General features: G+C 60.6%; 53 protein-coding genes and 1 pseudogene (2 of these 54 running past the window's edge). 30 read left to right on the top strand and 24 right to left on the bottom strand.

The features are described 5' to 3' along the window. The 4 genes from AB4O45_RS19595 to pcaR form a co-directional block, all read right to left on the bottom strand. Nucleotides 1-509: the 5' portion of a CoA-transferase subunit beta gene (locus AB4O45_RS19595; RefSeq protein WP_016771341.1), read on the bottom strand. It extends 271 nt beyond the left edge of the window; 509 of the gene's 780 nt are visible here — the first part of the coding sequence; the start codon lies at nt 507-509; its stop codon lies beyond the left edge, outside the window. Further along, a complete protein-coding gene (locus AB4O45_RS19590) occupies nt 509-1,366 on the bottom strand; it encodes a CoA transferase subunit A (protein ID WP_073475850.1) in 858 nt (285 codons plus the stop codon). Before AB4O45_RS19590 ends, AB4O45_RS19595 begins: the two co-directional genes overlap by 1 nt. 269 nt (nt 1,367-1,635) lie before the next feature. Then, nucleotides 1,636-2,982 (bottom strand): 4-hydroxybenzoate transporter PcaK, encoded by a 1,347-nt coding sequence (locus AB4O45_RS19585; RefSeq protein ID WP_041478919.1) that lies wholly within the window; start codon nt 2,980-2,982, stop codon nt 1,636-1,638. 293 nt (nt 2,983-3,275) lie between these two features. Then, nucleotides 3,276-4,118: a pca regulon transcriptional regulator PcaR gene (gene pcaR / locus AB4O45_RS19580; RefSeq protein WP_016771343.1), complete on the bottom strand. Its 843-nt coding sequence runs from the start codon at nt 4,116-4,118 to the stop codon at nt 3,276-3,278. 631 nt (nt 4,119-4,749) lie between these two features. Between pcaR and AB4O45_RS19575 the strand changes: the two genes are divergently transcribed. Then, nucleotides 4,750-4,950, top strand: coding sequence for a hypothetical protein (locus AB4O45_RS19575; protein WP_008080067.1), 201 nt, complete (start codon nt 4,750-4,752; stop codon nt 4,948-4,950). A gap of 370 nt (nt 4,951-5,320) precedes the next feature. Then, nucleotides 5,321-6,796, top strand: a complete 1,476-nt coding sequence (locus AB4O45_RS19570; protein ID WP_016771345.1) for an inorganic phosphate transporter — start codon at nt 5,321-5,323, stop codon at nt 6,794-6,796. Between the two features lie 992 nt (nt 6,797-7,788). Here the strand turns inward: AB4O45_RS19570 and ccoM are convergent. From ccoM to AB4O45_RS19555, 3 genes are all read right to left on the bottom strand, one after another. Further along, on the bottom strand, nt 7,789-7,902 hold the full coding sequence (gene ccoM, locus AB4O45_RS19565) for a cytochrome c oxidase subunit CcoM (protein ID WP_016771346.1): 114 nt from the start codon (nt 7,900-7,902) through the stop codon (nt 7,789-7,791). Nucleotides 7,903-8,051: 149 nt separating this feature from the next. Next, entirely contained in the window at nt 8,052-8,213 is a 162-nt protein-coding gene (locus AB4O45_RS19560) for a hypothetical protein (protein ID WP_016771347.1), read from the bottom strand. Nucleotides 8,214-8,307: 94 nt separating this feature from the next. Then, on the bottom strand, nt 8,308-8,649 hold the full coding sequence (locus AB4O45_RS19555) for a hypothetical protein (RefSeq protein WP_024011931.1): 342 nt from the start codon (nt 8,647-8,649) through the stop codon (nt 8,308-8,310). A gap of 251 nt (nt 8,650-8,900) precedes the next feature. Between AB4O45_RS19555 and rapA the strand changes: the two genes are divergently transcribed. After that, entirely contained in the window at nt 8,901-11,747 is a 2,847-nt protein-coding gene (gene rapA / locus AB4O45_RS19550; RefSeq protein ID WP_217852490.1) for an RNA polymerase-associated protein RapA, read from the top strand. A 153-nt stretch (nt 11,748-11,900) separates the two neighbouring features. On the opposite strand, the gene AB4O45_RS19545 is transcribed toward rapA, so the two are convergent. Further along, the gene (locus AB4O45_RS19545) at nt 11,901-13,250 is read right to left on the bottom strand and encodes a spinster family MFS transporter (protein ID WP_217864180.1); all 1,350 of its coding nucleotides are present in this window, start codon (nt 13,248-13,250) and stop codon (nt 11,901-11,903) included. Nucleotides 13,251-13,551: 301 nt separating this feature from the next. Between AB4O45_RS19545 and AB4O45_RS19540 the strand changes: the two genes are divergently transcribed. Then, nucleotides 13,552-13,920: a YkgJ family cysteine cluster protein gene (locus AB4O45_RS19540; protein ID WP_252877612.1), complete on the top strand. Its 369-nt coding sequence runs from the start codon at nt 13,552-13,554 to the stop codon at nt 13,918-13,920. A gap of 150 nt (nt 13,921-14,070) precedes the next feature. Beyond that, on the top strand, nt 14,071-16,353 hold the full coding sequence (locus AB4O45_RS19535; RefSeq protein WP_150636432.1) for a putative bifunctional diguanylate cyclase/phosphodiesterase: 2,283 nt from the start codon (nt 14,071-14,073) through the stop codon (nt 16,351-16,353). On the opposite strand, the gene AB4O45_RS19530 is transcribed toward AB4O45_RS19535, so the two are convergent. Next, nucleotides 16,244-17,140: an NAD(P)-dependent oxidoreductase gene (locus AB4O45_RS19530; protein ID WP_460160443.1), complete on the bottom strand. Its 897-nt coding sequence runs from the start codon at nt 17,138-17,140 to the stop codon at nt 16,244-16,246. The genes AB4O45_RS19535 and AB4O45_RS19530 overlap by 110 nt on opposite strands. A gap of 196 nt (nt 17,141-17,336) precedes the next feature. Between AB4O45_RS19530 and AB4O45_RS19525 the strand changes: the two genes are divergently transcribed. Then, nucleotides 17,337-19,535 carry a hypothetical protein gene (locus tag AB4O45_RS19525; RefSeq protein ID WP_460160442.1) on the top strand — a complete coding sequence of 733 codons (2,199 nt, stop codon included), beginning with the start codon at nt 17,337-17,339 and terminating at the stop codon, nt 19,533-19,535. Between the two features lie 284 nt (nt 19,536-19,819). Here AB4O45_RS19525 and AB4O45_RS19520 read toward each other — a convergent pair whose 3' ends face one another. Then, on the bottom strand, nt 19,820-20,125 hold the full coding sequence (locus AB4O45_RS19520; RefSeq protein WP_460160441.1) for a DUF2288 domain-containing protein: 306 nt from the start codon (nt 20,123-20,125) through the stop codon (nt 19,820-19,822). A gap of 351 nt (nt 20,126-20,476) precedes the next feature. Here AB4O45_RS19520 and AB4O45_RS19515 point away from each other — a divergent pair, with 351 nt between their 5' ends. The 9 genes from AB4O45_RS19515 to AB4O45_RS19475 all read left to right on the top strand — a co-directional run bounded on the left by AB4O45_RS19515 (nt 20,477) and on the right by AB4O45_RS19475 (nt 28,215). Continuing rightward, nucleotides 20,477-21,604 carry a branched-chain amino acid ABC transporter substrate-binding protein gene (locus tag AB4O45_RS19515; protein ID WP_460160440.1) on the top strand — a complete coding sequence of 376 codons (1,128 nt, stop codon included), beginning with the start codon at nt 20,477-20,479 and terminating at the stop codon, nt 21,602-21,604. Nucleotides 21,605-21,833: 229 nt separating this feature from the next. Continuing rightward, nucleotides 21,834-22,757: a high-affinity branched-chain amino acid ABC transporter permease LivH gene (livH, locus tag AB4O45_RS19510; RefSeq protein ID WP_016771355.1), complete on the top strand. Its 924-nt coding sequence runs from the start codon at nt 21,834-21,836 to the stop codon at nt 22,755-22,757. Then, a complete protein-coding gene (locus AB4O45_RS19505) occupies nt 22,754-24,010 on the top strand; it encodes a high-affinity branched-chain amino acid ABC transporter permease LivM (RefSeq protein WP_016771356.1) in 1,257 nt (418 codons plus the stop codon). Before livH ends, AB4O45_RS19505 begins: the two co-directional genes overlap by 4 nt. Next, nucleotides 24,007-24,774 (top strand): high-affinity branched-chain amino acid ABC transporter ATP-binding protein LivG, encoded by a 768-nt coding sequence (livG, locus tag AB4O45_RS19500; RefSeq protein WP_016771357.1) that lies wholly within the window; start codon nt 24,007-24,009, stop codon nt 24,772-24,774. Before AB4O45_RS19505 ends, livG begins: the two co-directional genes overlap by 4 nt. Beyond that, nucleotides 24,775-25,476 (top strand): ABC transporter ATP-binding protein, encoded by a 702-nt coding sequence (locus AB4O45_RS19495; protein WP_150636427.1) that lies wholly within the window; start codon nt 24,775-24,777, stop codon nt 25,474-25,476. It abuts the gene before it with no gap. Between the two features lie 292 nt (nt 25,477-25,768). Further along, nucleotides 25,769-26,074: a BufA1 family periplasmic bufferin-type metallophore gene (locus tag AB4O45_RS19490; protein WP_041478029.1), complete on the top strand. Its 306-nt coding sequence runs from the start codon at nt 25,769-25,771 to the stop codon at nt 26,072-26,074. A 25-nt stretch (nt 26,075-26,099) separates the two neighbouring features. Further along, nucleotides 26,100-26,987 carry an MNIO family bufferin maturase gene (gene bufB / locus AB4O45_RS19485; protein WP_460160439.1) on the top strand — a complete coding sequence of 296 codons (888 nt, stop codon included), beginning with the start codon at nt 26,100-26,102 and terminating at the stop codon, nt 26,985-26,987. Next, the gene (locus AB4O45_RS19480) at nt 26,984-27,742 is read left to right on the top strand and encodes an HvfC/BufC N-terminal domain-containing protein (protein WP_460160438.1); all 759 of its coding nucleotides are present in this window, start codon (nt 26,984-26,986) and stop codon (nt 27,740-27,742) included. The genes bufB and AB4O45_RS19480 overlap by 4 nt, the downstream gene beginning before the upstream one ends. Then, entirely contained in the window at nt 27,739-28,215 is a 477-nt protein-coding gene (locus AB4O45_RS19475; RefSeq protein WP_252877608.1) for a DoxX family protein, read from the top strand. Before AB4O45_RS19480 ends, AB4O45_RS19475 begins: the two co-directional genes overlap by 4 nt. Before the next feature lie 98 nt (nt 28,216-28,313). Here AB4O45_RS19475 and AB4O45_RS19470 read toward each other — a convergent pair whose 3' ends face one another. Next, nucleotides 28,314-29,228 carry a LysR family transcriptional regulator gene (locus AB4O45_RS19470; protein WP_056783386.1) on the bottom strand — a complete coding sequence of 305 codons (915 nt, stop codon included), beginning with the start codon at nt 29,226-29,228 and terminating at the stop codon, nt 28,314-28,316. A gap of 104 nt (nt 29,229-29,332) precedes the next feature. Between AB4O45_RS19470 and AB4O45_RS19465 the strand changes: the two genes are divergently transcribed. Beyond that, nucleotides 29,333-29,932 (top strand): short chain dehydrogenase, encoded by a 600-nt coding sequence (locus AB4O45_RS19465; protein WP_252868912.1) that lies wholly within the window; start codon nt 29,333-29,335, stop codon nt 29,930-29,932. Nucleotides 29,933-29,936: 4 nt separating this feature from the next. On the opposite strand, the gene AB4O45_RS19460 is transcribed toward AB4O45_RS19465, so the two are convergent. Further along, nucleotides 29,937-30,284 (bottom strand): hypothetical protein, encoded by a 348-nt coding sequence (locus AB4O45_RS19460; RefSeq protein ID WP_252868911.1) that lies wholly within the window; start codon nt 30,282-30,284, stop codon nt 29,937-29,939. Nucleotides 30,285-30,421: 137 nt separating this feature from the next. Between AB4O45_RS19460 and AB4O45_RS19455 the strand changes: the two genes are divergently transcribed. Together AB4O45_RS19455 and AB4O45_RS19450 are read left to right on the top strand one after the other, a co-directional pair. Next, nucleotides 30,422-31,075 carry a COG3650 family protein gene (locus AB4O45_RS19455; protein WP_130902004.1) on the top strand — a complete coding sequence of 218 codons (654 nt, stop codon included), beginning with the start codon at nt 30,422-30,424 and terminating at the stop codon, nt 31,073-31,075. Nucleotides 31,076-31,171: 96 nt separating this feature from the next. Continuing rightward, nucleotides 31,172-32,785, top strand: a complete 1,614-nt coding sequence (locus AB4O45_RS19450) for an NAD(P)/FAD-dependent oxidoreductase (protein WP_056783378.1) — start codon at nt 31,172-31,174, stop codon at nt 32,783-32,785. A 136-nt stretch (nt 32,786-32,921) separates the two neighbouring features. Here AB4O45_RS19450 and AB4O45_RS19445 read toward each other — a convergent pair whose 3' ends face one another. Beyond that, the gene (locus tag AB4O45_RS19445) at nt 32,922-34,016 is read right to left on the bottom strand and encodes a PLP-dependent cysteine synthase family protein (protein WP_056783376.1); all 1,095 of its coding nucleotides are present in this window, start codon (nt 34,014-34,016) and stop codon (nt 32,922-32,924) included. A 251-nt stretch (nt 34,017-34,267) separates the two neighbouring features. Between AB4O45_RS19445 and nhaA the strand changes: the two genes are divergently transcribed. The 5 genes and pseudogenes from nhaA to AB4O45_RS19420 all read left to right on the top strand — a co-directional run bounded on the left by nhaA (nt 34,268) and on the right by AB4O45_RS19420 (nt 37,617). After that, complete coding sequence (nhaA, locus tag AB4O45_RS19440; protein WP_041478038.1) at nt 34,268-35,452, top strand: Na+/H+ antiporter NhaA; 1,185 nt, start codon at nt 34,268-34,270, stop codon at nt 35,450-35,452. Nucleotides 35,453-35,623: 171 nt separating this feature from the next. Beyond that, nucleotides 35,624-36,838 (top strand): annotated as a pseudogene (locus tag AB4O45_RS19435) (S-type pyocin domain-containing protein). A 7-nt stretch (nt 36,839-36,845) separates the two neighbouring features. Further along, nucleotides 36,846-37,097, top strand: a complete 252-nt coding sequence (locus AB4O45_RS19430; RefSeq protein WP_252879551.1) for a colicin E3-like toxin immunity protein — start codon at nt 36,846-36,848, stop codon at nt 37,095-37,097. After that, nucleotides 37,098-37,343 (top strand): colicin E3-like toxin immunity protein, encoded by a 246-nt coding sequence (locus AB4O45_RS19425; RefSeq protein WP_095180547.1) that lies wholly within the window; start codon nt 37,098-37,100, stop codon nt 37,341-37,343. It begins immediately after the preceding gene. A 22-nt stretch (nt 37,344-37,365) separates the two neighbouring features. Further along, on the top strand, nt 37,366-37,617 hold the full coding sequence (locus tag AB4O45_RS19420) for a pyocin S6 family toxin immunity protein (RefSeq protein ID WP_122705009.1): 252 nt from the start codon (nt 37,366-37,368) through the stop codon (nt 37,615-37,617). Between the two features lie 73 nt (nt 37,618-37,690). Here AB4O45_RS19420 and AB4O45_RS19415 read toward each other — a convergent pair whose 3' ends face one another. From AB4O45_RS19415 to dinG, 6 genes are all read right to left on the bottom strand, one after another. Next, nucleotides 37,691-38,155, bottom strand: coding sequence for an outer membrane lipoprotein (locus tag AB4O45_RS19415; RefSeq protein WP_016771369.1), 465 nt, complete (start codon nt 38,153-38,155; stop codon nt 37,691-37,693). 180 nt (nt 38,156-38,335) lie between these two features. Further along, nucleotides 38,336-38,983, bottom strand: coding sequence for a pyridoxamine 5'-phosphate oxidase (gene pdxH, locus AB4O45_RS19410; protein WP_024011915.1), 648 nt, complete (start codon nt 38,981-38,983; stop codon nt 38,336-38,338). Nucleotides 38,984-39,007: 24 nt separating this feature from the next. Further along, nucleotides 39,008-40,111, bottom strand: a complete 1,104-nt coding sequence (locus tag AB4O45_RS19405) for an OmpA family protein (RefSeq protein WP_041478044.1) — start codon at nt 40,109-40,111, stop codon at nt 39,008-39,010. 113 nt (nt 40,112-40,224) lie between these two features. Next, nucleotides 40,225-41,370 (bottom strand): serine hydrolase domain-containing protein, encoded by a 1,146-nt coding sequence (locus tag AB4O45_RS19400; protein ID WP_460160437.1) that lies wholly within the window; start codon nt 41,368-41,370, stop codon nt 40,225-40,227. 210 nt (nt 41,371-41,580) lie between these two features. Further along, nucleotides 41,581-44,049, bottom strand: a complete 2,469-nt coding sequence (locus AB4O45_RS19395) for a beta-galactosidase (RefSeq protein ID WP_460160436.1) — start codon at nt 44,047-44,049, stop codon at nt 41,581-41,583. 95 nt (nt 44,050-44,144) lie between these two features. Continuing rightward, on the bottom strand, nt 44,145-46,289 hold the full coding sequence (dinG, locus tag AB4O45_RS19390; RefSeq protein ID WP_150636400.1) for an ATP-dependent DNA helicase DinG: 2,145 nt from the start codon (nt 46,287-46,289) through the stop codon (nt 44,145-44,147). Nucleotides 46,290-46,386: 97 nt separating this feature from the next. Here dinG and AB4O45_RS19385 point away from each other — a divergent pair, with 97 nt between their 5' ends. After that, nucleotides 46,387-46,851 carry a CopD family protein gene (locus tag AB4O45_RS19385; protein ID WP_016771373.1) on the top strand — a complete coding sequence of 155 codons (465 nt, stop codon included), beginning with the start codon at nt 46,387-46,389 and terminating at the stop codon, nt 46,849-46,851. A gap of 217 nt (nt 46,852-47,068) precedes the next feature. Here AB4O45_RS19385 and AB4O45_RS19380 read toward each other — a convergent pair whose 3' ends face one another. The 4 genes from AB4O45_RS19380 to AB4O45_RS19365 form a co-directional block, all read right to left on the bottom strand. Beyond that, entirely contained in the window at nt 47,069-47,827 is a 759-nt protein-coding gene (locus tag AB4O45_RS19380; RefSeq protein WP_122698367.1) for a collagen-like triple helix repeat-containing protein, read from the bottom strand. Then, nucleotides 47,820-48,101, bottom strand: coding sequence for a DUF1145 domain-containing protein (locus AB4O45_RS19375; protein WP_016771375.1), 282 nt, complete (start codon nt 48,099-48,101; stop codon nt 47,820-47,822). The genes AB4O45_RS19380 and AB4O45_RS19375 overlap by 8 nt, the downstream gene beginning before the upstream one ends. 160 nt (nt 48,102-48,261) lie before the next feature. Continuing rightward, nucleotides 48,262-48,984 carry an OmpA family protein gene (locus AB4O45_RS19370; RefSeq protein WP_095180542.1) on the bottom strand — a complete coding sequence of 241 codons (723 nt, stop codon included), beginning with the start codon at nt 48,982-48,984 and terminating at the stop codon, nt 48,262-48,264. Nucleotides 48,985-49,074: 90 nt separating this feature from the next. Then, on the bottom strand, nt 49,075-49,770 hold the full coding sequence (locus AB4O45_RS19365) for an OmpA family protein (RefSeq protein WP_016770616.1): 696 nt from the start codon (nt 49,768-49,770) through the stop codon (nt 49,075-49,077). 199 nt (nt 49,771-49,969) lie between these two features. Here AB4O45_RS19365 and AB4O45_RS19360 point away from each other — a divergent pair, with 199 nt between their 5' ends. The 4 genes from AB4O45_RS19360 to AB4O45_RS19345 all read left to right on the top strand — a co-directional run bounded on the left by AB4O45_RS19360 (nt 49,970) and on the right by AB4O45_RS19345 (nt 51,743). Then, nucleotides 49,970-50,467 carry a DUF6231 family protein gene (locus AB4O45_RS19360; RefSeq protein ID WP_252868904.1) on the top strand — a complete coding sequence of 166 codons (498 nt, stop codon included), beginning with the start codon at nt 49,970-49,972 and terminating at the stop codon, nt 50,465-50,467. A 4-nt stretch (nt 50,468-50,471) separates the two neighbouring features. Then, complete coding sequence (locus AB4O45_RS19355) at nt 50,472-50,948, top strand: YchJ family protein (protein ID WP_041478058.1); 477 nt, start codon at nt 50,472-50,474, stop codon at nt 50,946-50,948. A gap of 100 nt (nt 50,949-51,048) precedes the next feature. Further along, nucleotides 51,049-51,534: an LEA/WHy family protein gene (locus AB4O45_RS19350; protein ID WP_024011906.1), complete on the top strand. Its 486-nt coding sequence runs from the start codon at nt 51,049-51,051 to the stop codon at nt 51,532-51,534. 5 nt (nt 51,535-51,539) lie between these two features. Further along, a complete protein-coding gene (locus AB4O45_RS19345) occupies nt 51,540-51,743 on the top strand; it encodes an SEC-C metal-binding domain-containing protein (protein ID WP_003198420.1) in 204 nt (67 codons plus the stop codon). Nucleotides 51,744-51,943: 200 nt separating this feature from the next. Here AB4O45_RS19345 and AB4O45_RS19340 read toward each other — a convergent pair whose 3' ends face one another. After that, entirely contained in the window at nt 51,944-52,501 is a 558-nt protein-coding gene (locus AB4O45_RS19340; protein WP_457264166.1) for a cysteine hydrolase family protein, read from the bottom strand. A 201-nt stretch (nt 52,502-52,702) separates the two neighbouring features. On the opposite strand from AB4O45_RS19340, the gene AB4O45_RS19335 reads away from it, so the two are divergent. Beyond that, a complete protein-coding gene (locus AB4O45_RS19335; RefSeq protein ID WP_460160435.1) occupies nt 52,703-55,153 on the top strand; it encodes a penicillin acylase family protein in 2,451 nt (816 codons plus the stop codon). Nucleotides 55,154-55,677: 524 nt separating this feature from the next. After that, nucleotides 55,678-56,076, top strand: the 5' end (the start) of a protein-coding gene (locus AB4O45_RS19330) for a ligase-associated DNA damage response exonuclease (RefSeq protein WP_041478061.1). It continues 636 nt past the right edge of the window; 399 of the gene's 1,035 nt are visible here — the first part of the coding sequence; it begins with the start codon at nt 55,678-55,680; its stop codon lies off the right edge, out of view.

Genomic DNA, 56,076 nt, shown 5'->3' with positions numbered 1-56,076 from the left:
CGCGAATCGCCGCCCTCGCCGTGACCGACCGAGGTGATGAAGTCGAGTTTGTCGACAAACGAACGCGCCGACTGTTTAAGGATGATCAGCACGCTTTTCGCCGAACCGGCAATCTCCGGCGCGCCACCGGCACCCGGCAGGCGCACTTTCGGCGCGTGGTAGTCGCCGACTACGGTGGTGTTGATGTTGCCGAAACGGTCGACCTGCGCGGCGCCGAGGAAGCCAACGTCGATGCGCCCGCCCTGCAACCAATAGCGAAAAATCTCACCGGTCGGCACCACGGTGTCGGCGGTCTCGGCCAGCTCACCGTCACCGATGGACAGCGGCAGTACGCTCGGCTTGGCGCCAATCGGGCCGGATTCGTAAATCAGCACCACGTCCGGCGATGAAGTCAGGCGCGCGAGGTTGGCGGCTTTCGATGGCAGGCCGATGCCGACGAAGCATACCGAGCCGTTCTTCAGGCGCCGGGCCGCCGCGACGGTCATCATTTCATTGGTGGTGTAAGTCATTACTTGGCCTCCGAAGCAGCGGCCAATTTGGCCTGGAATTCGCTGAAGTCAGCGCAGCCATGGATGTATTCGTTGATCCACGCGGTAAACGTCTCACGGTCGCGAGCGATCGGGTCCCACGCCTGATAGAAACGATTGTCACGCTCGGTGTAACCGTGGGCGTAGGACGGATGCGCGCCACCCGGCACGTGGCATACCGCGCTCAAGGCCCAGGTCGGCAGTACGCAAGCGTTCATCGGTGCGTTGAGGTCATCGACGATCTCTTCCACCGTGACGATGCAGCGCTTGGCCGCCAGCGCGGCTTCTTTCTGCACACCGAGAATGCCCCAGAGCAGCACGTTGCCTTTGCGGTCGGCCTTTTGCGCGTGGATCACGGTGACGTCCGGGCGCACCGATGGCACTGCCGCCAGCACTTCGCCGGTGAACGGACAGGTCACGGTTTTGATCAGCGGATTGACCTTCGGCAGGTCGGAGCCGGCGTAGGCACGCAGCACCGCGAACGGCAGGCCGGACGCGCCGGCAACGTAGGCGTTGGCGAGGTCGGCGTGGCTGTGCTCTTCGATTTCCAGCGGATGCGGCCATTGTTTCTCGACCGCGTCACGCAGACGGTGCAGCGAGCCCACGCCCGGGTTGCCGCCCCAGGAGAAAATCAGTTTGCGCGCGCAACCGGCGCCGATCAGTTGGTCGTAGATCAGGTCAGGCGTCATCCGCACCAGCGTCAGATCTTTCTTGCCTTGACGAATGATTTCATGACCCGCTGCCGTAGGGATCAGGTGAGTGAAGCCTTCGAGGGCGACGGTATCGCCGTCGTTGACGAATTGCTTCACCGCGTCGTGCAGCGAAAGGATCTCAGCCATGGAGCGGGCTCCTGTTCTTGTAAGGAATCGCCAGTGATAAAAAGGCGCGAGGTTCAGCGCCGGAGTCACTGAAGATTAAGCTCGGGAAAATCGCCAAACAATCCGATAATCGACTGAGTGTTCGTTTATCGAACGGATTGTTGTTCAGCTAACAATCAGATCAAAAGCTTCGCGAGCAGGCTCGCTCCCACCTTGGAATGCATTCCAGAATGTGGGAGCGAGCCTGCTCGCGAAGGGGCCAGCCTGTTCAATAACGATCTGCGCCCGATTCAGGTCGCATCCGCATGACTGACCATGCCCTTGATCAACACCGCCGCCGTCGCCAACCCCGCCGGGATCACCAGCGCGGTCAGCACTTGCTCGAAATTCCAGCCCAGGCCGAGCAAGGTTGCGCCCATCCACGCGCCAAGAATCGCGCCGAAGCGGCCGATGCCGAGCATCCACGACACCCCGGTCGCGCGGCCTTGCGTCGGGTAGAAGCGTGCTGCCAATGACGGCATCGCCGATTGCGCGCCGTTGACGCACATGCCTGCCACCAGCACCAGCGTCGCCAGCAAGGTGATGTTGCCCAGGCTTTGCCCTACCGCGTAGGCAAACACCCCGGCCAGCAGGTAGAAAATGCCGATGACCTTGTGCGGATTGAAGCGGTCCATCGCCCAGCCCACCCCGACCGCGCTCAACACGCCGCCAAACTGGAACAACGCACCGATGAACGCGGCCTGTTCCATGCTCGCGCCGCTGTCGCGCATCAGCGTCGGCAGCCAACTGGTCAGCAGGTAGACGATCACCAGGCCCATGAAATAGGTCAGCCACAACAGCAGGGTGCCGGTGCTGTAAGTGCCGGAGAAGATCACCGCGAAGACATTGCGCGCCTTGACGGTTTTCTGTTCCGGCACGCTGAAGCTCGCAGCCTGGGCGACGGTAATTGGATCGATCGGTGCCAAGGTCTTGCGAACTTTGTCGGTGCCGCGGTTGCGTACCACCAGGTAGCGCGCCGACTCCGGCAGCCAGAACACCAATACCACGGCGAGGATCAGCGGCAGGATCCCGCCGATCATCAACAGCGCGTGCCAGCCGAACGCCGGGATCAGTTTTGCCGAGATGAAACCGCCGCCGGCCATGCCGAGGTTGAAGCCGCAGAACATGCTGGTCACCAGCAGCGACTTCTTGCGCTCCGGGGTGTATTCCGAGAGCAGCGTCGTGGCGTTGGGCATGCCCGCGCCGAGACCGAGGCCGGTGAGGAAGCGCAACACCAGCAGTTGTTCAACGTTGGTGCTGTAAGCCGAGGCCAGGCTGAAGCCGCCGAACAGAATCACCGCACCGACGAGTACGACTTTGCGCCCGAAGCGGTCAGCCAAAGGGCCGGAGCCGAGCGCGCCGAAGACCATGCCGATCAGCGCGGCACTCATCACCGGGCCGAGGCTGGCGCGGTCGATGCCCCAATCCTGCGACAGCGCCGGGGCGATGAAGCCCATGGCGGCGGTGTCGAGGCCGTCGAGAAATACGATCAGGAAACACAGGATCACCACTCGCCACTGATAGCGCGAGATCGGTTGGGCGTTGATAAAGGTCTGCACATCGAGGCAGTTACCCACAGCGGACTGAGGCTGGTTCATTATTTTTATTCCACGCAAAAAACGCAGTCGAACGGCGGCCGGCCAAAGGAAGGCACGGTCACAAGAATAGAAGGTTGTTATCAGGCGTTGCGGTGAACCCGGCAACAACGGGTGGGATACAAACAGTCGGGGAGCGAGCGCATGGTGAGTTGCCTCTTGTCATTATTATGGGGTCGACAGTCCGGCGAGCTCATTCACATCAGCGCCGGATGACGCTGCCGCGACATTAATGATCCGAGGGTTTTAGCGTCAATTCGATAAACGCAACACTGTGCGTTTATCGAACAGCTTCCTCAGGCGAACAACTGCGCACTGAGGTCGCGACTGGCGCTGAGCAGGCCGGGCAAGAAGCGCTGCTCCAGCTCGGCGCGGCTGACTCGCCCGGCGTGGGTGCTGACATTCAGCGCGGCGACCACTTGCCCGGAGGCGTCGTACACCGGCACAGCGATCGAGCGCAGGCCCTGTTCCAGTTCCTGATCGACAATGCACCAGCCCTGCTGACGCACCTGCTGCAAACATTCGAGCAACGCGTCCGGGGTATGAATGGTGCGGCTGGTCTTGGCCACCAGTTCGGCGTGGTCGAGGTATTCGCCCAAGGAGGTGTCATCCAGTGCCGCTAGCAGAATCCGCCCCATCGACGTGCAATACGCCGGCAACCGCCCACCGACGGAAAGGTCGACCGAGATCAATCGCTGAGTGGTCGCCGAACGCGCGATATAGAGAATGTCATCGCCCTCCAGCGTCGCCATGTTGCAGGCTTCGTGCAATTGCTCGCTCATACGGTCGAGATACGGCTGTGCGGAAACGGCCAGCGGGGTTGAGGACAGATAGGCGTGGCCGAGGGTCAGCACTTTCGGCAGCAGCGAATAGGTGCGCCCGTCGGTGGTGGCGTAGCCGAGTTTGATCAGCGTGTGCAGGCAACGGCGCACGGCGGCGCGGGGAATTTCCGTGCGATGACTGATCTGCGCGATGGTCAGGTGGCGTTTACGTTCCTGAAACGCCTGCACCACCGCCAGACCACGGGCCAGGGAGGTCATGAAATCCGGATCACCGGTCAGCGCCTGAATGCGCTTGGCCGGCGAAGCGACGATGGGCGGCGCCACCGACGTGAAGGAGTTGCGCATTTGATCGTTCATTTCTTGTCCTTGTCCGGCACGCATCGATGCCTAGTCAAACGGCTCGCCGCGCGATGCACAAGCATCGCGGCGCCAACATTGGGCGATTATCGAACCGCCGACCGATAATCGCAATCCAGCCGCCCGCCCTCCTCTTCATCCTTGAGGCAGCTTTAGCGATTCTGCTCGCAACTTAGTTGTTCCAGTTAATGGCGCCAAAAACAGAACGCCTGTTCTATAACGCGGTCTTTACACTTAACTAGCGGTAAAAGTTGCCGGTAACAAAACCCTCACACATTCAGAACCGTTTTTAACTTGGCAAAGATAGTCATTCCCGAATCGGCCGCTATAATGCACCCTAGTCGCGGCGCTTTAATCAAAAGCCCGCGACTTGCTGAAACGAGGTCCTTCGTCTCAGCTCCGGCCAGCGCCCGGCGCCCATCACACATGCAACGCCAGCGCTCGCTGAAACAGGAAACTGATGCTGCGTCAGTTTTTATCTGGTGCCGTAGCCGCCTGTAACACGGAAGTCTTGATCGCCTCTCCAATGCCACCCGGCCTGATCGGGCTGTGGATGACTGGCGGGCTCGCTCAATTGACTCGTTGCAGTGTGTTTCACCGGATATTCAATTCAACTCATACAGGTAGCACCGTGACAAAAGACGAACTGCGCGCGGAACTAGAGCGCCAGGAACAACGTTACAAGGAAGTTTACGGCGGGGAAGTCACCACCTACGCCGCTCAGCCGGAACCGGAACGCAAGGCATGGCGCAAGCGCCCTACTGTTCAGGATCAGGTGTTCAAGCAGGAAATCGAAAAGATCGAAAAGGAACTCAAAGCCGAAGAGCCATGAGCCACGGCGGTTGAGCATTCGAAAGTCGGCGTCCGCCTGAGCCACAGCGCGGTGGAAGACGACACCTCGCGCGCCCGCTACCTGCGGGCAGCGGCTGCATCGCTGTTCTGGGGCTTATGAACGAGCGTCCCACAGGTTTCAGAGATATTTCAGACAAGCGTTTGAGCCTTTGCGATGTCTGAAAAAACGGCTCGAAAATATAGTTTATTCAATAAAATCAAGTAGTTGAAAAACCCTGCGTGCTGCTTGGTTTTCACGCCCTGCAACAAATTAAATCGAAGAAGGGTGTGACCAGTGAGCAGACGGGGCATCGATTTCCTGTCTTTTCTGGCATAATCGCGCCCCCTTACGACCGGGTCAGAAAACCTTCATGATCGATTTATTCAGCGGACTGGATGCTTGGGTGCTTGTGAGCCTCTTGCTCGCCCTGACGTTTGTCCTCGCCTTCGAGTTCATCAATGGATTTCATGACACCGCTAACGCGGTAGCCACTGTTATCTACACCAAAGCCATGCCGCCACACCTGGCGGTGTTCTTTTCCGGTGTGTTCAATTTCCTCGGCGTGCTGCTGGGCGGCGTTGGCGTGGCGTATGCCATCGTCCACCTGCTGCCGGTTGAGCTGCTGATCAATGTGAACACCGGCCATGGCCTGGCGATGGTGTTCTCGTTGCTCGCCGCGGCAATCGCCTGGAATTTGGGCACCTGGTACTTCGGTATCCCGGCTTCCAGCTCGCACACCCTGATCGGCTCGATCCTCGGCGTCGGTCTGGCCAACGCGCTGATCAACGACATCCCGCTGAGAGATGGCGTGAACTGGCAGAAAGCGATCGACATCGGCGCCTCGCTGGTGTTCTCGCCGATGGCCGGCTTCCTCATCGCCGCGCTGGTGCTGATCGGCCTGAAATGGTGGCGCCCGCTGTCGAAGATGCACAAGACGCCGGAACAGCGTCGCAAGATCGACGACAAAAAGCACCCGCCGTTCTGGAACCGTCTGGTTTTGGTGATCTCGGCCATGGCCGTGAGCTTCGTGCACGGTTCCAACGACGGCCAGAAAGGCATCGGCCTGATCATGCTGGTGCTGATCGGTATCGTCCCGGCGCAGTTCGTACTCGATCTGAACAGCACCACCTACCAGATCGAACGCACCCGCGACGCGACCCTGCACCTGAGCCAGTTCTACCAGCGCAACGCCGATTCGCTGGGTGAATTCCTGGCCCTGGGCAAGAGCGTGGAAGGCGACCTGCCGGAGAAATTCCGCTGCAACCCGCAGCAGACCGAACCGACCATCACCGCCCTGCTGCATACCCTCAAAGGTGTAGCGGACTACCATTCGCTGTCGTCGGACAGCCGCATCGAAGTGCGTCGCTACCTGCTCTGCCTGGACGACACGGCGAAGAAAGTCGGCAAGCTGCCAGGCCTGGAAGCCCGTGAAAAGGCTGACCTCGACAAGCTGCGCAAAGACCTGACCACCACCACTGAATACGCCCCGTTCTGGGTGATTCTGGCGGTCGCCCTGGCACTGGGCCTGGGCACCATGGTCGGCTGGAAGCGTGTGGTGCTGACCATTGGCGAGAAGATCGGCAAGCAGGGCATGACCTATTCCCAGGGCATGTCGGCGCAGATCACCACAGCCAGCCTGATCGGCATGGCCAACATTTTCAGCCTGCCGGTGTCGACCACTCATGTGTTGTCTTCGGGTGTGGCCGGGACCATGGTTGCCAACAAAAGCGGCCTGCAGGGTGGCACGGTCAAGACTATTCTGCTGGCCTGGGTGTTGACCTTGCCAGCGACCGTGGCGCTGTCGGCCGGGTTGTTCTGGTTGGCTTCGAAGGCTTTGGGTAGTTGATCGATTGTTGCTTGTGAAGGAGGCGCGATTCTTTGGAATCGCGCCTTTTTTGTTTGAGGCTGTGTCTATATCCGTTGCTGCGGTAACGGCCTCTTATGGTTTCGCGCTTACAGCGAGTCACCTTTCCCAAACGCCGAAAAGGTAACCCAAAAGGCTTTGCCCCGGCGTACGGCCCGCTCGCTGGAGCTCGGGGTACCTTCGTTACGGGACCGATCCGGGCGCAGCGGCTCCGGTTGGCTTCGCTGCACCTACACTCGCTGTGTACGACTACGTCGTACGGTCGCTACGCTCCCACCCCCGGATCGATCCCGTAACGAAGCCTGCCGAAGGGGCAAAAGATCAAAAGCAAAAGCCAAAGCCAGATCAAGAGCCCCTCACCCTAGCCCTCTCCCAGAGGGAGAGGGAACTGACCGAGGTGTTTGGGCGAAACACGCCGACTTGCGATACCGAGTCGAATGCAGGTTTTGAACACCACACAAATCGGCTCCCTCTCCCTCGGGAGAGGGCTGGGGTGAGGGGCGAATCCACCGAAAATCTCAAGCCATGCGACGCTTCTAACCACTCAACAATGAGCGCAAGCTCGAGTAACGCTTTTGATCTTGATCCACCGGCGACGTCGGAAGGCTGAGTGGAGGGATTGATCCGGGCGTGGGAGCGCAGCGACCGTCTGGCGCAGCCAGACACAGCGGAAGGAGGTGCAGCGAAGCAAACCGTAGCCGCTGCGCCCGGATCAGTCCCGGAGCGAAGGGACCCGAGCCTGCGAGGGCCGAACGCAGGAGCTAGCGTTTTTTGCTTACTTTTTTAGGCGCTTGTAAAAAAGTAAGTCGCCGTCAGGCGAAACCGCCAGCAGCCGCTACCGAAGCAACGGATATTCACCCAAACCCCCAACAGCCTGGTCGGCCCAAAGGCCGCCAAGGCCGCCATGGCACAAAAAAAAAGGGGCAACCGAAGTCGCCCCAAAATGCCTTGCGTGCCCATCAATCCAGAAGAACTCACTTGCGCCGCTTATGCGCATCCTTCCAGATAAAAAATCCAAACCCTGCAAAAAACAGCACCATGAGCCCCACCGTGAGAACCCCGGCAAACACCACGTTATCGAAAAACATGACTGACCTCCCGGCCCTGCTTTGCTTTGCTGCGATGGATTCAAATTAACAAACACACAGGCGCACATATTGACCAGGATCAATATCCGCAACGAAGGGAAATAAAGGAGGGGAAATAACTGATCTGCATCAACCAATGCAGCGGGAGATCAACGCTTTTTCGGCTTGTTCTTCGACTTTTTCTTGGCTTTTCCCAACGGCATCGCCTGCTCGAAAGCCTGGCGCACTTCGTTCAGGCGCTTCTCGTTGAGGTCATGCACACGCTTGGCGCGTTCAGTGCTGAGGTCGATCAGTTTGTCGTCTTGGCTCATGGCGTCCGGCACATCGCAGAAGAGATCACAGCTGCCGTCACCGACAGGATTGCGCCAATCATGCCGCCTGGCGCAGGCGCTGACCAGTCACTGTTCAAATCTCGATATCGACCCACAGCCCCTGACGCGGCTGATCGTCTATCAACGGTACCACCGGCACGGTGTTGTCGGCGTTCAACTCGGTACCCGGCACGGCCAGATGCTCTTCGGGATCTTCATCGGCCTCGCGGCGTCGGCGATCACGTTCCTGCTGACGACGCTGTTCTTCGCGCGCGAGCAGACGATCCTCTTCCGGATCACGCTTCTGCAGATCGATCGTGCTTTCGTTGGAGCTTTCCTGCACCGGCACCACCGGCGGGATGTCCGGCCGCTGGCGGATCGGATCCTGCTGGGAAGTGATCGGCACGGCGCTCAAGGGGAGCATCGGTGGCAACATATAAAGGTCTCCTGTCTGCAGGCTATCGGCTGGGGTGCAGGCGCCTTGAGCCGCCTGTCGCAATTGTGTGATGCACCTCGCACCCGTAGGAGCTGCCGCAGGCTGCGATCCTTATCAGACAGCTCAAACCTGAAGGGTTCTCAAAGATCAAAAGATCGCAGCCTGCGGCAGCTCCTACGCCAGTAATCTTTGGCCCTGAAGCCGTCATTCCGTTAAGATAGCCCGCTTTTTCAAGGTGGGAGTCAGGCAGCATGGCGCAGCAGTATCAACCGGGGCAACGCTGGATCAGTGACAGCGAAGCAGAGCTTGGTTTAGGCACCGTTCTGGCACAGGACGGCCGCTTGCTGACCGTGCTTTACCCGGCCACTGGCGAAACCCGCCAGTACGCGCTACGGAATGCGCCCCTGACCCGCGTGCGGTTCTCGCCGGGCGACTCCATCACCCATTTCGAAGGCTGGAAGATGACCGTGCAGCAGGTCGACGACGTCGACGGGCTGATGGTCTATCACGGCCTCAACGGGCAGAACGAAGTCGTCACCCTGCCGGAAACCCAGCTGTCGAACTTCATTCAGTTCCGCCTCGCAAGCGACCGCCTGTTCGCCGGACAGATCGACCCGCTGTCGTGGTTCTCCCTGCGCTACAACACCCTTGAACACACCAGCCGTCAGTTGCAGTCCTCACTTTGGGGGCTGGGCGGCGTGCGTGCGCAACCTATCGCGCACCAGCTGCACATCGCCCGCGAAGTCGCCGACCGTATCGCCCCGCGCGTATTGCTGGCGGACGAAGTGGGTCTGGGTAAAACCATCGAGGCCGGTCTGGTGATCCATCGCCAACTGCTCTCGGGCCGCGCCAATCGCGTGCTGATTCTGGTCCCGGAAAACCTCCAGCATCAGTGGCTGGTGGAGATGCGCCGCCGTTTCAATCTGCAGGTCGCGCTGTTCGACGAAGAACGCTTTATCGAAAGCGATGCCACCAACCCGTTCGAAGACACGCAACTGGCGCTGGTCGCGCTGGAGTGGCTGGTCGACGACGAGAAGGCGCAGGACGCCTTGTTCGCTGCCGGTTGGGACCTGATGGTGGTGGACGAAGCGCATCACCTGGTCTGGCATGAAGACAAGGCCAGCGCGGAATATTCGCTGGTCGAGCAACTGGCCGAAGTGATTCCCGGCGTGCTGCTGCTCACCGCCACCCCGGAACAACTCGGTCAGGACAGCCACTTCGCCCGTCTGCGCCTGCTCGACCCGAATCGTTTCCACGACCTGGCCGCGTTCCGCGCCGAGAGCGACAACTATCGCCCGGTCGCCGAAGCGGTGCAGGAACTGCTCGACAAGGGCCGTCTCTCCGCCGAAGCGCACAAGACCATTCACGGTTTCCTCGGCAACGAAGGCGAAGCCCTGCTCACCGCCGTCAACGATGGCGACACTGAAGCCAGCGCACGCCTCGTGCGTGAGCTGCTCGATCGCCACGGCACCGGTCGCGTGCTGTTCCGTAATACCCGCGCGGCCGTGCAGGGTTTCCCGGAGCGCAAACTGCATCCGTACCCGTTGCCGTGCCCGGACGAATACCTCGAACTGCCGCTGGGCGAACACGCCGAGCTGTACCCGGAAGTCAGCTTCCAGGCGCAGCCGGACGCCAGCGAAGAAGAGCGCTGGTGGAAATTCGATCCGCGCGTCGAGTGGCTGATCGATCAGCTGAAAATGCTCAAGCGCACCAAGGTGCTGGTGATCTGCGCCCACGCCGAAACCGCGATGGACCTCGAAGACGCGTTGCGCGTGCGTTCCGGCATCCCGGCAACGGTGTTCCACGAAGGCATGAACATCCTCGAGCGTGACCGCGCCGCCGCCTACTTCGCTGATGAAGAGTTCGGCGCGCAAGTGCTGATCTGCTCGGAAATCGGTAGTGAGGGTCGCAACTTCCAGTTCGCTCATCATCTGGTGCTGTTCGATCTGCCGTCGCACCCGGACCTGCTCGAGCAGCGCATCGGCCGTCTCGACCGGATCGGCCAGAAGCACATCATCGAATTGCACGTGCCATACCTGGAAACCAGCCCGCAAGAGCGCCTGTTCCAGTGGTACCACGAAGCGCTCAACGCCTTCCTCAACACCTGCCCGACCGGCAACGCGTTGCAGCATCAGTTCGGCCCACGCCTGCTGCCGCTGCTCGAAGAAGCCGATGACGGCGAGTGGCAAGCGCTGATCGACGAAGCACGCGCCGAGCGTGAGCGTCTCGAAGCCGAGCTGCACACCGGCCGCGACCGTCTGCTGGAACTGAACTCCGGCGGCGCTGGCGAAGGTGAAGCGCTGGTCGAGGCGATTCTCGAGCAGGACGATCAGTTCGCCCTGCCGATCTACATGGAAACCCTGTTCGACGCGTTCGGCATCGACAGCGAAGACCATTCGGAAAACGCCCTGATCCTCAAGCCGAGCGAGAAGATGCTCGACGCCAGTTTCCCGCTGGGCGACGACGAAGGCGTGACCATCACTTACGACCGCAATCAGGCGCTGTCGCGCGAAGACATGCAGTTCATCACCTGGGAACACCCAATGGTGCAGGGCGGCATGGATCTGGTGCTGTCCGGTTCGATGGGCAACACCGCCGTCGCGCTGATCAAGAACAAGGCGCTGAAACCAGGCACCGTGTTGCTGGAATTGCTCTACGTCAGCGAAGTGGTCGCACCGCGCTCGCTGCAACTGGGTCGCTACCTGCCACCGGCGGCGCTGCGCTGTCTGCTGGACGCCAACGGCAATGACCTGTCGCCACGGGTGTCGTTCGAAACCCTCAACGATCAGCTGGAAAGCGTGCCCCGCGCCAGCGCCAACAAATTCATCCAGGCTCAACGCGATCAGTTGACGCCACGGATCAATGCTGGCGAAGAAAAGATCGCCCCGCGTCACGCCGAGCGCGTGGCCGAAGCGCGCCGTCGTCTGGCCGCCGACACCGACGAAGAACTGGCGCGCCTGACCGCGTTGCAGGCGGTCAACCCGACCGTGCGCGACAGCGAACTGGAGGCGTTGCGCACTCAGCGTGAGCAAGGTCTGGCGATGCTCGACAAAGCGGCGCTGCGCCTGGAAGCGATTCGGGTGTTGGTGGCGGGCTAACCGCCCCGCTCCACCGCTGAAAACCAAGAGGCCCGCAGTGATGCGGGCCTCTTTTATTTCAGAAGCAAAAGCAAAAGATCGCAGCCTTCGGCAGCTCCTACAGGGGAAACGCATTCACATGTAGGAGCTGCCGAAGGCTGCGATCTTTTGTTCTTAAGCAGTCGCCGCAGAAATTTCAGGCTCAACCACCGCCACCAACCCCTCCTTCATCCGCTGTGCATCGCGAACAAAACACCGCGATGCCAGAAACAGAAAGACCATGGTCAGGAACAGCGCTACCGGGATCAGGTACATCGCGTCGTGCAGGCCGACAGCCTTGAACGCTTCGGTCATCTGCTCAGCCCCTGCCGCCAGCATCGCCGTGTGCGCGAAGTGATCCGACAGCCCACCCACGACCACTGGCCCCAACCCGCCGCCGAGCAGATACAGACCGGCAAAGAACAACGCCATCGCCGTGGCCCGCAGGCGCGGTTCGACGACGTCCTGAATTGCCGTGTACACGCAGGTATAGAAGTTGTACGCGAACAGCCAGCCAACGCTGAACACCGCGACGAACACGCCGATCTCAATGCGCCCGGCATGCAGCGCCCAGGCTGTGCACAACGTTGAAATGATTAAGCTGAACGCGGCAAACAGCAGCCGCCCACTGGCGAAGCGCTGATGGATCTTGTCGGCGATCCAGCCGCCAAGGGTCAGCCCGACCAGTCCCGTCACGCCAACGATGAGACCAGTTGCCACCGCCGCCTCCTGCAACGGCATGAGGAAATAGCGTTGCAGCATCGGCACCAGAAACGAGTTGCAGGCATAGGTCGCGAAGTTGAAGCACAGCCCGGCCATTACCAGCCACAGGAAGGTCGGCACAGCGAGAACGCGGCGGATCGGTTTGTCGACTTTCTCTTGCGAGACCTGCACGGTTTCAGCCGCGCCGCGTTTCGGCTCTTTGATGAAGAACATGAACACCGCGAGGATCAGCCCCGGCACGGCGGCGATGAAGAACGGCGCGCGCCAGCTGTCGAAGGCCTTGACCATCGCGCCGATGGTGAAGAACGCCAGCAGCAGCCCCAGCGGCAGGCCAAGCATGAAAATACCCATCGCCCGCGCCCGACGGTGCGCCGGAAACAGATCGCCGATCAGCGAGTTGGCCGCTGGTGCATAACTGGCTTCGCCGATGCCGATGCCCATGCGCACGATCAAAAAGCTCCAGAAACTGCCGACCATACCGTTGACCGCAGTCAGCGCACTCCAGGTGGCCAGGCCCCAGCCCATCAGCTTGCTGCGTGAACCGGTGTCGGCCATGCGCCCGAGTGGCAGGCCGGCAATGGCGTAAACGATGGTGAACGCGGTGCCGATGATGCCCAGCTGAAAGTCGCTGAGGTGCCATTCCATGCGGATCGGTTCGATGATGATCGCCGGGATGGTGCGGTCGAAGAAATTGAACAGGTTGGCGAGGAACAGCAGGAACAGAATGCGCCAGGCATTCGCCGCTTGGGTCGAGTTCTGCATGGGTCCGTCTCTTTATTGTTATGAGGGCTTCACTGCCAGCGCGTCGAGCCCGGAACCTGCAATCTAGTCAGCCGCACGGGGGCTGTCTGTCATCATTCGTCAGCCTGATATCGACCCATCGCACTGTAACGAAACGTAAGCCCTTGATAAGTCTGGAATCCCCCGCCATACGGGGCTTTCGCGGCAAAATCCGGCGACAAAAAAATAGTTTCGCGCCCCCCTTCCCAACGCCATGGCAAAGTCTAGAATGGCCGCCGGATCCGTCCGGATCTTCCGATCAATCCCTTTGATACCCCCGCCCATGTCCGAAGCCAGTCCGTGTCTGAATTGCGGTGCCTGCTGTTCCCATTTTCGTGTGTCTTTTTTCTGGGGTGAGTGCTCATCCTCTGGCGGGACGGTGCCCGATGAACTGGTCGCGCAGATCACCCCGAGCCGGGTGGCAATGATCGGCACCGATCGCAAACCGGCGCGTTGCATGTCCCTGGCGGGTGAGGTCGGCAGCGCTGTGGCCTGCACGATCTATGACAAGCGCTCGAGCACCTGCCGCGAGTTCGAGGCGTCGTGGGAGAACGGCGAACACAACCCGGACTGCGACAAGGCCCGCGCTGCCCACGGCCTGCCCCCCTTGCCGCCACACTGGAATAATCTGCCGCTGGAGCGCATTGCCTGAGCCTTAGCGCAAATCGCTATGAGGCTAATGGCAAAATCATTACCACCAATGTGCCACTACGCCTTGCAGCGTGAAAACCGCCTCTATACTCCATCCATTCGCCTGCGTTGATTGACGCACGGGCCAGATGAATCCGAGACGGGGCATGCTATGGAGTGGCTTGGTTTGCAGTTTGTTGCCGAGCTGCCGGCGAGCGGGCAGATTCTCCTCGATTGCAGCCACAACCCTTTGTTGGTGATGGTGGCCTATCTGGTCGCCTGCGCGGCGAGTTTCGCCACCCTGGACATGGCAGAGCGCCTGGTGCATGCCGAAGATCCGGGGTCGCGGCGGATCTGGCGCTGGATCGGCGCGACCTGCCTGGCCGGCGGCATCTGGGCCATGCACTTCATCGGCATGCTGGCCTTCCAGACCCCCATCGATATTCAGTACGACCTCGGCATCACCCTCTTGTCGTTACTGATCGCTCTGCTCGCCTCGTGGCTGGCCATGCACACTCTCAGTGAGGTGCAGCCGAGCGCGCTGCATTGCCTGAAGACCGCATGTGTCATCGGTTTGGGCATCGCTGGCATGCATTACGTCGGCATGGCCGCGATGAAGTCGAGCGCCACCGCCTACTATCAGCCAGGGCTGTTCGCGCTGTCGGTGCTGATTGCCATCGGCGCCAGTTTCACCGCGCTCTGGGTGGCGCGCTATCTCAGCGAAGGCAGCGGGGTCGCGCATCAATTGCTCAAGTACAGCGCGGCGCTGATTCTCGGCGCCGGCATCATCAGCATGCACTTCACCGGCATGGCTGCGCTGGATCTGGTGCTTCCCGAAGGTGCCCTGGCAGCGAGCGGCAGTGAAACCGGGCATTTGCAGCTGGGCCTGACCGTGGCGCTGATCATCCTGTTGATTCTCGGCAGTGCGATCAGCGCCGCCCTCGCCGACAAGAAACTGCAGAACAAGGAAAACGACCTGCGCCGGGTCAACGCCCTGCTCAGCCAACTCGATCAGGCGCGCATGTCTTTGCAGCAAGCGGCCAATTACGACGCGCTGACCAACCTGATCAACCGCCGTGGTTTCAACCAGATGTTCGCCGAAAAACTCAGCCAGAAAACCAGCGAAGGCGGCATGCTCGCGGTGATGTTTCTCGACATCGACCACTTCAAGCGCATCAACGATAGCCTCGGCCATGATGCCGGTGACGCGCTGCTCAAAGTCATCGCCCAGCACATCAAGAGCTCGGTGCGCAGCCACGAAGACGTGGTCGCGCGGTTCGGCGGCGACGAGTTTTGCATCCTCATCAGCCTGCGCGACCGCGAAGAGGCGCGCGGTATGGCGCAGCGCATCATGCACAAGATGAAAGAGCCGATCGAACTGGCCGGCCGGCGCATGGTGATGACCACCAGCATCGGCATCAGCCTGTTTCCCGAAGACGGCACTACCTGCGAAGAGCTGCTCAAACACGCCGACCTGGCCCTGTACCAATCCAAGGGCGCCGGGCGCAACGGTCTGCACTTCTTCAATTCCAGCCTGAAGACCCGCGCCAGTTTCGAGCTGCAACTGGAAGAAGAACTGCGCAGTGCGCTACGGCAAGACAACGCGCTGATGCTCTACTACCAGCCGATCTTCGAAGTGAAAACCGGACGCGTGACCAAGCTCGAAGCGCTGATTCGCTGGCAGCATCCGGTTCACGGTTTGCTCACACCGGATCGCTTCATCGGTATCGCCGAGAACAACGGTTTGATCGCCGAACTGGACAATTGGGTGCTGCGCCGCGCCTGCAAGGATCTTGGCGAGCTGTCGCGGCATGGTTGTGCCGAATTGAAAATCGCCTGGAACTGCTCGCCGCTGAATCTGGCGCGCGAAGAGCTGGCCGAGGAGATCGAGCACGCCTTGCACACGGCGGGCGTTGCCCCGGAACGCCTGGAACTGGAGGTCACCGAAAACGCCTTGATGGGCAATATCGCCGACACTCTGGTGCTGCTGCGGCAGATCCGCGCCCTCGGTGTGTCGCTGTCGATCGATGATTTCGGCACCGGCTATTCGTCGCTGGCCTACCTCAAGCGCCTGCCGCTGAACACCCTGAAAATCGACCGCTCGTTCATCCTCGACATTCCCACCGCTACGGCGGACATGGAGATCGTCCAGGCGATCATCGTCATGGCCCACACCCTGCATCTGCAGGTGGTCACCGAGGGCGTCGAGAGCCTGGAGCAATATGAGTTTCTCGAACGTTCGGGCTGCGACTTCATTCAGGGTTATCTGCTCAGCCGCCCGGTGCCGCTGGACGAATTGCGCGCGGTGCTCGATGAAATCAACCAGCGCAAACCCGTGCTCGGGGTCAATCCGTTGAGTCTGGCGCGCGATACATTTGCACCAGCGTCGCTGGATCCTTCGCTAAAAAGCCTTGCGCCCCATGCAGGCGCATCAACTGTGCGGCCAATCCGCTGATTGGCGTCGCCGAGCCCTGCTCGCGGGAAAATTTCACTGCTGTGTCGAGATCCTTGAGCAGCGTGCGCACGTGCCACTTGACCGGTTCGAAACGGCTTTCGGCCATTTGCGGGGCAAGGATCTGCAACGGCTTCGAATCAGCAAAGCCACCGGCCAGCGCCTCGGCGATCAGACTGGCATCGACCCCCGCCTGCTCGGCCAACGCCACCACTTCGGCAATCACCAGCGCATTGCACGCGACGATCATCTGGTTGCAGGCCTTGGTCACCTGGCCGGCGCCAATGCCGCCCATGTGCGTGACGCGCTGACCGAGGTTGAGCAGCACCGGGCGCACGCGCTCAAGATCTGCCGCTGCACCACCGACCATGATTGCCAGACTGCCGGCCTCGGCGCCGACCACGCCGCCGGACACTGGTGAATCGAGCCAGCCCATGGCGGTTTTCTCGGCCAGCGCTGCGGCCATCTCGCGAGTCGCGGTCGGTTCAAGACTGGAGAAATCCACCAATAGCTGGCCGTTTTTCGCACCCTCGGCAACACCGCCAGTGCCAAACACCACTTCACGCACCACGGCGGTATCGGCCAGGCACAGCATGACGATGTCGGCGTGTGCGCACAGTTCGGCGGGGCTCGATACCTGGCGGGCGCCGGTCGCAACCAGCGGTGCGCACTTGTCCGGGTTGCGGTTCCACACCGTCAACGGGTAACCCGCCGCCAGCAGACGCCGGCACATGGGCAGGCCCATCAGGCCGATTCCGGCAAACCCCAACGAAGGTAGCGTTGACATCATTTCGCCTCTTTTCGATTAAAGATCACCGAATCATGGCCGATTCATCAACGATCAGGAAAGGATTCCGCCCGGCGATCAGACCAGCCAGCACTACGACGCCCGGGCCGTATTCGCGCACACAAGACGCGAGATCTTATTCCGTGAGGTTCGCCGGCACTGTTCGGCGGGCCAACCCAGTCCAGGTAAATGGCGCACCATGACCTCTAAAAACAACCCCGCCAGTGCAACAGCCGATCTGACCCTGAGCCCCGCCGCGAACAGCGCGTCATTATCCAGACCGACGCCGCCTTCGCGTCCGCTGTCGACCCAGCAATACCTGTACTTCACCGAAACCAACACTGACCGCATCCTCGATAACCTCGACGGCCTGCGCGATTCGGTGTTCCCGCGCCCGGCGCATCAGGAAGGCGACAACGAGCAGCACAACGACCAGGAATTTCCCTCGGTGTGCCTGATCGGCCTCGGTCGCTGCGGCTCCAACATCGCCCTCGACGTGGCGGAGCTGGTGTACAACGCGCGCAAGTTCTACCTCAACGAGTTCAACACCGAAGACCGCCCGAGCGACCGGCGTCTGGCCGACAAGGGCTACAGCCCGGCGCAGTGGATCAAGAACAATCTGCGCATCGGCACCAGCAAATCGACCAAACCGGTGTTTCTCGTCGAACCGCTGGTGATGCTCGGCGACCTCGACAAGGACATTGCCGGGCGCATCCGTTTCTCGCGCAAGGGCGAGAAAAGCGGCTTCCTGCGCGACTACAGCAAAATGAAGATCATGGACTTGTCCGAAGTCCACGCCGGTGGCGCCGGTAACGCGCCGATCCTCGGCCAGTATCTGGCGAAGATCATCCTCAACAAGGACACCCAGCGCTTCTCCAGCCCCGACTGGAAAATGATCCACTCGTACCTGATCGACAGCTGCGGAATCAAGGCCAACCAGTCGCGCCTGTATTTCTCGATCTTCAGTGCCGGCGGCGGTACCGGTTCGGGCATGGCCTCGGAGTTCGGTCTGGCGCAGCAGCACTCGTACATGAACAAGACCTTCGATACCAAGCCGATGGACGAGCATGACGGCAAGAGCGGCCATTCGTTTGTCTTTGAGCCGATCTTCACCAGCGGCATCTGCGTGCTGCCGAACATTTCCGACCACCGCAGCGAAATGTCCGAGGCGCTGCACATCAACGCCGGGCGCCTGCTGTGCAAATACCTGTCGGAGGAATGGGATTTCTCCTACAACTTCGCCAACGAAGACAGCAGCGAAGCCAGCGTGATGGGGCGTATCCGCCCGTGGAACGCGATGATGCTGATCTCCAACGACATCATGCGTTACGCCGAAGAAAGCGATGACGGCAATATCCAGAACATTGATGTCAATGCCATGGAGAAGCACGCCAACCAGTACATCTCGCAGCAGATCTTCAACATTCTCACGGCGCAGGCAGTCACCACTGACTACGACCAGAACTACTTCCGCCGCGCCGGCATCGACATCGGCGAAACCATCCGCCTGGATGCCAACGACCTGTTCATGAGTCTGGCCGGCCCGGTGGCGATTGCCTACGCTGAATCGGTAGTGCCGGAAACCCCGCCGCCGAGCAGCGACAAGTTCAAGGTCTTCGATAAAGAGCCACAGCGCCTGAACATCGACGACCTGTTCTTCCGTTCGATCGACCTGCCGCACTTCAACAAGGTCACTCAGGCCATCGAAGGCATCAGCCTGCTGCCGATCGAATCCAAGCGTTATCGCGCTTCGCTTGAGCAGTACAAGAACTCCGGCTACGACGCCGCCGCGCTGCACGACCTGCACTTCTTCAAGAACTGCTCGTCGGTGGTCTCGATCGTCTCGCTGCCGAAAGACTACAAACTGTCGTACATGGATCTGAACCGGTTGAAGACCCACCTCAACAGCCTGTTCCCCAACACCACGCTCAAGCGTTATGCGCTGGTGATCGGCGCTTCGGCCAACCTGTCGCTGACCACCCTGATCGCCAAGAGCCCGTGCCTGTCGGACGACTTCCTCACACTGATCGTGGCATTCATCAAGCGCTGCTTTGCGAAGAATCCGTACCGTTTCGACGAGACGCTGGATAACTCGATTCTCGACTTCATCATTCAGGAAGACTTCGACGAAGAGCGGATCGACGACCTGCTCAACGAATTCGAAAACCCGGCGAAGATCCTCGATACCAACTGGTACGCGATCAAACCGATGTACGAAAAGAAATACCGTGAGTTGATCAACGACAAGGACAAGTTCGTCTCGATCAATGACATTCGCCTGTCACGCGATTGCGTGAAGAAGTCGATCAAGTACCTGCGCGAGATCTACCGCCACCGGATTGGCAAGACCAAGGTCATTTCGCTGAATAACCATACTGGGAAGACGTTCTCGGTCTGATCCAGCAGCGAGTCGCTCCATTCGCGAGCAGGCTCGCTCCCACAGGAAAGTGCATTCCGATGTGGGAGCGAGCCTGCTCGCGAAGGCGCCCTCGACTTCACCGACAAATTCCCGCTTTGCGAACATCCAGAAACAATTAAGCAACCCTCAGGCCGCTCAATAAACTGTTCCCGTTACGTTTACGTCACCGTGAGGCGTGGCATTTCTCCACGGCAAGGTGCCATCACGCTACTCCGCTACACACTTGCGGTGCGGCAATCGAGGCACCAAAAGGGTGCAGACAATTAAACGGCCGCCCTTTCCTGGATCAGAATCCACGGCGAAACCACCACGGCCCACAGCTGCGGATCACGTTCGAAAATATCCAGCGCCCGCGTTTCAGACAGCTTGGCGACCTTGTCGTCGGCCAGCCAGGCCGCGACTTTCTCGCCTTCATCCGAAGCCACGGCCTCGGCGGCGGCGATCAAATCGAGGTCAGGGTCGACCCACAATAGGGCACCCTTGGCGAAGAACGGCTCCAGCTCTTTCCAGGTAATAGATGCCGTTTCAACAAGCAGCTTGGCATAGAGGGTGCTAGGTTCTTGATTCATGGGAGCTGTCCGGAAAAGAAATCGACGCGAATGATAACGTCGGTGGTCCGGCAGAAAAACCCGGTTGCAAATCGCTGCACCGAACGAAAAGAGCAGGAACGCCAGGGAATGCTGCCTTTTGGGATATATGCCCCCGATTGCCCCGCCGCAATTCTGTCTCTTTCATTCAAAAATGCGACACCCCCAAGTTTTGCCCCGTGGCGCCCGCTTCCCAGTTGATCAAGCGGCGCTCTACACTGTACCGGTACAGTTGCCGGGGCATTTTCCGGAGGGTATCGCAAAGATATCTGACCCGGTTCTGCTGCTACGGCGCCAGAACTCTAAAAAATACAACAGTAAGAGTGGAGCACTATGACTAAGGCTACTAAGCAGATTTCCAAACTGTTTGCCGCTATGGTTCTGGCCGGGGTTGCCAGCCATTCGTTCGCAGCTGACACCATCAAAATCGGTATCGCCGGTCCTAAGACCGGTCCAGTAGCCCAGTACGGCGACATGCAGTTCAGTGGCGCGAAGATGGCCATCGAGCAGATCAACGCCAAGGGCGGCGTCGACGGCAAGAAACTCGAAGCCGTTGAATACGACGATGCCTGCGATCCGAAACAAGCGGTAGCGGTAGCGAACAAGGTCGTCAACGACGGCGTCAAGTTCGTGGTCGGTCACCTGTGCTCCAGCTCCACTCAGCCCGCTTCGGACATCTACGAAGACGAAGGCGTGATCATGATCACCCCGGCTGCCACCAGCCCGGACATCACCGCCCGTGGCTACAAAATGATCTTCCGCACCATCGGTCTCGACAGCGCCCAAGGCCCTGCTGCCGGCAACTACATCGCCGATCACGTGAAACCGAAAGTGGTTGGCGTGCTGCACGACAAACAGCAGTACGGTGAAGGCATTGCCACCGCCGTCAAATCGACCCTTGAGAAGAAAGGCACCAAGGTTGCCGTCTTCGAAGGCGTCAACGCTGGCGACAAGGACTTCTCCGCCATCATCGCCAAGCTCAAGCAAGCCGGCGTCGACTTCGTCTACTACGGCGGCTACCACCCGGAGCTGGGCCTGATTCTGCGTCAGGCTCAGGAAAAAGGCCTGAAAGCCCGCTTCATGGGTCCGGAAGGCGTGGGTAACGACTCGATCACCCAGATCGCCAAGGACGCGTCCGAAGGCCTGCTGGTGACCCTGCCGAAATCCTTCGACCAGGATCCGGCCAACGTTGCCCTGGCTGACGCGTTCAAAGCCAAGAAGGAAGATCCGAGCGGTCCATTCGTGTTCCCGTCCTACTCGGCAGTGACCGTGATTGCCGAAGGCATCAAGGCGGCCAAGTCCGAAGACGCGACCAAAGTGGCTGAAGCCATCCACGCCGGTTCGTTCAAGACCCCGACCGGCGACCTGAGCTTCGACAACAAGGGCGACCTGAAGGACTTCAAATTTGTCGTGTACGAGTGGCACAACGGCAAACCTAAAACCGAAGTTTCGCCTCAGTAAGGCCTTGCCCGACTGACTGCCAATAAAGCCCACGGCGTGCCGTGGGCTTTGTTTTGCGAATGTATGGGCCGCGCTGGCGTGATCCGCCAGTCTGCCCACCTGAAAATCTCAAAACCGTCATCAGCGGTTCGCTGGCAAAACCCGGATTCGAAGTGGATAGAGATCCACGGGGCCGGGCGGGAAAATGACTCCACCAGTGAAATGCGTACAGGTTTTTAGGAGCGCTGTAATGCCTGACCTCTATCACTTCTTCCAACAGCTGGTTAACGGCCTCAACGTTGGCAGCATGTATGCCCTGATCGCCATCGGCTACACGATGGTCTACGGCATCATTGGAATGATCAACTTCGCCCACGGCGAGGTGTACATGATCGGTTCCTACGTGGCCTTCATCGCCATCGCCGGGCTGACCATGATGGGACTCGACAGTGTCCCGCTGTTGATGACCGCGGCGTTCATCGCCAGCATCGTCGTCACCAGTTCCTACGGTTACAGCATCGAACGGATCGCCTACCGCCCCCTGCGCGGCAGTAACCGTCTGATCCCGCTGATTTCTGCCATCGGTATGTCGATCTTCCTGCAGAACACCGTTCTGCTGGCGCAAGACTCCAAGGACAAAGCTATCCCCAACCTGATCCCGGGCAACTTCGCCTTCGGTCCGGGTGGCGCACAAGAAGTGCTGATTTCCTACATGCAGATCGTGGTGTTCGTGGTGACCCTGATCGCCATGCTCGGCCTGACCCTGTTCATCTCCCGTTCCCGCCTGGGCCGCGCCTGCCGCGCCTGTGCCGAGGACATCAAGATGGCCAACCTGCTCGGCATCAACACCAACAACATCATCGCCCTGACCTTCGTCATCGGTGCTGCGCTGGCGGCGGTCGCTGCGGTGCTGCTGAGCATGCAATACGGCGTGATCAACCCCAACGCCGGTTTCCTCGTCGGCCTCAAGGCCTTCACCGCTGCGGTACTGGGCGGCATCGGCAGCATCCCCGGGGCAATGCTCGGCGGCTTGGTGCTCGGTGTAGCGGAAGCGTTCGGTGCCGATATCTTCGGCGACCAGTACAAGGACGTCGTTGCGTTCGGCCTGCTGGTTCTGGTGCTGTTGTTCCGTCCGACCGGCATTCTGGGCCGTCCGGAGGTTGAGAAAGTATGACTAGGAATCTTAAACAGGCACTGTTCAGTGCCTTGCTGGTGTGGGCGGTGGCCTACCCGGTACTGGGTCTGAAACTGACCATCGTCGGCATCAATCTGGAAGTGCACAACACCAGCCCTGCGGTACTCGCGACCATCGCGATCTGCTCGGTGCTGATGTTCTTGCGCGTGCTGTTCAACCAGCAGATCAGCAAGGCCTGGCGCTCCTCGCCGGGCATGCCGCTGATCCCGGCCAAGGCCAGCAACTTTCTGACCCTGCCAACCACCCAGCGCTATTTCATCATTGCGCTGATTCTGATCGCCCTGGTCTGGCCGTTCTTCGGCTCCCGTGGCGCGGTGGATATCGCAACGCTGATCCTGATCTACGTGATGCTCGGCCTGGGCCTGAACATCGTCGTCGGTTTGGCCGGTCTGCTTGACCTCGGTTACGTCGGTTTCTACGCCGTCGGCGCCTACAGCTACGCGCTGCTGTCGCATTACTACGGTTTGAGCTTCTGGATCTGCCTGCCGATTGCCGGCCTGATGGCGGCGACGTTCGGCTTCCTGCTGGGCTTCCCGGTGTTGCGTCTGCGCGGCGACTATCTGGCGATCGTGACCTTGGGTTTCGGCGAAATCATCCGTCTGTTCCTGCGTAACCTGACCGACATCACCGGTGGCCCGAACGGCATCAGCAACATCGAAAAACCGACGTTCTTCGGCCTGACCTTCGAGCGCAAAGCCGCCGAAGGCCTGCAGACGTTCCACGAGTATTTCGGCCTGCAATACAACTCGATCAACAAGGTGATCTTCCTTTACCTGGTTGCGCTGTTGCTCGCACTGGCCGCGCTGTTCGTGATCAACCGTCTGCTGCGCATGCCGATCGGCCGTGCGTGGGAAGCACTGCGTGAAGACGAAATCGCCTGCCGCGCGTTGGGCCTGAACCCGACCGTGATCAAGCTCTCCGCCTTCACCCTGGGCGCTGCGTTCGCCGGTTTCGCCGGCAGCTTCTTCGCTGCACGTCAGGGGCTGGTAACGCCGGAGTCGTTCACCTTCATCGAGTCGGCGATCATCCTTGCCATCGTCGTATTGGGTGGCATGGGCTCGCAATTGGGTGTGATTCTGGCGGCGATCGTGATGATCCTGTTGCCGGAAATGATGCGTGAGTTCAGCGAGTACCGCATGTTGATGTTCGGTGCGCTGATGGTGCTGATGATGATCTGGCGTCCACAAGGTCTGCTGCCGATGCAACGCCCACACATGGAGTTGCGCAAATGAGCCGGGAGATCCTTAAAGTCGAAAATCTGAGCATGCGCTTCGGCGGCTTGCTGGCGGTCAACGGCGTGGCGCTGACCGTCAAGGAAAAACAGGTGGTTGCCCTGATCGGCCCGAACGGCGCCGGCAAGACCACCGTGTTCAACTGCCTGACCGGCTTCTATCAGCCTACCGGCGGCAGCATCCTGCTCGACGGCGAGCCGATCCAGGGCCTGCCGGGCCACAAGATCGCGCTCAAAGGCGTGGTGCGTACCTTCCAGAACGTGCGTTTGTTCAAGGACATGACTGCGGTCGAGAACCTGTTGATCGCCCAGCACCGTCACTTGAACACCAACTTCCTGTCCGGCCTGTTCAAGACCCCGGCGTTCCGCAAAAGCGAGCGCGAGGCGATGGAATTTGCCGAATACTGGCTGGAAAAGGTCAACCTCAAAGAGTTCGCCAACCGCACCGCCGGCACCCTCGCCTACGGCCAGCAACGGCGTCTGGAAATCGCCCGCTGCATGATGACCCGTCCGCGGATTCTCATGCTCGACGAACCGGCCGCCGGCCTGAACCCGAAGGAAACCGAAGACCTCAAGGCGCTGATCGGTGTGTTGCGCGAAGAGCACAACGTCACCGTGCTGCTGATTGAACACGACATGAAACTGGTCATGAGCATTTCCGACCACATCGTCGTGATCAATCAGGGCACGCCGCTGGCCGACGGTACGCCGGAACAGATCCGCGACAATCCTGAAGTGATCAAAGCCTACCTGGGGGAAGCGTAAATGCTGCAGTTCGAAAACGTTTCCACCTTCTACGGCAAGATCCAGGCCCTGCACAGCGTCAACGTCGAAGTCCGTCAGGGCGAGATCGTGACGCTGATCGGCGCCAACGGTGCCGGCAAATCCACGCTGCTGATGACACTCTGCGGTTCGCCGCAGGCGCACAGCGGCAGCATCCGCTACATGGGTGAGGAACTGGTCGGCCAGGACTCGTCGCAGATCATGCGCAAGAGCATCGCCGTGGTCCCGGAAGGTCGTCGGGTGTTTGCCCGTCTGACCGTGGAAGAAAACCTGTCGATGGGCGGATTTTTCACCGACAAAGACGACTATCAGGAACAGATGGACAAGGTCCTCGGACTTTTCCCACGCCTGAAAGAGCGTTTCAACCAGCGCGGCGGCACCATGTCCGGCGGCGAACAGCAGATGCTCGCCATCGGCCGTGCACTGATGAGCAAGCCCAAGCTGCTGCTGCTCGACGAGCCGTCGCTGGGTCTGGCGCCGATCATCATCCAGCAGATCTTCGACATCATCGAACAGCTGCGCAAGGACGGTGTGACGGTGTTCCTGGTCGAGCAGAACGCCAACCAGGCGCTGAAAATCGCCGACCGCGCCTACGTTCTGGAGAACGGCCGCGTGGTCATGCAAGGCACCGGTGAAGCGCTGCTGACCGACCCGAAAGTGCGCGAGGCGTACCTCGGCGGTTGAGTGTTATCGCTGCACAGAAAAACGGCCTTCGGGCCGTTTTTTTATGCCCAAACGAAAAACACCGATCCTCTGTGGGAGCGAGCCTGCTGGCGAAAGCGATGTATCACGCACCAATAATGTTGAATGTCACACCGCCTTCGCGAGCAGGCTCGCTCCCACAGGGATACTGCTGAATCCGAAATTTTTTATAAATTTCTCGCCCCACCTGTAACGCATCCCCCCACCCGTTCTCTAGAGGGACAAGCAAGCGCAAACCGCTTGCAGAAACCCTGATAAAAACTGGAGAAACATCATGACTGCGACTACCCGTACCCTGTCCGCTACCGCCCTGGTTCTGGCCCTCGGTTCCGCTCTGAGCATCGCCACTGTCTCCACCGCTCAGGCCGCTGATGCCAACATGGAAAAATGCTTCGGCGTAGCCCTGAAAGGCAAGAACGATTGCGCCGCAGGTGCCGGCACCACCTGCGCCGGCACGGCGAAAATGGACTATCAGGCCAACGCCTGGAAGCTCGTTCCGAAGGGCACCTGCGCCACCACCGAGAGCAAAACCTCGCCGACCGGTTTCGGTCAGCTCGAAGCCTTCAAAGCCAAGTCCTGATCCACGGCCTGCCTGAGTGACGCCCATGTTCAGTCATCACGAACCGTCCCTGCCGCGCACTCAGGCAGCTCGCACCGAGCTCCCTGCCCGCGCCGGGCTGGGGCTCAAGACCGGGCACTTCCTCGAAGTGCTCGGCTCCGTACCTGACCTCGGCTTCTTCGAAGTCCACGCCGAAAACTACATGGTGGCCGGCGGCCCGTTTCATCATTTTCTCGGTCTGATTCGCGAACAGTACCCGCTGTCATTGCACGGCGTGGGGCTGTCGATCGGTGGCGAAGGCGCGCTGGACAGCCAGCACCTCAAACGCCTCGCCGAGCTGATCGAGCGCTATCAACCGCAAGCCTTTTCCGAACATCTGGCGTGGTCGAGCCACGGCCCGGTGTTCCTCAATGACCTGCTGCCACTGGCTTACGACACGCCGACACTGAACCGCGTCTGTGCGCACATCGACCAGGTGCAGAACACTCTGAAACGACCGATGCTGTTGGAGAACCCGGCGACCTATCTGGGATTTGAGCACTCGACGATCGACGAGGCCGAGTTCATCGCCGAAGTAATCCGCCGCAGCGGCTGCGGCTTGTTGCTCGACGTCAACAATGTCTACGTGTCGTGCATCAATCATCAGCGCGATCCTTTGGCCTATCTCGACGCGTTACCGCTGCACGCGGTCGGCGAGATTCATCTGGCCGGCTTCGCTGAAGATTGCGACAACCTTGGCGACCGCTTGCTGATTGACGATCACGGCGCGCCGGTTGATCAGGCCGTCTGGGATCTGTACCGGCAAGTGCTGCAACGTATCGGCCCGGTGGCGACGTTGATCGAACGCGATAATCAGGTGCCGGCCTTCGACGTCTTGCTCGCCGAAGCGCAGCAAGCCGAGACGCTGTTGCGCCGCGCGGAGCGTGCGGCATGAGCACGCAAGCGGACTTCGCCGCCGCCCTGCTCAATGCGCAACTGCCGTATCCCAAGGGCCTGTGCAGCCGTAATGGCGCCGATCCGTCGCGACGTTTTGCGGTGTATCGCAACAACGTGCAGAGCTCGCTGATCAATGCCCTGGCCGACAGCTATCCGGTGGTACTGCAATTGGTCGGCGAGGAATTCTTCCGCGCCATGGCGGCGATTTTCGTCCAGAGTCAGCCGCCTCACAGTCCGTTGATGAGCCTCTATGGCGAGGACTTCGCCGACTTCATCGCACAATTCGAACCCATTGCCGGCGTGCCTTATGTCGCAGACGTCGCGCGACTGGAGCACTTGCGTACTGTTGCCTACCACGCCGCCGATGCGCAGCCGATCCGGCCTGAACAAGTCAGTGCCGCGCTGGCCGATCCGCAGTCGCTGAGTGAACTGTGTTTCGAACTGCATCCCTCGCTGCACCTGCTCGACTCTGCTTTCGCGGTGGTGGCGATCTGGGCCGCGCATCAGCAGGAGCCAAGTCTGGCGGGCATTGGCCTCCATCAAGGCCAGCATGCCCTGGTGCTGCGCAACGGTCTCGACGTTGAGGTGTTCGCTCTTGAGGCGGGTGCGAGCGTGTTCATTGGTCATCTGCTCCAGGGCTCGCCACTGCTCGCGGCGGCAGAAAACAGCCCGCCGTTCGATCTCGCCCAAACCCTCGCTTTACTGATTGCGCATAACGCGATCACCCAGCTGAATTACAAGGAGTTGCCATGAACGCTTTTATCCCGCGCGTCATCGCGCTGTTGGAAAAAATCCCCCACAGCCTGATTGCCTTCATCGCGCGTTTTTCCATCGCTGCGGTGTTCTGGAAATCCGGGCAAACCAAGGTCGAAGGACTGGCCGTCGATTTGATTGACGGCACTTTTGAACTGGGCTGGCCACGTTTGGCCGATTCGACGATTCCGCTGTTTCAGAGCGAGTACAACCTGCCGCTGCTGTCGCCGGAAATTGCCGCGCATCTGGCGGCGTTTGCCGAGCATGTGTTTCCGCTACTGATCCTGCTCGGCTTCGCCACACGGTTTTCGGCGCTGGCATTGCTCGGCATGACGTTGACTATCCAACTGTTCGTCTACCCGGATGCCTACCCGACCCACGGCACCTGGGCGGCGGTGTTGCTGTACCTGATGGCGACCGGGCCGGGCAAATTGTCGATCGATCAGCTGATTGCCCGCCGATGCCAAGGCTGACTTGAAACAGTAGGAGCTGCCGAAGGCTGCGATCTTTTGATCTTGCTTCTAAAAATCAAAAGATCGCAGCCTTCGGCAGCTCCTACAAAGGTTCGGTGTCAGCGCTGGAGTCGATCCAGCGCCTCGCCACTGCGCTTGAACCAGCCCATCAAATAATCCGCCAACACCTGCGTGCGCTTGGGCAAACCACCCTGATACGGGTGCACCAGATACATCGGCATCCGTCGGGTCTGGTAATCGCGCAGCAACCAGCGCAAGCGGCCGTCCGCCAGTTCCGCTTGCAGCAGATACGAAGGCAAACGGGCGATGCCGGCGCCGGACAGCGCTGCTTTCTTCAACAGGCTGTAATGATTACTGGCAAATGGACCGGATACCCGCACCCGCAACAACTCGTGCTGCTGGTGATACAGCCATTCTTCGCGACCGCTGTAATGGCTGTTGAGCAGACAACGATGCTCGGCCAAGGCATGGGGCGTCGCCGGCTCGCCGAAGCGCTCGAGGTAGGCCGGGCTGGCGCAGGTCATTTCGTGCCACGCCAACAACGGCTTGGCCACCAGCCGATCGTCATTGGCCACTTCGGCGCGAATCGCCAGATCAAAGCCATCGCGCGACAGATCGCGATAGCTGTTGTTCAGCTCCAGCTCGATTTGCACCTCGGGGTATTGCCCGGAAAACTCCAGCAGCAAGCCATCGAAGAAGGTCTCGCCGAGCGACACCGGAACCGTCATGCGCACGGGGCCGGCCATGTCGTCCTTCAACCGCGCCAAAGCCTGCCGTGCGCGTTCGACCTGGACCACCAGCGCCTGGGCCTGCGGCAGCAGCGCCGCCCCCGCCGCCGTCAGGCTCAAGCGCCGGGTGGTGCGTTGCAGCAATACCACACCGAACTGCGCTTCGAGCTGGCTGATGCGCTTGGATAACTGGCCCTTGCTGCAGCCCAACTGCTGCGCCGCAAGGGTGAAACTGCCGGCCTCGATCAGCACAGCGAACGCGGCGAGATCATCCATTTCGCTCATGGATTGTTTCCAATTGAAAACCAAAGGTTGCCTATTAGTGCGCTTATCCGCAAAAAAAACCACCCTAGACTGAAACCTCATTCACACACATGGGGTACAGCTCGATGAAAATTCTGTTGATAGGCGCAGGCGGCACCATCGGCTCAGCGGTGGACAAAGAATTGTCGCAACGCCACGAGGTCATTCGTATCGGTCGTAACAGCGGTGACTTGCAAGTGGATATCAGCGACAGCGCCTCGATCCGCAAGCTGTTCGAACAGACCGGCAAGTTCGATGCGCTGATCTGCGCGGCGGGCAACGTGACGTTCGCAGCGCTGGACGACATGACCGAAGACAGCTTCGCCCTCGGCCTGAAAGACAAACTGATGGGTCAGGTCAATCTGCTGCTGATCGGCCGCGAGTACGCCAACGATGGCGCTTCGTTCACGTTTACCACCGGCGTGCTCAGCCACGATCCGATTCGCAGCGGCGCCTCGGCAGCGCTGGTCAACGGCGCCATCGACAGCTTCGTCCGCGCCGCCGCCATCGAACTGCCGCGTGGCCTGCGGGTGAACTCGGTGAGCCCGACCGTACTGACCGAAGCCCTGGGCAAATACGCGCCCTACTTCCGTGGCTTCAAGCCGGTTCCTGCCGCGGAAGTGGCATTGGCCTACGCGAAAAGTGTCGAAGGCCTGCAAACCGGTCAGACGTTTCACGTGGCCTGAATGATTAATCGATCAGGGTAGGTAAAAGCCGTTTGGCGACAGACCGCGACATTGAGATCCTGAACTCCCCGCCCAGCTCGGATCGCACTGTCGCCGTGGAAATGTGCTGGCCGTTGATCGAAAGATTCAATGGCTGGCCCATCGCCTCATGACTGATTGCCTTAGCCCTCTCAGTGGCTACGGGTGTCAACACCAGGGACAGTTCGACAAGATCCGGATTGGGCCCCTGATCATCCTTGAGCAGCATTACCATCTTTGTGAAATCAACCCCTGAAGAGAAAGCCAAATCGGCTGCCTGGACGCTGACAGCGCTTGCAGATGCCAACAGCAACAGCGCAATTTTCCATTTCATTTAACACTCCCTGATCCATCAAAAAACGTGCATGAGACTATGCGGGGCTCCCACGCCCGACTCAATAGTGGCAGACCAGACCTTGTGATAGGCACTCAGCCTCAGTAACGTGGCAGCACTTGTCTGGAGAGCCAAAGATGCGTGTTGCCCGTTCGTTCGTCCTCGTTGCCCTGCTGCCGATGTTTGCCGCCTGCCAGTTGTTCGACGGCCAGCGTGAAAGTGTGTCCCATGCCGGACAGACGCGCATGCAGGGGCAACTGACCGCCGCCGACGGCAAACTGGTGTTCCAGCCGTGCCAGGAGCAGCGGCAACTGGTGGTCAACGACATCGGCGGCACCAGCGTCCTGCAAGAGGCCGCTACACTCGCCGACGAACAGGGCAAGCTGTTTGCCGATGTGCGCGGCAAGGTTTCCGGCGACCGCCTCGACCTCGGCCAGTTGTATCGCGTCGAGCGCTCGGGCACGGCCTGCGACGATCCGAATTTCAAACTGCTGATCCTGCGCGCCGCCGGCCATGGCCCGGAGTGGAACGTCAAGGTCAGCGGCAAAGGCATGGTCATCGAGCGCGACGGCCAGGCTCCACTCGCCGTGCCGTATGTGGAAGAGCAACTGGGCGACGGCCGCTTCAATCTCAGCAGCGAAGCCAACAACCAGCGCATCGAATTGTGGGTGGCGCCACAGCGCTGCGTCGACAGCAGCACCGGCAGTGTGCAGCACATGAGCGCCGAGTTGCGCATCGACGGTCAGGTGCAGCGCGGTTGCGGCTATTTCGGCGGCGCGCGTAACGACTGATCGTTTTTCCCCCACGGATCCGCTCGCGGCGGCTTATAATCGCCGCCTTCAAACGCCCTGGCGCAGTTGTGCGCCCCGCGAATCCGGATCCCCGCCATGTTACGAATCACTGAACTCAAGCTGCCAATCGACCATCCCGAAGAAGACCTGCGCGCCGCCATCGTGCAGCGTCTGGGCATCGCCAGCGATGATCTGCTCGATTTCACCTTGTTCAAGCGCAGCTATGACGCGCGCAAAAAGTCCTCCGAACTGTGCTTCATCTACACCATCGACCTCAACGTACGCGACGAGGCCAGAGTGTTGGGCAAGTTCGCCGACGACCGTAACGTCAACGTGGCGCCGGATGTCAGCTACAAATTCGTTGGTCAGGCACCGAGCGATCCGGGTCAGCGTCCGATCGTCGTCGGTTTCGGCCCGTGCGGCATCTTCGCCGGCCTGCTGCTGGCACAGATGGGCTTCAAACCGATCATTCTCGAACGCGGCACCGAAGTCCGTCAGCGCACCAAGGACACCTGGGGCCTGTGGCGCAAAAGCGTGCTCAATCCCGAGTCCAACGTGCAGTTCGGCGAAGGCGGCGCGGGCACGTTCTCCGACGGCAAGCTGTACAGCCAGATCAAGGACCCGAAATTCCTCGGCCGCAAAGTCCTGCACGAGTTCGTCAAGGCCGGCGCGCCGGAAGAAATCCTCTACGTCAGCAAGCCGCACATCGGTACGTTCCGCCTGACCGGTATGGTCGAAAACATGCGCGAGCAGATCCGCGAACTGGGCGGTGAAGTGCGCTTCCAGGAGCGCGTCAGCGACGTGCTGATCGAAGACGGCCAACTGGTCGGCGTGCAACTGGCCAGCGGCGAAACCCTGCATTCCAAACACGTGGTTCTGGCCCTCGGCCACAGCGCCCGCGACACCTTCCGCATGCTCCATAGCCGTGGCGTGTTTATGGAAGCCAAGCCGTTCTCGGTGGGTTTCCGCATCGAACATCCGCAGTCGCTGATCGACCGCGCGCGCCTGGGCAAATACGCCGGCCACCCGAAACTTGGCGCGGCCGATTACAAACTGGTGCACCACGCCAAGAACGGGCGTTCGGTGTACAGCTTCTGCATGTGCCCGGGCGGCACCGTGGTCGCTGCGACGTCGGAACCGAATCGCGTGGTCACCAATGGCATGAGCCAGTACTCGCGTAACGAGCGTAATGCCAACTCCGGCATCGTCGTCGGCATTACCCCGGAAGTCGATTATCCGGGCGGCCCGCTCGCCGGTATCGAGTTGCAGGAGCGCCTGGAATCCCACGCGTTCATTCTGGGCGGCAGCGACTACAAGGCTCCGGCGCAACTGGTTGGCGACTTTATCAACGACATTCCATCGACCGAGCTGGGCGAAGTCGAGCCGTCGTACAAGCCGGGCGTGGCCTTGGGCGATCTGGCGCTGGCGCTGCCGGACTTTGCCATTGAGGCGATCCGTGAAGCCTTGCCGGCGTTCGAGAAGCAGATTCGCGGTTATTCGCTGCACGACGCCGTGCTGACCGGAATCGAGACGCGCACTTCATCGCCGCTGCGCATCACCCGCAACGAGTCGCTGCAGAGCATGAACGTCAAAGGCCTGTTCCCGGCCGGTGAAGGCGCGGGCTATGCCGGCGGGATTCTCTCGGCGGGTGTTGACGGGATTCGCATTGCCGAGGCAGTGGCTCGCGATATCCTCGGACTGGAAGCCTGATCAGCATCAGCTGACCCAACACAAAACCCTGTGGGAGCGAGCCTGCTCGCGAAAGCGGTCTGTCACTCAACGAAGTTGTTGAATGTGATTCCGCCTTCGCGAGCAGGCTCGCTCCCACATTGGTTTTTGCGTTTCTTCAGATGTTGGCGCGCAGCACCGAGGTCGGCAGCGCCTCCCCGCGCTCGGCACTCGCCGCCACCGCTGCAATCAAATCACCCAGTTCATAGCCCTGCGCCTTCAGCCATTGCTGATCGTAATACGTGTCGGCATAACGCTCGCCGCCATCGCACAGGATCGCCACGATCGACCCCGACTGCCTCGCCGCTTTCATCTGTTGCGCCGCCATCAGCGCACCGATCAGATTGGTCCCGCTCGACCCGCCGACATGCCGCCCCAAACGCTGCGCCAGATAATGCATGGCCGCCAGCGACAGGGCGTCCGGCACCTTGACCATCGCATCGATCACCTTGGGCAGGAACGACGCTTCCACCCTAGGTCGACCAATGCCCTCGATGCGCGAGCCGCAGTCCAGACGCAGGCTGGCATCACCGCTCTGATAGAAATCGAAGAACACCGAACGCTCGGCATCGGCACACAACACGCGGGTGCAGTGCTGGCGATAACGCACGTATCGACCAAGGGTCGCTGTAGTCCCGCCAGTGCCGGGGCTGGAAATCAGCCACGTCGGCTCAGGGTGCTTTTCGTAGCGCATCTGCTGGAAGATCGACTCGGCGATGTTGTTGTTCGCTCGCCAGTCGGTGGCACGTTCGGCGTAGGTGAACTGATCGATGAAGTGACCGCCATGCTCGCGGGCCAGGCGCTCGGATTCGGCGTAGATCTGCGTCGGATCCTGCACCAGATGGCTCTGCCCGCCGTAAAAAGCAATCTGGGCAATCTTCTCTTTCGAAGTCGTCGCCGGCATTACTGCGATAAACGGCAAACCGAGCATGCGCGCGAAATACGCTTCGGAAATCGCCGTCGACCCACTGGACGCTTCGATCACCGGCGCGCCGGGTTTCAGCCAGCCGTTGCACAGCGCGTAAAGGAACAGCGAACGGGCCAGGCGATGCTTGAGGCTGCCGGTCGGGTGGCTGGATTCGTCCTTGAAATACAACTCGATGCCGGCAAAACCGGGCAGCGGCAAAGGGATCAGGTGGGTGTCGGCGCTGCGCTGGAAGTCCGCCTCGATGATGCGGATGGCTTCGCGTGCCCACTGTCGGTTGTCGCTCATGGTCTCGGTTCTCATTGAATCAGCCAGGAGATCGGTCTCCTGAAAAAGGTCTGGCGCAAGCTTAGGAAAAATACCGCAGACGGCAAAGATACAGCTGAGTCTCAATGTGTCGGGCAACTGCTAGGCTCAGTGCTGCCCGAGCCAGACAGCCTGTAACGACATATAACAAAAAAGAATATAACTTTTGTTTTAACAACTAACGGTACGGGTTAGGGTGTTTCACCTTTTTCTTGATTCGATGGAGAGCGACCTTGCCTCTGCGTAGCACTTTCACGCGTTTCTTTCAGTTGGAAGCCGCCAGCGGTCTGCTATTGATCGCCGCAGCCGTTCTCGCGCTGATCATCAACAACTCACCGCTGTCGTGGCTGTACACCGGCCTGCTCGACACCCCGGTGGTGGCGCAGATCGGCGCGTTGAAAATCGCCAAACCTCTGCTGCTGTGGATCAATGACGGCCTGATGGCGATGTTCTTCCTGCTGATCGGTCTGGAAGTCAAACGCGAAGTGCTCGACGGCCAATTGTCCAAGCCTTCGCAGATCGTCCTGCCCGGCGCAGCGGCGATCGGCGGCATGCTGGTGCCGGCGCTGATCTACTGGTTCCTCAACCGCGACAACCCCGCCGCCCTGAGTGGCTGGGCCATTCCGACCGCCACCGACATCGCCTTCGCCCTCGGCGTATTGGCCCTGCTTGGCAAACGCGTTCCGGTGTCGCTGAAACTGTTCCTGATGACTCTGGCGATCATTGATGACCTCGGCGCCATCGTCATCATCGCAATCTTCTATTCCGGCGAACTCTCGACCCTGTCCCTTGGCCTGGCGGCTGCGTGCATTGCCGCGCTGGTGGCGATGAACCGGCTCGGCGTGGTCAAGCTCGGGCCGTACATGATCATCGGCCTGATCCTCTGGGTCTGCGTGCTCAAGAGCGGTGTCCACGCGACACTGGCCGGCGTGACCCTGGCTTTCTGCATTCCCCTGCGCACGAAAAACGCCGAGTCGTCGCCGCTGCTGACCCTCGAACACGCGCTGCACCCTTGGGTCGCCTACGGCATCCTGCCGCTGTTCGCCTTCGCCAACGCCGGCCTGTCACTGAGCGGCGTCACCGTCGAAAGCTTCACCCACGACGTACCGATGGGCATCGCCATCGGCCTGCTGCTGGGCAAGACCATCGGCGTGTTCGGCCTGACCTGGCTGGCGGTCAAGATTGGCATCGCCGCCCTGCCCCAAGGCGCCAACTGGGGTCAGGTCCTCGGCGTGGCAATCCTCTGCGGCATCGGCTTCACCATGAGCCTGTTCGTCGGCTCGCTGGCCTTCGAACCGGGCGTGAGTGATTACGCCGGCATGGATCGCATGGGCATCCTCACCGGCTCGATTCTCGCGGCGGTGATTGGTTATGCGGTGACGGCGGCGGCGAGTCGCAAGAATTCACAACTGCAATGACCCCTGTGGCGAGGGAGCTTGGCCCTCGCCACAGATTCCTCGCCTGACAGTTACGCAGCGAACAATCCCCACGTCATTAGCGACCCGTCCTACAGCCACACTTTCTCCGCTTCGATAACGTCCTGCAGCCCCTTTCCGAGGGGCTGTCGATGATGAACGAAGGGATGATCAGTGGCGCGGAACAAGGACATTCCCCGGGTGCAAAACCCACCGCAGGGCGACGGGCATCACGTTACCTGGCGGTATATGACGGCCGCAGAACTGGCCGAGCGCGAAGCCGGGCAAAACGCTTACGACGCGATGCTGGCGCGGCAGGAGGCGTTCGAGCGCAGCCGTGAAGTGGCTGCGAAAAAACCTGAAGCCGTGCGTGCCGGCTGTGTATTCGCCAAGTCCTGCAAGTTGCCGGATGCGATTATCGATTACAGCAATCCTTCCGGCATGGTGCCGACCGACAGCCTGAAGGATTACGGCGAGCTGATCCTGCTCGGCGCTCGCGAAGCCGACGCAAGCGGCGGCATTCCTCTCAAGAAAATCAGCGCCAACACCATCCCGGTCGGGTTCGGCAGTCTGGCCTTGGCAGGCTCGGCTTTTGAAGTGCTACCGGCGCTCGCCTCCCCTGCGGCGGCTGCGACTTTGGTGGGGCTGGTTGCGCTTTTGATGCCATCCAGCCTGGGCGACAGCGCGCTCTACACCGATGAGCAACTGAGCACACTCAAACAAGCCCGAACCCGCGTGCGCCTGCGCGTCGAGCAACAGGCCGACGGCAGCCTCAAGGGTTAAGGTTTCTACACCGGTAAGAACCGCGATTGGGAAATGGTCGATGTCGTGCAGTTCACTGCACGCGGCGACCGGTTCGTTGCCGATCTGGGTGAAGGCGTCGAACTGCTCTGGACCCCGGCGGTGGATGGCTCGGACATTCTCGGCATTCCAGCACTGGAGGCCGCACCGCAGGCACCGCATATCTGGGTGTATCCACCGACGAAGGCGGCGGACGGGATACTGGTGAATCCGCTTTATCCGCCGGAGTACAAAGATTTCATTCTGGTGTTTCCCACAGACTCGGGTGTAAAACCGATTTACATCGTTGTCAGCTCTGCGAAAGGCACCGCTGAAGCGGGACATACCTATCACCCCGCTCCCGAAACGTCGGATATCACAGCCTTTCCCGATTTAAGAAGAGCAAAAAAGAAAACGCCGTTCAACGGTGGGCTCCGGGATCGCTGGATCAATGCAAAAGGCCGAATAATTTATGAATGGGACTATTTACATGGCGAGCTTGAAGCCTATCGCGCAAGTGATGGCAGCCATTTAGGCTCTTACGACCACAGAACTGGTGAACAGATAGATCCACCCAAAAAAAACCGTAGTATTAAAAAATATTTATGAGGATTACATGGGACTCAAAGCCAGACTCGAATGGTACGACCGACAAACCGAACTGGGTGAGGGGGAGGAACTGTCGAAAGATTTTGGCGAGGACGGCTCATTAATGGAAGCATTAGGCCTACCGTCGAAAAGCTTCAATAACGGCGGATTTGATGTAAAAGCCGATTGGATTAAGACTCTCCAGCCCCACTTCCAGCATTCCATTCAATTTTCTTCTTACGACTATCAGGTATCGTTCGTTTACCGGGATCAATGGTAGATGGGACTGGAACTGAGATTGGAATGGTACGACACAGCAACCTTGGAGTTTCAGGGGGAAGAGTCGTCAAAAGACCTGGGTGGTGACGAGTCAGTGTTAAACGCCTTGGGGATTCCCGCCGCGGACAACATCAACAATGGCAGTTTCAACGTCGCTCAAAATTGGCTCGCCACCATTCAGCCGTATTTTCAACATCAAATCGATTTGAGAGTTCACGACTATCAAATTTCGTTTGACTACGGCTAACAGCCCCGGAAGTATTAGCTCCATGCACTTTCTTTTAATTACCGGTTTTTTCCCTGACGAAGCCCAAGACGACTCCTTGCAATTCGAGCTGGATATCACAGGCAGCGAGATGAATGAAAAAGTGGCTCAGCTCATTGAATCAAAGCCCTTGGATGAGGTGGAACCCGGCGAGCTGTTGTTGACTCAGGATCAGGTAACCGCATTGGAAAACCTGCTCAACGTCAGTTTTCCAAAGGGCCTTGAATACTTCATGGGCACCTGCGCCACATACTGAATGAGCAATTCACAAACAAAGAAAAACCCCGACCAGTCACCTGATCGGGGTTTTCTTTTACCCGGCTTCCCGCTTAGTGCGAAACGCGGCTGGTTCCGCCAACGGTGGAAATCCGCACCCGCTCGCCAACGCGGAATACTTCATTCTCCTGAACCTGCTGCACATAGGCGCGCATGCTGCCGTCGTCTTCGCGGACGGTGATTTCCACGCCCTGGGTGCGGGTCAGGCCTTCTTCGGTGGCCGAGCCAAGCAGGCCGCCGGCCACTGCCCCGATGACCGCAGCCACAATGCTGCCCTTGCCGCCGCCGATAGCGCTGCCGCCGACGCCGCCGACCACTGCGCCTGCTGCGCCGCCGATCGGGGTCTTGGTGCCTTCGATTTTTACCGGTCGCAGGGATTCGATGGTGCCCATGCGAATCGTCTGCACACGACGCGCTTCGTCACGGGAGTAGGAGTCGCCGGTGAGGCTCGATTGGCAGCCGGTCAGCAACATCGCCATCGTCGAAAAGGAAGCAACCAGCAGAACAGACTTACGCATAGCATCAACTCCAAAAGAACATGTGTTCATTAAACCCCGTGGCCTGGCGCCTGTCACGACACCATCCGGATAAAATTGGCTTCCATTCAGGCCTGGTACAGATGCCCGCGTGCGTCCACTCAAGGTAGCGTCAAATCAACGATCCTGCGCCATCCGCGTTTATCTCGCTCGGTAGACTGCTCAGGGTGCCAGACGTTCCAGAATCCATTCGGCGCCCTGGAGGCGGTAGTTGAGGCGATCGTGCAGGCGGCTCGGCCTGCCCTGCCAGAACTCGATGCGCTCGGGCAACAAGCGGTAACCGCCCCAGTGTTCCGGGCAATGCGGCTGGCTGTCGCTGAAGCGTTGCTCGGTGGCCTTGAGCAAATCCTCCAGTTCGCCACGACCGTTGATGACCCGGCTCTGCGGCGAGGCCCAGGCGCCGAGGCGGCTACCCAGCGGACGCACCTGATAATACGCGTCGGACTCTTGCGCCGTGACCTTGACCACCCGCCCTTCGATGCGCACCTGGCGCTCCAGGGTTGGCCAGAAGAAGGTCATGGCGGCAAACGGGTTGGCCGCCAGATGCTGGCCCTTGGCGCTGTCGTAGTTGGTGAAGAAGGTGAAGCCCTGCTCGTCCAGGCCCTTGAGCAACAGAATGCGGCAATGCGGACGACCGTCGGCATCGACCGTGGCCAGGGTCATGGCATTGGCTTCCACCGGCGCCTGCTCGGTTTTCACCGCATCGGCGAACCACTGGTGAAACAGCGCAAACGGCTCGGCCGGGGCTTGCGCCTCGGTCAAACCGTCACGGGTGTAGTCGCGACGCATATCGGCCAGAGCCTGGGTCATGGCGGATTCCTTTTCGTTAGCGGATCACTTCTTGGCAGCGTCGGCTGCGGCGACTTTCTTGTCGGTCGCGGCGGCTTTGGCTGGTGCAGTTTTTTTCGCTGGAGCCTTGGCCGGGGCCTTCTTCGCAGGAGCCTTGGCGGCGGTTTTCTTGGCTGGCGCCTTTTTCGCCGCCGGCACAGCGGCTTTTTTCGCCGCAGGCGCCGGGGTAACCGGTTTGGCCACTGGCTTGACGTCTTGCGCAGCAACCATCGTTACAGGCTTCGGTGCTGGCATGTTGTATTTGCTCAGCAGCGCAACCATGGTGTTTTGCGGAGTCACCAGCAGCTCGACACGACGGTTCAAGGCGCGGCCTTCAACGCTGTCGTTGGCCGCACGCGGCGCTTCGGAACCCATGCCGCGCAGCATCAGGCGATCACGCTGCAAGCCGCTGAGGCGGAAGATCGCTGCCACCGATTGCGCACGTTCCTGGCTCAGCTTGACGTTGGCCGGTGCGGCACCGCTGGTATCACTGTGACCGAGCACCAGCACTGCGGTTTTCGGATCGGCTTCAAGGATTTTCGCCACGCGAGTGAACGGGCCAAGGGTGACCGGCAGCAGCATCGCCGGACGGTCCGGATTGAACGAGCCTTCGACCGGCGCCGTCACTACCAGCACATTGTCGCGACGTTCGAGTTGCAGATTGCTGTCCTTCACCGCTTCACGCAGACGCGGTTCGTAGTCATCCAGCCAGGCCTGAGTCACCTTCGGATCGGGCATCGGCACGGCTTTGGCGGTTGGCTGATCCTTGCCGCCGAACGGCCACCACCATTTGCCATTGGACTGCGCCTCGGCTTTGGCCACCTCGACCGGTTTGGCTTCAGGTTTAACCTCGGCTTTCAGATCAGCCTTGACCGCTTCATCGCTGGAACCGAACGGCCAGTACCACGGGTTGCTGCTCTCGGCCTTGGCCACTGGCGCGGTCGCCGCAGGTTTCAAAGGAGCCGGAGCCGGGGCCGAATCTTTGGCCGCGACTTTGTCGGAAGAACCGAACGGCCACCAACTGCCGCCATCTGCATCGTTTTTCGGAGTCTGTGCGCAACCGGTGATCGCTACACACAGGGCCAGGGCGAGGGTCTTTTTAGATGACATTGAAAATCCACAAAATGAAGTAATGAAAAATCAGAGCACTTTCGCCCGGATAAACAGCCGTTTTGAAACGAAAATCCCTTCGAGGTTCCGACCCTGGAACCTCAGTTGAAGCTTTACAGACAAGTGGCAAGCACCCGCGCCAGCTTTTGTGCACGCGGATCCATCAAAACGTAAGGCCCCAGGGTATTTGTCACGAAACCGAAAGCCACATCGTGCTCCGGATCAGCAAAACCGATCGAGCCGCCCGCTCCCGGATGACCGAACGCGCGTGGTCCGAGGCCGTAGGTGGCGTTGGGCACGTCCGGTTGATCGAGCATGCAGCCGAGGCCGAAACGGGTGCGGGTGAGCAAGGTCTTGTCATCGCCAAGGCTGTGCTCGCGGGTCAGCTCTTCGAGCATCTCGCTTTCGAGCAGGCTGCCATCGAGCAGGCCGGCGTAAAACCCGGCGAGGCTGCGCGCATTGCCGTGGCCGTTAGCCGCAGGCTGCTGCATGCGGCGCCATTCCGGCTTGTTGGTGCTGGTCAGCACTGACGGCGGATTGGTGAAGGCGCGGGTAGTCATGGCCGTCGGTTCGCGCATGGTGACTTGCAGCAGGCGCTGCGCCGCAGCGTCGCCGGCGTTGCCCTTGCCACGAGCGATGTGCGCCACGCGATGAAATTCTTCGTCGGCCAGGCCCACATGGAAATCCAGGCCCAACGGTTTGGCGACCCGAGCGACGATCGACTCGCCCGGCCCACGCCCGTCAGCGCGGCGCAGCAATTCGCCGACCAGCCAGCCGTAGGTAATCGCGGCATAACCGTGACCGGTGCCCGGCGTCCACCATGGCGCTTCGGCGGCGAGGGAGTCGACCATGGTTTGCCAGTCGTAAAGGGCTTCAGGGGCGAGCAGTTCGCGCAGCGCCGGCAAGCCGGCCTGATGGCAGAGCAATTGGCGCAGGGTGACGGATTCTTTGCCGGCGGCGGCGAATTCCGGCCAGTAGCGGGCAACCGGGGCATCGAGTTGCAACTTGCCTTCGGCCACCAGTTGCAGCGCGGTAACGGCGGTGAAGGTCTTGGTGCAGGAGAACAGGTTGGCGATGGTGTCGCTGTGCCAAGCCTCGGCGCCGTCCTTGTCGGCGGTACCGGACCAGAGGTCGAGGACGGTTTCTCCACCGACCTTGATGCACAGGGCTGCGCCGCGTTCCTGGGGATCGTCGAACAGTGCGGCGAAAGCCTCGCGCACCGCTTCGAATTGAAGCTCGTAATGTCCCTGAATCTGCACCCGCAACTCCCCCGCGAAAACGCTCTACAAAGTGGCCCGCATTGTTCCAGCCCTTGAGGGATTTGGGAACAGGCGCGGGCCAGACGGTTGATCCGCAATTTGTGGCGATCCCTTCGCGAGCAGGCTCGCTCCCACAGGGGATCTGCGCTGCTGTTGATATCCAGTGTGGGAGCGAGCCTGCTCGCGAAGAACGATAACGCGGTCTGAAACCTAGTGACCATTCCCCGAATGCCCACCCGCCTGTGCAGCCCCCGGCGCTTTGCCAGCCTCGGCCTTGCGCCCGCCTTCCACTTCCGCCGCCGGGGTTTTCTGCGCCTCCTTGCCCAGTTGCTCCAGCGCCTGCAGATTGCTTTTGCGCACCGCTTCGACGAAGCCCTGATACGGCAGATCGGTCATCCCGACCAGACCGAAATGGCCGTTCTCGCCGTCGAGCAAACGCCCGGTCACCGGTTGGTCGAGATACTGGAACCAGTGCACGCCGACAATCGACGGTTCGCTCAGTGCCTGTTTGAGGAAGTTGGCATAGGCCGGGCCGCGATCTTCCTCCTTGGCCAGCTGCGTCACGCCGCCCCAGAACGGGCCTCGGTCGGCCGAGCCGAAGTTGAATTCGGTGATCAGCACCGGTTTGTCCAGCGCTGCCAGCGCGGCGAAGTCGTAACCCTCCTGCGGCTTGAGCGTGTACATGTTGAAGCTCAACACATCGCAATATTGTGCGCAGGACGCCACGGCTTCAGGCGTACTGGTGGCGAAGCGACCGCCCAGGAGCATCTGGTTCGGCGCGTGCCATTTCAGCGAATCGGAAATGGTCTTGAAATAGGTATCGGCGAAGACCTTCTGGAAGTATTTGAAATCCGCTTCGATCTCCGGATGCTCCGGGTTCGGCAGTGGCGGCACGAAGCCAGGGTCTTCCATCAATTCCCACGCCGGCAACTCGATGCCCCAGGCCTTGGACAGTCCGGCCTGATTGCGGTACTTGTCGCGCAATTGCTTGAGAAAGGCGCGTTTGGCCGGTACGTCGGTGGTCATTTTCAACGTGCCGTAGGCCAGCGCGTAGCGAGCTTTCGGATCGTCGCCAGGGCCGGCCCAGGCCAGTTCGTTGTCGGCGTAATAACCGATCAGCCACGGATCGTCACGGTGATCGCGGGCGGCAATGGCCACGGCGCGCTCGGTGGCCATGGCGAAACGCGGATCGAACGGATCCGGCATGCCGCCCCACCAATCGCTGCCGGTGCTGATGCTGGTGTAATCGCCGACGATCGACAGCGGCAAGGTGTACGGTACGCGCTCAGCATCCGCCAGCGACGGCGCGCTCCAGTTGCCCACTGTGTTGAAGCCCCAGGCTTGCAGCCGATCGAGGGTATGCCGGGTCCAGCGTTCTTCATCAATTGCGGCTGTGCACGGAGTGGTTTGCGCGCTGGACGCTTGCACCGCATCGGTCTGCGCCGCTTCGGCAATACCGGATTTTGGCTCGGCAGGCACCGCTGCGGTTTCAGCGGCCTGCACCGAACCGGCCTCAGCCGCCCCAGCCTTCGCCGCTTCGGCAATCCCGGCCTTGTTGTCGCTGTCTGCCTTGCACGGTTCGCCGTACAGGCGTTGCAGATTGGCGCCATAGAAGTCGTACCAGCGGCCGTTGCCGTAGCCACGCCCCTGGTCGGCGCCATTGCCGCCACGGTTGTCACCCTCGCCAAAATGCGCGGCCAGCGGGTCGTCGTTCTTCGGCAACGATTCGAACATGTATTCACGGCCGGCGACGTAGGTCTGGTTGACCTGCGGGCTGACTGTATTGACGCCCAGCGAATAGAACGGGTGGCCTTCAGGAGTCACCAGATACCAGCGGCCATCGCGTTTTTCCGTGCGGAAGAATCCGCTGGCCTTGAACGCCGGGCCTTTGTTCCAGCCGCCGAACTTGTCCAGCGAAGCCTTTTCACGCTCGGCCAGCCACGTATTCAGCTGTTGCAGCTCTTTGCTGGCGGCGCTTTTCAGTTGTTCGTCGCTGCTGACTTTTTCCGGCCATTTACTACGGGTTGACTGACCGTAGGCGTCGACCAGATTGCCGTACACCGCCCGCGTCACCGATTCGCCGTCCTGCACGCCGAACCGCTCGAGCAACAGGCTCTGCGCAACTTTCGGCTGATCCATCGACAGACTCACCGAGACCACTTGGCTGCGGTCGATCTCGCCAGTGCTGCTGGCCAGCAGGATGCGTTGGCCATCGACGGTCATCGGCATCGGCGGCCCGGCTTTCATGCCCTGGCTCAGCGGCGTCGAAGCCACCAGCGGCACCAGCAAGGTCTGCGCGGGGCCGGCCGGCAGATCGACGCGGCTGACCAGGGTGCGGCCATCGTTGCTCTGGATCTGCACATAGACTGTGACCGCCCAATTCATCGCACTTTGCAGACGCAGGGTCATCATGTCGGACTGCGACCAGTCCCAAGCGCCGGTCTGCGGGGTCAGGCGCAAGGTCGGCCGGGCGACCGGGTTGAACGTCACCCGGCGCAGCACTTCGCCTTCCGCGGTCTGTTCGGCATTGGCCTGCGGCAGGTCGGCGTTTTCCGTGGCGACCTTGACCACGTCGGCCGGGCGTACGAAGTTGAACAGCGTCTGCTGACCGGCGGGCGCAGCCAGCAACGGCGCGGCAAAGATCAAGGCGAAAACAGCGGGCAACGAACGGCGGATCATAAGAACGGAGTTCTCCCTAACGACCAGTCAAGGCCAGTGGAAAAGCGGTGGCAGAGAGATAGACAACGCGGCGGGCCAATCGGCCCACCCGTGTCTCAGGATATTTCACGACGGAAAGGAGGCAACGCATTGAGGATCGCCTTGCCGTAGCGCTGAGTGACCAGACGCCGGTCGAGCAAGGTGATGGTGCCGCGGTCTTCTTCGGTGCGCAGCAGACGGCCGCAGGCCTGGACCAGTTTCAGCGAGGCATCGGGCACGGAGATTTCCATGAACGGATTGCCACCGCGCGCCTCGATCCACTCCGACAACGCGGCCTCAACCGGATCATCGGGCACCGAGAACGGAATCTTGGCGATCACCACGTGCTCGCAGTAGGCCCCCGGCAAATCGACACCTTCGGCAAAACTGGCCAGCCCGAACAGCACGCTGGAATCACCGCCGTCGACCCGCGCCTTGTGCTTGTTGAGGGTCTCCTGTTTCGACAGGTTGCCCTGAATGAACACTTGCTTGCGCCAGTCGCGGTCGAGGCCGTCGAATACGTCCTGCATTTGCTTGCGCGAGGAGAACAGCACCAGCGTGCCACGGGAACCGTCGACCAGATCCGGCAGCTCGCGAATGATCGCCGCCGTGTGGGCGGCGGCATCGCGCGGGTCGGCCTTGAGATCCGGCACGCGCAGCACGCCGGCATCGGCATGATGGAACGGGCTCGGCACCACCGCTGTGACAGCTTTTTTCGGCAGACCGGCGCGCATGCGGAAACGGTCGAAAGTGCCCAGCGCCGTCAGCGTCGCCGAGGTCACCAGGCAGCCGTACGCGACGTTCCACAAACTGCGACGCAAGGTTTCCGCCGCCAGAATCGGGCTGGCGTTGACCTCGATATCGAACAGCGAACCGCTTTCGGCCAGGGTCAGCCAGCGCGCCATGGGCGGGCTGTCTTCCGGGTCTTCGGCGGTGAACGCGGTCCACAATTCCCAGTTGCCGGAAGCGCGGGACAACAGGCTGCCGAACAGCGGATACCATTCTTCGGCCTGATTGCTGGCGATGCCGATGTTGACCTCGCCGTCCATGCCTTCCTTGAGCAGGTCGGTCAGGCGTTGAAACAGGTCGTTTAGGCGCGAATAGCCTTTTTTCAGCTCGATGCCCATCTCGCGCATATCCTCGGGAATCACCCCGCCGACAAAGCGATGACGCGGGCGCTCGCGGCCTTCGACGTCTTCGCCCGGTTTGAAATCGGCGATCTGCTCGCAGGCGGTGAACATGAACTGCTGCTGGGTCTTGATCTCCCGTGCCAGCTCGGGCACCTGCTCGATCAGCTTGCCGAGATCACCCGGCAACGGATGCTGGGCCAGCAGCTTGGTCAGGTTCTTGGCGGTGGTTTCCAGCCAGTCGGCGGTGGAGCGCAGGCGCGTGTAATGAGCGAAGTGGCCGATGGCCTTGTCCGGCAAATGGTGACCTTCGTCGAACACGTAAATGGTGTCGCGCGGGTCCGGCAGCACGGCGCCGCCGCCCAGTGCCAGGTCAGCCAGGACCATGTCGTGGTTGGTAACGATCACGTCGACCTTGCCCATGCCCTCGCGGGCCTTGTAGAAGGCACACTGGCCGAAGTTCGGGCAATGACGGTTGGTGCACTGGCTGTGATCGGTGGTCAGGCGCGCCCAGTCGGCGTCTTCCAGCGCGTTAGGCCAACTGTCGCGGTCGCCGTCCCATTTATTGCCGGCGAGCTTTTCGATCATGCTGGTGAACAGCTTCTGACTGGCCTCGTCGACTTCGATCTTGAAACCTTCTTCTTCGAACAGCTGCGCGGTGGCGGTTTGTGCGTGGCCTTCCTGCAACAGCATGTCGAGCTTGGACAGGCACATGTAGCGACCACGGCCCTTGGCCAGGGCAAAACTGAAATTCAGCCCGCTGTTGCGCATCAGGTCGGGCAAATCCTTGTAGACAATCTGCTCTTGCAGGGCGACGGTCGCGGTGGCAATGACCAGACGCTTGCCGGCCAGTTTCGCCGTAGGGATCGCCGCCAGACTGTAGGCCACGGTCTTGCCGGTACCGGTGCCGGCTTCCACCGCGACAATCGCGGGGTCGCCACTGCGCCGGCCCTCGTCGTCGGTGTCGATATCTCCGAGGACTTTGGCGATTTCAGCGATCATCAGGCGCTGGCCGTAACGCGGCTTGAGGCTCTTGGCCTCTAGAAAACGCGAATAGGCGCCCTGGATCGTGGTTTTGAGTTCAGTGCTGATCATTGAGTGTCGGGCGCAAAACGCTGGATAAATTTTCAGTGGTTTGATTCGGCGGCTATCATACCCCGCTAATCGATCCCGCGCAGAACGGAGTGACCCAATGACACCTTTTAGCCTCGTTTACCCCCTGCATGTCCTCGCCGCTCTGGTGTGGGTCGGCGGTATGTTTTTCGCCTGGATGGTCTTGCGCCCTGCGGCTGTGAAGGCTCTGGACGGCCCCGCTCGCCTGACCCTGTGGGTGGAAGTGTTTCAAGGTTTTTTCCGTTGGGTCTGGGTCGCGGTGATCCTGTTGCCGATCAGCGGCGTGGGCATGTTGCATCTGCAGCAGGTCGGATTTGAAACCGCGCCGAAGTACGTGCAGGTGATGATCGGTTTGTACGTGGTGATGACGGCACTGTTCATCCGCATTCAGGGGTTGATGCTGCCAGAGTTGCGCAAGGCGGTTGAGGCGAAGGATTGGCCGGCGGGTGCGGCGGTGCTGGGGCGGATTCGGCGGGTGGTGGGGCTTAATCTGCTTGTCGGGTTGGTGCTGGTGGCGGTAGCGGCGGCGAGACCGATGCTCTGAATCGCACTATTTTTCTGCTGTGAACACAGTTGTGGCGAGGGGATTTATCCCCGCTGGGCTGCGTAGCAGTCCCGCTTTTGATTTTTAGAGCGGGGCCGCTTCGCGACCCAGCGGGGATAAATCCCCTCGCCACATAATTTCACTCACCAAAGATCTTCACTCACCAAAGATCTTCACTCACCAAAGCATTTTATTGATCAGAGAGTGGGTCGCAGTTTCAGAGCCGTTGCACGGTAACCGAACCCGCTGCCCCCTCCGGCCCAGGCTGGCCATCCGCGCCGGCCTTGCCGTTCTTGCCGCCGTCAGCGCGGTACACCAGACAGCCCTTGGACTTGCCACCCTTGCCCGCCTTGCCGCCAACACCCGCCGGGCCGCCGGCACCGCCAGCCACGTTGACCTTGATCAGCTCGGCCGGGAAATCCCGTGGTACGGCGAGTCGCACCAGCGCACCCGGCGCGCCTGGCTGGCCATCGCTGCCGTCACTGCCATCGGCGCCGTGGCCGGCTGATCCATAGGTGCAGCCCGGATCTTCACCGTTGCCGCCGTCGAGGCCGACGAAACCCGGCGCGCCCCTGCCGCCACGGGCATCGACCGTCAGTTGAGGCGCGCTCAGGGCCTGAAATTGCAGGTTCAGATTGCGCCCGGCCCGGGCCGCTTTTTCATAAGTGCCGGGGGCGCCGCGCGCGGTGATCTGGCTGCCCTCGCTCAATTCAGCGCGCTTGACCTTCACTTCCAGCGCCTGTTCAGCCGGAACGATAGCAATACGTGCTTCGTGGCCCAGACGCAGTTCATCAATGTTCAATTCAGTCACGTTGGACGGGATCAGCAAGGTGCCGTAATCGGCGACTTCCAGTTTCTCCAGTTGCAGCGTGCTGGTGGTGTTGGGCAAGCGCATCAAAGAATTGCTTTGCACGTTGACCACCTGGGCGCAGGCCAGTGGACTGATGAATGCAGCGAGCAGGCAGAGTTTACGCATGGGAAGAAGCCTCCGGAGCGGCCGGGGCCGGGATGGTTTGCAGGTGGAAAACGCCGAACAACAGAATGCGGCCACGATCACGCCAAGGGTGCGGACGACCCTTGAGGCTGCGATTGCACAGCAGCACTTCGAGTAGATGAATCAGCAACAACAGAGCACCGGCCAGATTGACCAGCAGATGCAGCGGATGAACAAACGGCACCAGTTGATTGGCCAGTACCACGCAGCAGAACAGCAGGGTCAGCAAACGCCCCAGCCCCCAGAACACCTTCATACGCTCCCCCGTGTTGCGAATTATTCTTTGCACGCACAGTACCGGCTTCTGCGGGGGATAAGCCAGAGGGAAAAATGAAATTTGTGCAAACGCTGATGAAATGGCTGCCGGGGCGACGATCTCGACCCGGCAGCTCTAGCCTGCGCACTACAGACGCTTTCTATCGATTGATGTGCAACTCGACCCGGCGATTTTCCGCGCGGCCTTCATCGCTGGCGTTATCGGCGACCGGCTCACTCTCGCCACGGCCCTCGCTGGTGAGCTTGTTCGGCGCCAGGCCCTGACTCAGCAAGTACGCTGCAACACTGCTCGCCCGCCGTTCCGACAAGGCCTGGTTATAGGCATCGGAGCCTTTGCTGTCGGTGTGCCCGATGACCTTGATGCTGACCACATCGGCATTGCGCAGCTTGTCCATCAAGGTATCGAGCTGGGCTTTGGCCGCCGGGGTCAGATCGGACTTGTCGAAATCGAACAGCACGTTGCCGGCATCGCTCAAGGTGATCACTTCGGTTTGCGGCGCCGGTTCGACCGGTTTGACTGCCACCGGATATTGCGGCAGCGGGCAGCCACGGTGATCGACTTCGGTGTTTTCCGGAGTGTCCGGGCAGCGGTCGCGGCGGTCGAAGACGCCGTCGCTGTCTTCGTCGCCATCCTGGGCGTAACAGATCAGCCCGCCGGTGACGATACCCAATGCCGCGCCGCCGCCGGCCCAGCCGGCGCTTTCAATGGCGCCAAGACCGCCGCCGACCAGACCGCCAAGCAGGCTGCAGATCGGCCACGTACGTTGATTGAGGGGGGCGGTGCCATCGCTGTGAGTGGCACAACCGGTGAGCAAGCTGCCAAGCAGCAGCACCGGCAAGACGGACCTTGAGAAAAGACGCATTTGTGAACGCTCCTGTGTACCGGCCCATACCGGTTACACAGGAGTAAAGACCCGCATCCGCGACTGCACAAGCCGCGGATGCGAGAGGGGCTAGCGGACGATTTTGATTTCGGTGCGACGGTTCTGTGCACGACCATCAGCCGACTTGTTGTCAGCCACAGGCTGGCTTTCACCAAGGCCCGACACCGAAACGAAGCTGGCACGTGGCACGCCCTGCTGGATCAGGTATTCCACCACCGAGTGCGCACGACGATCCGACAGTTTCTTGTTGTAGGCATCGCTGCCGACACTGTCGGTGTGACCGGTCACGGTCAGTTGCGCGGTAGAGGATTCCTGTTTCAGGCGATCGGCGACCTTGTCCAGCACTTGCTTGTCAGGGCCGGTCAGCGTGGCTTTGTCGAACTCGAAATGCACATCACGAATGACGATGGTTTCTTCCTTGACCACAACCGCTTCTTCGACCACTGGCGCAGGCGTCGGTGGCGGGCAACCGTCAGCATCGACCTGCACGCCTTTTGGCGTGCCCGGGCACTTGTCGCGACTGTCCGGCACGCCATCGCCGTCTTCATCGCCATCGCCATGCACCCAGCAGTAAGCCGCTGCCGTACCGCCGACGATCAGTGCACCGTAGCCAGCCCACGATGCGCTTTCCGTCGCGCCGAGACCGGCACCGACCACACCGCCGACCGCCGCACAGGTCGGCCAGTCGGTTTTCTGCAAACCTGCACAACCAGTCAACACACTGGTTAGCAGAACCAAGGGTAATGCTGTCCGAACTATGCTCATCTAGTTTTCTCCTGAGGGATCGGCTTAAAACCGATTCAGGGAGTAAAGACCGGAGTTTTAATCTCCGCCAGCAATAGGCCACCGCTGTTTGCGACCGTGTTCACAGGGGTTTGCCTCTTTTGGCGAAAACCACCGCCATCGGGCGCTTTGCCGACGCAGTCTGGCAGGCTAGTCTTGGCGGTCTGACTGAGGAGCTTCGATGAACGTCGCCATTTCTTCGCGCACGCCACAACAGGCGTTGGCCGCTTTGCTGGATCGCTACGCCCCGGCCCGACTGCTGCTGATCGGCGCCAGCGAGTTTCCCGCCTTGAGCGCTTTCAAGGACGCGCATCCAGATACCGTGGTCGCCCATGCCGCACCCGGCGGTCTGCCCGCCGAACTGGCCGCGCAACGCTTCGATCTGGCGCTGGTGGTCGATTGCCTGGAACATTTGCCCAAACGCGATGGCCTGAATCTGTTGGGCGGCATCCGCAATCTCAACACCAGTCGCATCGCAGTGCTGGCGGATCTGGCGGCCAGCGGCTGGCAGGAAACCGACTTCTATTCGCTGGCACTGCAGGCCAGCGAGCGTTTTCAGCGCGACGCGCAGGTGCTGACCCTGTTCACCTACGATCTGCTTGACTACAAACAAGTCCCCGACTGGCTCAATTCACGCTTCTGGGCCAATCCGGAAAACTTCGGGAAATACTGGTGGTAATGCAATGAGTACAGCCATTTGCCCTTGCGGCAGCGGCAATCTGCTGGATGCCTGCTGCGGCCCTTATCATGACGGCCACCCGGCGCCGTGTGCCGAAGCCTTGATGCGTTCGCGGTACAGCGCTTATGTGCTGGGGCTGATCGACTATCTGGTGGCGACCACCCTGCCCGCGCAGCAGGCGGGGCTGAACCGACAATCGATCAGCGACTGGAGTGCGCAAAGTACCTGGCTCGGCCTTGAGGTGGAAAGCTCGGAGGTTTTCGGCGGCCAGCCGGAACACGCTTTTGTGACATTCACCGCGCGCTGGCATGACAGCCAGGGCGAGCACAGCCATCGCGAGCGCTCTTCGTTTGTGCAGAACGGCGGGCGCTGGTACTTCATCGATCCCACGGTGCAGCTGAAGCTGGGGCGCAATGACGGCTGCCCTTGCGGCAGCGGGCAGAAGTTCAAGAAGTGTTGTTCGGGTTATTTCGGCGCTTGAAAGCCAAGATCAAAAGATCGCAGCCTTCGGCAGCTCCACGGGATTAGCCGAAGGCTGAAATCTTTTAAGGTCTAGACTGGGCACAAAGGGAGTCAATTTCATGCTCGGTCGTCGGCGCACATTACATTTCCTGCTGTTGATGCTGATCGTAAACCTCGGCGGCTGTGCCTCGTGGTTCAGCGATGACAGCGTCGAGCCTGCCGTGCATCTGGTGAAAGTCGAGGTGGTGCGGGCCAAACTGCTCGAGCAAAAATTCATCCTGCACTTTCGCGTCGACAATCCCAACGACAGCGATCTGACCGTGCGCGGCCTCGAATACCGGATTCACCTGGCGGACATGCTGCTCACCGAGGGCGAGCATGAGCACTGGTTTACCGTCGGGCCAAAGCGCAGCGCTTACTTCAAAGTGCCGATCCGCACCAACCTGTGGCCGAAGGTCAAACAGGTGGTGAAACTGCTGAAAAATCCGAACCAGCAGATTCCCTATCGATTGCAGGGGGAAATGGAAACCGGTTTATTCATCGCCCACTACGTGCACCTTGAGCGCAATGGCGTGATAATCCCCGCCGATCTAACTCCGGAGTGACCTCGATGACCCAGCAACCCCATGTCCATGGCCCTGACTGCAACCACGATCATGACCACCATCATGATCACGACCATGGCCATGTCCACGGCCCGAACTGCGGCCACGCCCACCAGGAACCGGTGCGCAACGCCCTGAAAGACGTCGGCCGCAACGACCCTTGCCCATGCGGCAACGGCAAGAAATTCAAGAAGTGCCACGGCGCTTGATGTCACGGGCGAAGATCTTCTTCGCCTGACCTGCCGCCTTCGCGAGCAGGCTCGCTCCCACAGTTGATCTGCACTCAACACATTTTTGTGAACCTGCGCAGCCCTGTGGGAGCTGGCTTGCCAGCGATAGGGCGGCACATCCCTGCATTGATGTCGCCTGATTCACCGCAATCGCTGGCAAGCCAGCTCCCACAGGTCTATCAGTTGACTGTCAGAATCAGGGCAGCACTGACCACCGTCGCGTACTCCCCATGCAGATTGCCCAGCGACATCCCGTGCACCTCTTCAGCGGTACGCGGTTTGCCGAAATAATCGGCTTTGTCGAAGGTAAAGCACGCATCCTCTGCCACCCATGTGTCGAAACCCAGATTGCCCGCAGTGCGCGCCGTCGACTCAACAGAGTTATTGGTCGCCACACCAACGATGATCAGTTGCCCGATCCCGGCCTCACGCAACTGCGCCTCCAGCCCACTGGCACAAAACGCGTCCGGCACCTGTTTCTGGATCAGCCATTCCCCGCCCTGAGGGACAAAACGCTCTTGAAACTCGACTCCGTCCTGCTCCGGCCAGAACACCGAGTCAGGTGAGCGCGACAAATGCTGCACGTGAATCACCGGGCGCCCGCGCAGGCGCCACAGCGCCAATAACTCAAGCATTCGCTCTTCGGCCTGAGGATTATTCCGCCGCCCCAGACGCGGATGCAGAATGCCTTTCTGCTGGTCGATGATGATCAGCGCAGCGTTGCTTTGAAGCTCCATAGCGATCTTTCTCCTGACAGGTCTCGGGACTCATTCCGCAGTTCAACATCAGCGCTTTCCCACAAGCAACTGTCACAGCTTTGACCGATCAGCCGACAACAGCACAAATAACCGCTCGCCCCGCTTGCGCGGCCCTCGCGCCCTCACTAACGTAGCGGCTTTATTGCGCCCCCAGCCTTATACCCCCGCAGGAGCTTCGCCATGGCCTCGCCAGCCCTTACACATTTTCTTCCCCGGTTCGGCGTTGCCGCAGCAGTGGCCGGTGTTCTCGGCCTGTCCGGTTGCCAGACCTGGAACGCCCAGGACAGCCTGCCGCCGACCTCCGGCGTACAACCGCTCAAGGGCCTGGCGCAGAACGTGTCGGTGCGGCGCAATGCGATGGGCATGCCGTTGATCGAGAGCAACAGCTTCCATGACGCGCTGTTCAGCCTCGGCTATGTCCACGCCAGCGACCGCATCAACCAGATGGTCACCCTGCGCCTGTTGGCCCAGGGCCGGCTGGCGGAAATGTCTGGCGCGTCGATGCTCGATGCCGACCGCTACATGCGCGCGGTCAATCTGAAGAAGAGCGCCGGCGAGCTGTACAAGGCCTCGTCGCCACGGCTCAAGCGCTTCTTCGAAGTCTACGCACGAGGCGTCAACGCTTATCTGTTCCGCTACGCCGACAAGTTGCCGGGCGACCTCGCCGCCAGCGGTTACAAGCCCGAATACTGGAAACCGGAAGATTCGGCGCTGATTTTCGCCCTGCTGAATTTCAGCCAGTCGGCCAACCTGCCGGAGGAAATCCAGTCGCTGGTGCTCGCGCAAACCGTGACCACTGACAAACTCGCCTGGCTGAGCCCGTCGGCGCCTGATGAAAACCTGCCAGTGGCTGAAGCCGACAAGCTGCAAGGCCTCAAGCTCAATGGGCAGATTCCGGGGCTGACCGAACTGAGCAGCGCCAGCCAGCAACTGTCGGCGCTGAACCTGCTCGCCACGCCGACTGCGAACAACTGGGCAATCGCCCCGCAACGCAGCCGTAGCGGCAAGAGCCTGCTGGCCAGCGATGCGCACGGGCCGCTGGCAGCGCCGTCGTTGTGGAGTTTCGTGCAGATCCGCGCGCCGAAATATCAGGCAGCCGGCGTCACGGTTGCCGGTCTGCCGATGGTGCTCGGCGGCTTCAACGGCAAAGTGGCGTGGAGCATGACCAGCGTGCTCGGCGATAACCAGGATCTGTTCCTCGAGAAAATCCGCCGTCAGGGCAGCAGCCTGACCTACGAGGTCAACGGCAAATGGCAGCCGCTGGGCGTGCGCAACGAAACCTACTTCGTCAAAGGCCAGCGGCCGATTCGCGAAGCCGTCTACGAAACCCGCCACGGCGCGCTGCTCAACAGTGCCCAGGCAGCGGCGCAAGGCAGCGGTTTCGGTCTCGCTTTACAGACGCCAAGCTTCACCGACGACAAAACCCTGGATGCCTTCTTCGACCTGACCCGCGCGCAGAACGTCGAGCGCGCCTCGGACGCCAGCCGCGAAATCCGCGCCATTACCCTGAATCTGGTCTTTGCCGATGCAAGCAATATCGGCTGGCAAGTCACCGGGCGCTTCCCCAACCGTCGCGAAGGTGAAGGCCTGCTGCCCTCGCCGGGTTGGGACGGTCGCTACGACTGGGACGGTTACGCCGACCCGATGCTGCACCCCTACGATCAGGACCCGGCACAAGGCTGGCTCGGTACCGCCAACCAGCGCGTTATCCCCGACGGCTACGGCATGCAGCTGTCGAAATCCTGGGCGGCACCGGAGCGTGGCGAACGCCTGGCGGAAATGGCTGGCAGCGGCAAGCACGACAGCCGCAGCGTGATCGCCATGCAGTACGACCAGACCACCACGTTCGCCGCCAAGCTGAAAAAAGTCTTCGAAGCGCCGGGCATGAAGCAACCGCTGAAACAGGCGATCGACGCCCTGCCGGAAGCCGAACGCAGCAAGGCCCGCGAAGCCTTCACGCGCTTGATGGCGTTCGACGGCAAGCTCAGCCCGACCTCGGCGGATGCGGCGATTTATGAACTGTTTCTGCAGGAAAGCATGAAGCAGATCTTCCTCGATGAACTGGGTCCTGAGTCGAGCCCGGCGTGGAAGGCCTTTGTCGCCAATGGCGATCTGTCCTACGCGGCGCAGGCCGATCATCTCTTGGGGCGTGAGGACAGTCCATTCTGGGATGACCTGCGCACGCCGCAGAAGGAAGACAAATCCGTGATTCTCGCCCGTAGCCTCGCTGCGGCGATTACTGCCGGTGACAGCCAGTTGGGCGGCGATCATCGCGCCTGGCAGTGGGGCAAATTGCACAGCTATGCGTGGAAAAACAGCAACGGCCAGACCGTGCGCGGACCACTGGCAGCCGGTGGCGATCACACCACGCTGAACAACTCGGCGTTTGCCTGGGGCCAGGACTTCGTTACCACGCGCGCGCCGTCGATGCGTTTTATCGTCGACTTCGGCCAGAGCGAGCCACTGATGGCGCAGAACGGTACGGGGCAGTCGGGCAATCCACTGAGTCCGAACTACCTGAACGGGATCGATGCATGGCTGAAAGGTCAGTACATCGGCTTGCCGATGCAGCCGCAGAACTTTGATCGGGTGTATGGCAAGACCCGCTTGACCCTCACCCCCGGGAAATAGAGCAAAGATCAACAGCCCCTCACCCTAGCCCTCTCCCGGAGGGAGAGGGGACTGATTGGGGGATGCTTGGGTCTTGCGCCGACCTGAAAGAGAGATGGTGAATCCAACATTGGATCAGGCTCAAGGCTGTGCCCGATCCATATTCAACTCGGCCCCCCAGGTCGATGTACCTCACCAGACACCTCGGTCGGCCCCTCTACAAAGCGAGGTGAATCCAACGTTGGATCAGGCTCAAGGCTGTGCCGGATCCATATTCAACTCGGTCCCCCAGGTCGATGTACCTCACCAGACACCTCGGTCGGCCCCTCTACAAAGCGAGGTGAATCCAACGTTGGATCAGGCTCAAGGCTGTGCCGGATCCATATTCAACTCGGTCCCCCAGGTCGATGTACCTAACCAGACACTTCGGTCGGCCCCCTCTCCCTCTGGGAGAGGGCTGGGGTGAGGGTAGCGCTTCAAAGCCGATCGAACTTCCAGCCTCACGCCCGCCTCATAGCTAACAAGCCCCCCATTCCGGTCACGACATGGATCTTGTTATTGCCCGACCTGAAGGTCTCTACTGCCCCGCCGGAGATTTCTATATCGATCCGTGGCGGCCGGTCGAGCGTTCGGTGATCACCCATGCCCATGGCGATCACGCGCGCACCGGTAATCAGCACTACCTGTCGAGCAGCGCCAGCGCCGGGATTCTGCGCGCGCGTCTGGGTCAGGACATCCAGTTGCAAACACTCGACTACGGCCAGCGCCTGACCCATCACGGCGTGACCCTGAGCTTTCACCCCGCCGGGCATGTCCTCGGTTCGGCGCAGGTGCGCCTGGAATACGGCGGCGAAGTCTGGGTCGCGTCGGGGGATTACAAGGTCGAGCCGGATGGCACGTGCGCCCCATTCGAACCGGTGCGCTGCCACACCTTCATCACCGAA

The organism is Pseudomonas sp. S2_B10, assembly GCF_054668425.1.
The sequence above is the reverse complement of the archived record's forward strand: the minus strand, read 5'-3'. Positions and strand labels throughout refer to the sequence as shown.

What these genes read in the sequence shown, in the direction of transcription:
- AB4O45_RS19590 (WP_073475850.1), bottom strand. Translation starts at nt 1,366, where the DNA reads ATGGCTGAGATCCTTTCGCTGCACGACGCGGTGAAGCAATTCGTCAAC.
- AB4O45_RS19585 (WP_041478919.1), bottom strand. Translation starts at nt 2,982, where the DNA reads ATGAACCAGCCTCAGTCCGCTGTGGGTAACTGCCTCGATGTGCAGACC.
- pcaR (WP_016771343.1), bottom strand. Translation starts at nt 4,118, where the DNA reads ATGAACGATCAAATGCGCAACTCCTTCACGTCGGTGGCGCCGCCCATC.
- AB4O45_RS19570 (WP_016771345.1), top strand. Translation starts at nt 5,321, where the DNA reads ATGATCGATTTATTCAGCGGACTGGATGCTTGGGTGCTTGTGAGCCTC.
- ccoM (WP_016771346.1), bottom strand. Translation starts at nt 7,902, where the DNA reads ATGTTTTTCGATAACGTGGTGTTTGCCGGGGTTCTCACGGTGGGGCTC.
- AB4O45_RS19560 (WP_016771347.1), bottom strand. Translation starts at nt 8,213, where the DNA reads ATGAGCCAAGACGACAAACTGATCGACCTCAGCACTGAACGCGCCAAG.
- AB4O45_RS19555 (WP_024011931.1), bottom strand. Translation starts at nt 8,649, where the DNA reads ATGTTGCCACCGATGCTCCCCTTGAGCGCCGTGCCGATCACTTCCCAG.
- rapA (WP_217852490.1), top strand. Translation starts at nt 8,901, where the DNA reads ATGGCGCAGCAGTATCAACCGGGGCAACGCTGGATCAGTGACAGCGAA.
- AB4O45_RS19545 (WP_217864180.1), bottom strand. Translation starts at nt 13,250, where the DNA reads ATGCAGAACTCGACCCAAGCGGCGAATGCCTGGCGCATTCTGTTCCTG.
- AB4O45_RS19540 (WP_252877612.1), top strand. Translation starts at nt 13,552, where the DNA reads ATGTCCGAAGCCAGTCCGTGTCTGAATTGCGGTGCCTGCTGTTCCCAT.
- AB4O45_RS19535 (WP_150636432.1), top strand. Translation starts at nt 14,071, where the DNA reads ATGGAGTGGCTTGGTTTGCAGTTTGTTGCCGAGCTGCCGGCGAGCGGG.
- AB4O45_RS19530 (WP_460160443.1), bottom strand. Translation starts at nt 17,140, where the DNA reads ATGATGTCAACGCTACCTTCGTTGGGGTTTGCCGGAATCGGCCTGATG.
- AB4O45_RS19525 (WP_460160442.1), top strand. Translation starts at nt 17,337, where the DNA reads ATGACCTCTAAAAACAACCCCGCCAGTGCAACAGCCGATCTGACCCTG.
- AB4O45_RS19520 (WP_460160441.1), bottom strand. Translation starts at nt 20,125, where the DNA reads ATGAATCAAGAACCTAGCACCCTCTATGCCAAGCTGCTTGTTGAAACG.
- AB4O45_RS19515 (WP_460160440.1), top strand. Translation starts at nt 20,477, where the DNA reads ATGACTAAGGCTACTAAGCAGATTTCCAAACTGTTTGCCGCTATGGTT.
- livH (WP_016771355.1), top strand. Translation starts at nt 21,834, where the DNA reads ATGCCTGACCTCTATCACTTCTTCCAACAGCTGGTTAACGGCCTCAAC.
- AB4O45_RS19505 (WP_016771356.1), top strand. Translation starts at nt 22,754, where the DNA reads ATGACTAGGAATCTTAAACAGGCACTGTTCAGTGCCTTGCTGGTGTGG.
- livG (WP_016771357.1), top strand. Translation starts at nt 24,007, where the DNA reads ATGAGCCGGGAGATCCTTAAAGTCGAAAATCTGAGCATGCGCTTCGGC.
- AB4O45_RS19495 (WP_150636427.1), top strand. Translation starts at nt 24,775, where the DNA reads ATGCTGCAGTTCGAAAACGTTTCCACCTTCTACGGCAAGATCCAGGCC.
- AB4O45_RS19490 (WP_041478029.1), top strand. Translation starts at nt 25,769, where the DNA reads ATGACTGCGACTACCCGTACCCTGTCCGCTACCGCCCTGGTTCTGGCC.
- bufB (WP_460160439.1), top strand. Translation starts at nt 26,100, where the DNA reads ATGTTCAGTCATCACGAACCGTCCCTGCCGCGCACTCAGGCAGCTCGC.
- AB4O45_RS19480 (WP_460160438.1), top strand. Translation starts at nt 26,984, where the DNA reads ATGAGCACGCAAGCGGACTTCGCCGCCGCCCTGCTCAATGCGCAACTG.
- AB4O45_RS19475 (WP_252877608.1), top strand. Translation starts at nt 27,739, where the DNA reads ATGAACGCTTTTATCCCGCGCGTCATCGCGCTGTTGGAAAAAATCCCC.
- AB4O45_RS19470 (WP_056783386.1), bottom strand. Translation starts at nt 29,228, where the DNA reads ATGAGCGAAATGGATGATCTCGCCGCGTTCGCTGTGCTGATCGAGGCC.
- AB4O45_RS19465 (WP_252868912.1), top strand. Translation starts at nt 29,333, where the DNA reads ATGAAAATTCTGTTGATAGGCGCAGGCGGCACCATCGGCTCAGCGGTG.
- AB4O45_RS19460 (WP_252868911.1), bottom strand. Translation starts at nt 30,284, where the DNA reads ATGAAATGGAAAATTGCGCTGTTGCTGTTGGCATCTGCAAGCGCTGTC.
- AB4O45_RS19455 (WP_130902004.1), top strand. Translation starts at nt 30,422, where the DNA reads ATGCGTGTTGCCCGTTCGTTCGTCCTCGTTGCCCTGCTGCCGATGTTT.
- AB4O45_RS19450 (WP_056783378.1), top strand. Translation starts at nt 31,172, where the DNA reads ATGTTACGAATCACTGAACTCAAGCTGCCAATCGACCATCCCGAAGAA.
- AB4O45_RS19445 (WP_056783376.1), bottom strand. Translation starts at nt 34,016, where the DNA reads ATGAGCGACAACCGACAGTGGGCACGCGAAGCCATCCGCATCATCGAG.
- AB4O45_RS19430 (WP_252879551.1), top strand. Translation starts at nt 36,846, where the DNA reads ATGGGACTCAAAGCCAGACTCGAATGGTACGACCGACAAACCGAACTG.
- AB4O45_RS19425 (WP_095180547.1), top strand. Translation starts at nt 37,098, where the DNA reads ATGGGACTGGAACTGAGATTGGAATGGTACGACACAGCAACCTTGGAG.
- AB4O45_RS19420 (WP_122705009.1), top strand. Translation starts at nt 37,366, where the DNA reads ATGCACTTTCTTTTAATTACCGGTTTTTTCCCTGACGAAGCCCAAGAC.
- AB4O45_RS19415 (WP_016771369.1), bottom strand. Translation starts at nt 38,155, where the DNA reads ATGCGTAAGTCTGTTCTGCTGGTTGCTTCCTTTTCGACGATGGCGATG.
- pdxH (WP_024011915.1), bottom strand. Translation starts at nt 38,983, where the DNA reads ATGACCCAGGCTCTGGCCGATATGCGTCGCGACTACACCCGTGACGGT.
- AB4O45_RS19405 (WP_041478044.1), bottom strand. Translation starts at nt 40,111, where the DNA reads ATGTCATCTAAAAAGACCCTCGCCCTGGCCCTGTGTGTAGCGATCACC.
- AB4O45_RS19395 (WP_460160436.1), bottom strand. Translation starts at nt 44,049, where the DNA reads ATGATCCGCCGTTCGTTGCCCGCTGTTTTCGCCTTGATCTTTGCCGCG.
- dinG (WP_150636400.1), bottom strand. Translation starts at nt 46,289, where the DNA reads ATGATCAGCACTGAACTCAAAACCACGATCCAGGGCGCCTATTCGCGT.
- AB4O45_RS19385 (WP_016771373.1), top strand. Translation starts at nt 46,387, where the DNA reads ATGACACCTTTTAGCCTCGTTTACCCCCTGCATGTCCTCGCCGCTCTG.
- AB4O45_RS19380 (WP_122698367.1), bottom strand. Translation starts at nt 47,827, where the DNA reads ATGCGTAAACTCTGCCTGCTCGCTGCATTCATCAGTCCACTGGCCTGC.
- AB4O45_RS19375 (WP_016771375.1), bottom strand. Translation starts at nt 48,101, where the DNA reads ATGAAGGTGTTCTGGGGGCTGGGGCGTTTGCTGACCCTGCTGTTCTGC.
- AB4O45_RS19370 (WP_095180542.1), bottom strand. Translation starts at nt 48,984, where the DNA reads ATGCGTCTTTTCTCAAGGTCCGTCTTGCCGGTGCTGCTGCTTGGCAGC.
- AB4O45_RS19365 (WP_016770616.1), bottom strand. Translation starts at nt 49,770, where the DNA reads ATGAGCATAGTTCGGACAGCATTACCCTTGGTTCTGCTAACCAGTGTG.
- AB4O45_RS19360 (WP_252868904.1), top strand. Translation starts at nt 49,970, where the DNA reads ATGAACGTCGCCATTTCTTCGCGCACGCCACAACAGGCGTTGGCCGCT.
- AB4O45_RS19355 (WP_041478058.1), top strand. Translation starts at nt 50,472, where the DNA reads ATGAGTACAGCCATTTGCCCTTGCGGCAGCGGCAATCTGCTGGATGCC.
- AB4O45_RS19350 (WP_024011906.1), top strand. Translation starts at nt 51,049, where the DNA reads ATGCTCGGTCGTCGGCGCACATTACATTTCCTGCTGTTGATGCTGATC.
- AB4O45_RS19345 (WP_003198420.1), top strand. Translation starts at nt 51,540, where the DNA reads ATGACCCAGCAACCCCATGTCCATGGCCCTGACTGCAACCACGATCAT.
- AB4O45_RS19340 (WP_457264166.1), bottom strand. Translation starts at nt 52,501, where the DNA reads ATGGAGCTTCAAAGCAACGCTGCGCTGATCATCATCGACCAGCAGAAA.
- AB4O45_RS19335 (WP_460160435.1), top strand. Translation starts at nt 52,703, where the DNA reads ATGGCCTCGCCAGCCCTTACACATTTTCTTCCCCGGTTCGGCGTTGCC.